The organism is Pseudomonas sp. WS 5021, from assembly GCF_012985535.1.
In the GTDB taxonomy this organism is placed as follows: Bacteria; Pseudomonadota; Gammaproteobacteria; order Pseudomonadales; family Pseudomonadaceae; genus Aquipseudomonas.
Window position 1 is genome coordinate 1025906 of record NZ_JAAQWP010000001.1, and the last position, 56349, is coordinate 1082254.

Annotated in this window: 52 protein-coding genes (2 of these 52 only partly in view); 32 read left to right on the forward strand and 20 right to left on the reverse strand. The window is 60.3% G+C overall.

From position 1 onward, the window contains the following. The 5 genes from pyk to gcl form a co-directional block, all read right to left on the reverse strand. Positions 1 to 1179, reverse strand: the 5' portion of a protein-coding gene (gene pyk / locus HBO19_RS04790) for a pyruvate kinase (protein WP_169956445.1). Its footprint begins 237 nt before the window's first position; the window shows 1179 of its 1416 coding nt (coding positions 1-1179); it begins with the start codon at positions 1177 to 1179; its stop codon lies beyond the left edge, outside the window. Beyond that, positions 1169 to 2449, reverse strand: a complete 1281-nt coding sequence (locus tag HBO19_RS04795; protein ID WP_170056974.1) for a glycerate kinase — start codon at positions 2447 to 2449, stop codon at positions 1169 to 1171. The genes pyk and HBO19_RS04795 overlap by 11 nt, the downstream gene beginning before the upstream one ends. 168 nt (positions 2450 to 2617) lie before the next feature. Further along, complete coding sequence (locus HBO19_RS04800) at positions 2618 to 3508, reverse strand: 2-hydroxy-3-oxopropionate reductase (RefSeq protein WP_169956449.1); 891 nt, start codon at positions 3506 to 3508, stop codon at positions 2618 to 2620. Between the two features lie 149 nt (positions 3509 to 3657). Further along, positions 3658 to 4440: a hydroxypyruvate isomerase gene (hyi, locus tag HBO19_RS04805; protein WP_169956451.1), complete on the reverse strand. Its 783-nt coding sequence runs from the start codon at positions 4438 to 4440 to the stop codon at positions 3658 to 3660. 10 nt (positions 4441 to 4450) lie between these two features. Further along, the gene (gene gcl / locus HBO19_RS04810; RefSeq protein ID WP_170042636.1) at positions 4451 to 6226 is read right to left on the reverse strand and encodes a glyoxylate carboligase; all 1776 of its coding nucleotides are present in this window, start codon (positions 6224 to 6226) and stop codon (positions 4451 to 4453) included. 268 nt (positions 6227 to 6494) lie between these two features. On the opposite strand from gcl, the gene HBO19_RS04815 reads away from it, so the two are divergent. Then, positions 6495 to 6935, forward strand: a complete 441-nt coding sequence (locus tag HBO19_RS04815) for a heme-binding protein (RefSeq protein ID WP_170056975.1) — start codon at positions 6495 to 6497, stop codon at positions 6933 to 6935. Between the two features lie 112 nt (positions 6936 to 7047). Here HBO19_RS04815 and HBO19_RS04820 read toward each other — a convergent pair whose 3' ends face one another. Together HBO19_RS04820 and HBO19_RS04825 are read right to left on the reverse strand one after the other, a co-directional pair. Then, positions 7048 to 7506, reverse strand: a complete 459-nt coding sequence (locus tag HBO19_RS04820; protein WP_170056976.1) for a transposase — start codon at positions 7504 to 7506, stop codon at positions 7048 to 7050. Between the two features lie 210 nt (positions 7507 to 7716). Next, positions 7717 to 8322: a TetR/AcrR family transcriptional regulator gene (locus tag HBO19_RS04825; protein ID WP_029292641.1), complete on the reverse strand. Its 606-nt coding sequence runs from the start codon at positions 8320 to 8322 to the stop codon at positions 7717 to 7719. Positions 8323 to 8456: 134 nt separating this feature from the next. Between HBO19_RS04825 and HBO19_RS04830 the strand changes: the two genes are divergently transcribed. After that, positions 8457 to 9371, forward strand: coding sequence for a DUF808 domain-containing protein (locus tag HBO19_RS04830; RefSeq protein ID WP_170056977.1), 915 nt, complete (start codon positions 8457 to 8459; stop codon positions 9369 to 9371). A 3-nt stretch (positions 9372 to 9374) separates the two neighbouring features. Here HBO19_RS04830 and HBO19_RS04835 read toward each other — a convergent pair whose 3' ends face one another. The 3 genes from HBO19_RS04835 to HBO19_RS04845 form a co-directional block, all read right to left on the reverse strand. Next, complete coding sequence (locus HBO19_RS04835) at positions 9375 to 9845, reverse strand: hypothetical protein (RefSeq protein ID WP_170056978.1); 471 nt, start codon at positions 9843 to 9845, stop codon at positions 9375 to 9377. Positions 9846 to 10036: 191 nt separating this feature from the next. Continuing rightward, entirely contained in the window at positions 10037 to 10825 is a 789-nt protein-coding gene (locus tag HBO19_RS04840) for a VacJ family lipoprotein (protein WP_169956463.1), read from the reverse strand. Continuing rightward, positions 10818 to 12116 carry a serine/threonine protein kinase gene (locus tag HBO19_RS04845; protein WP_170042640.1) on the reverse strand — a complete coding sequence of 433 codons (1299 nt, stop codon included), beginning with the start codon at positions 12114 to 12116 and terminating at the stop codon, positions 10818 to 10820. Before HBO19_RS04845 ends, HBO19_RS04840 begins: the two co-directional genes overlap by 8 nt. 237 nt (positions 12117 to 12353) lie before the next feature. Here HBO19_RS04845 and HBO19_RS04850 point away from each other — a divergent pair, with 237 nt between their 5' ends. Beyond that, entirely contained in the window at positions 12354 to 12722 is a 369-nt protein-coding gene (locus tag HBO19_RS04850; RefSeq protein WP_170042641.1) for a hypothetical protein, read from the forward strand. An 80-nt stretch (positions 12723 to 12802) separates the two neighbouring features. On the opposite strand, the gene HBO19_RS04855 is transcribed toward HBO19_RS04850, so the two are convergent. After that, positions 12803 to 14356: a glycosyl hydrolase family 17 protein gene (locus tag HBO19_RS04855; RefSeq protein WP_170056979.1), complete on the reverse strand. Its 1554-nt coding sequence runs from the start codon at positions 14354 to 14356 to the stop codon at positions 12803 to 12805. 273 nt (positions 14357 to 14629) lie between these two features. Here HBO19_RS04855 and HBO19_RS04860 point away from each other — a divergent pair, with 273 nt between their 5' ends. The 3 genes from HBO19_RS04860 (at position 14630) to HBO19_RS04870 (ending at position 17713) form a co-directional block, all read left to right on the forward strand. After that, positions 14630 to 15481 (forward strand): glycine betaine ABC transporter substrate-binding protein, encoded by an 852-nt coding sequence (locus HBO19_RS04860; protein ID WP_170042643.1) that lies wholly within the window; start codon positions 14630 to 14632, stop codon positions 15479 to 15481. A 265-nt stretch (positions 15482 to 15746) separates the two neighbouring features. After that, entirely contained in the window at positions 15747 to 16058 is a 312-nt protein-coding gene (locus HBO19_RS04865; protein ID WP_029292656.1) for a DUF485 domain-containing protein, read from the forward strand. Further along, positions 16055 to 17713, forward strand: a complete 1659-nt coding sequence (locus HBO19_RS04870) for a cation acetate symporter (protein WP_133714242.1) — start codon at positions 16055 to 16057, stop codon at positions 17711 to 17713. The genes HBO19_RS04865 and HBO19_RS04870 overlap by 4 nt, the downstream gene beginning before the upstream one ends. Before the next feature lie 244 nt (positions 17714 to 17957). On the opposite strand, the gene gltA is transcribed toward HBO19_RS04870, so the two are convergent. Continuing rightward, complete coding sequence (gltA, locus tag HBO19_RS04875; protein WP_003222994.1) at positions 17958 to 19247, reverse strand: citrate synthase; 1290 nt, start codon at positions 19245 to 19247, stop codon at positions 17958 to 17960. A gap of 364 nt (positions 19248 to 19611) precedes the next feature. Between gltA and sdhC the strand changes: the two genes are divergently transcribed. The 12 genes from sdhC to HBO19_RS04935 all read left to right on the forward strand — a co-directional run bounded on the left by sdhC (position 19612) and on the right by HBO19_RS04935 (position 34057). Then, a complete protein-coding gene (sdhC, locus tag HBO19_RS04880) occupies positions 19612 to 19986 on the forward strand; it encodes a succinate dehydrogenase, cytochrome b556 subunit (RefSeq protein ID WP_003172804.1) in 375 nt (124 codons plus the stop codon). Continuing rightward, positions 19980 to 20348: a succinate dehydrogenase, hydrophobic membrane anchor protein gene (gene sdhD, locus HBO19_RS04885; protein ID WP_029292670.1), complete on the forward strand. Its 369-nt coding sequence runs from the start codon at positions 19980 to 19982 to the stop codon at positions 20346 to 20348. The genes sdhC and sdhD overlap by 7 nt, the downstream gene beginning before the upstream one ends. Positions 20349 to 20351: 3 nt before the next feature. Beyond that, positions 20352 to 22124, forward strand: a complete 1773-nt coding sequence (gene sdhA, locus HBO19_RS04890; protein ID WP_076963916.1) for a succinate dehydrogenase flavoprotein subunit — start codon at positions 20352 to 20354, stop codon at positions 22122 to 22124. An 11-nt stretch (positions 22125 to 22135) separates the two neighbouring features. Then, the gene (locus HBO19_RS04895; RefSeq protein ID WP_169956472.1) at positions 22136 to 22840 is read left to right on the forward strand and encodes a succinate dehydrogenase iron-sulfur subunit; all 705 of its coding nucleotides are present in this window, start codon (positions 22136 to 22138) and stop codon (positions 22838 to 22840) included. A 260-nt stretch (positions 22841 to 23100) separates the two neighbouring features. Further along, positions 23101 to 25932 carry a 2-oxoglutarate dehydrogenase E1 component gene (locus tag HBO19_RS04900; RefSeq protein ID WP_169956474.1) on the forward strand — a complete coding sequence of 944 codons (2832 nt, stop codon included), beginning with the start codon at positions 23101 to 23103 and terminating at the stop codon, positions 25930 to 25932. Between the two features lie 44 nt (positions 25933 to 25976). After that, positions 25977 to 27203, forward strand: coding sequence for a 2-oxoglutarate dehydrogenase complex dihydrolipoyllysine-residue succinyltransferase (odhB, locus tag HBO19_RS04905; RefSeq protein ID WP_170056980.1), 1227 nt, complete (start codon positions 25977 to 25979; stop codon positions 27201 to 27203). 99 nt (positions 27204 to 27302) lie between these two features. Beyond that, complete coding sequence (gene lpdA / locus HBO19_RS04910) at positions 27303 to 28739, forward strand: dihydrolipoyl dehydrogenase (protein ID WP_169956478.1); 1437 nt, start codon at positions 27303 to 27305, stop codon at positions 28737 to 28739. Positions 28740 to 28941: 202 nt separating this feature from the next. After that, positions 28942 to 30108 carry an ADP-forming succinate--CoA ligase subunit beta gene (sucC, locus tag HBO19_RS04915; RefSeq protein WP_003233235.1) on the forward strand — a complete coding sequence of 389 codons (1167 nt, stop codon included), beginning with the start codon at positions 28942 to 28944 and terminating at the stop codon, positions 30106 to 30108. Further along, positions 30108 to 30989: a succinate--CoA ligase subunit alpha gene (gene sucD / locus HBO19_RS04920; RefSeq protein WP_057438865.1), complete on the forward strand. Its 882-nt coding sequence runs from the start codon at positions 30108 to 30110 to the stop codon at positions 30987 to 30989. Before sucC ends, sucD begins: the two co-directional genes overlap by 1 nt. 416 nt (positions 30990 to 31405) lie before the next feature. Next, positions 31406 to 32719, forward strand: coding sequence for a branched-chain amino acid transport system II carrier protein (gene brnQ, locus HBO19_RS04925; RefSeq protein WP_170056981.1), 1314 nt, complete (start codon positions 31406 to 31408; stop codon positions 32717 to 32719). A gap of 199 nt (positions 32720 to 32918) precedes the next feature. Then, positions 32919 to 33659 carry a DUF599 family protein gene (locus tag HBO19_RS04930; protein ID WP_169956482.1) on the forward strand — a complete coding sequence of 247 codons (741 nt, stop codon included), beginning with the start codon at positions 32919 to 32921 and terminating at the stop codon, positions 33657 to 33659. After that, a complete protein-coding gene (locus HBO19_RS04935; RefSeq protein WP_169956484.1) occupies positions 33656 to 34057 on the forward strand; it encodes an MAPEG family protein in 402 nt (133 codons plus the stop codon). The genes HBO19_RS04930 and HBO19_RS04935 overlap by 4 nt, the downstream gene beginning before the upstream one ends. 73 nt (positions 34058 to 34130) lie before the next feature. On the opposite strand, the gene HBO19_RS04940 is transcribed toward HBO19_RS04935, so the two are convergent. Beyond that, complete coding sequence (locus HBO19_RS04940) at positions 34131 to 34382, reverse strand: hypothetical protein (protein WP_029292691.1); 252 nt, start codon at positions 34380 to 34382, stop codon at positions 34131 to 34133. A 158-nt stretch (positions 34383 to 34540) separates the two neighbouring features. Here HBO19_RS04940 and HBO19_RS04945 point away from each other — a divergent pair, with 158 nt between their 5' ends. The 4 genes from HBO19_RS04945 to HBO19_RS04960 all read left to right on the forward strand — a co-directional run bounded on the left by HBO19_RS04945 (position 34541) and on the right by HBO19_RS04960 (position 38268). After that, the gene (locus tag HBO19_RS04945) at positions 34541 to 35017 is read left to right on the forward strand and encodes a PaaI family thioesterase (protein WP_169956486.1); all 477 of its coding nucleotides are present in this window, start codon (positions 34541 to 34543) and stop codon (positions 35015 to 35017) included. Next, positions 35014 to 35478, forward strand: coding sequence for a PaaI family thioesterase (locus HBO19_RS04950; protein ID WP_169956488.1), 465 nt, complete (start codon positions 35014 to 35016; stop codon positions 35476 to 35478). The genes HBO19_RS04945 and HBO19_RS04950 overlap by 4 nt, the downstream gene beginning before the upstream one ends. A gap of 89 nt (positions 35479 to 35567) precedes the next feature. Further along, entirely contained in the window at positions 35568 to 37472 is a 1905-nt protein-coding gene (htpG, locus tag HBO19_RS04955) for a molecular chaperone HtpG (protein WP_169956490.1), read from the forward strand. Between the two features lie 67 nt (positions 37473 to 37539). After that, the gene (locus HBO19_RS04960) at positions 37540 to 38268 is read left to right on the forward strand and encodes a dienelactone hydrolase family protein (RefSeq protein ID WP_170056982.1); all 729 of its coding nucleotides are present in this window, start codon (positions 37540 to 37542) and stop codon (positions 38266 to 38268) included. 92 nt (positions 38269 to 38360) lie between these two features. On the opposite strand, the gene HBO19_RS04965 is transcribed toward HBO19_RS04960, so the two are convergent. Together HBO19_RS04965 and HBO19_RS04970 are read right to left on the reverse strand one after the other, a co-directional pair. After that, positions 38361 to 39227, reverse strand: coding sequence for a pirin family protein (locus HBO19_RS04965; protein ID WP_169956494.1), 867 nt, complete (start codon positions 39225 to 39227; stop codon positions 38361 to 38363). A gap of 64 nt (positions 39228 to 39291) precedes the next feature. Beyond that, positions 39292 to 39708 carry an OsmC family protein gene (locus HBO19_RS04970; RefSeq protein ID WP_170056983.1) on the reverse strand — a complete coding sequence of 139 codons (417 nt, stop codon included), beginning with the start codon at positions 39706 to 39708 and terminating at the stop codon, positions 39292 to 39294. Positions 39709 to 39848: 140 nt separating this feature from the next. Between HBO19_RS04970 and HBO19_RS04975 the strand changes: the two genes are divergently transcribed. The 3 genes from HBO19_RS04975 to HBO19_RS04985 all read left to right on the forward strand — a co-directional run bounded on the left by HBO19_RS04975 (position 39849) and on the right by HBO19_RS04985 (position 43150). After that, positions 39849 to 40853 (forward strand): amidohydrolase family protein, encoded by a 1005-nt coding sequence (locus HBO19_RS04975; RefSeq protein WP_170056984.1) that lies wholly within the window; start codon positions 39849 to 39851, stop codon positions 40851 to 40853. 67 nt (positions 40854 to 40920) lie between these two features. Beyond that, positions 40921 to 41385 (forward strand): DUF3859 domain-containing protein, encoded by a 465-nt coding sequence (locus tag HBO19_RS04980; protein WP_169956500.1) that lies wholly within the window; start codon positions 40921 to 40923, stop codon positions 41383 to 41385. Positions 41386 to 41524: 139 nt separating this feature from the next. Continuing rightward, entirely contained in the window at positions 41525 to 43150 is a 1626-nt protein-coding gene (locus HBO19_RS04985) for a methyl-accepting chemotaxis protein (protein WP_169956502.1), read from the forward strand. Positions 43151 to 43334: 184 nt separating this feature from the next. Here HBO19_RS04985 and fabB read toward each other — a convergent pair whose 3' ends face one another. The 5 genes from fabB to HBO19_RS05010 all read right to left on the reverse strand — a co-directional run bounded on the left by fabB (position 43335) and on the right by HBO19_RS05010 (position 50283). Beyond that, a complete protein-coding gene (gene fabB, locus HBO19_RS04990) occupies positions 43335 to 44555 on the reverse strand; it encodes a beta-ketoacyl-ACP synthase I (RefSeq protein ID WP_170042649.1) in 1221 nt (406 codons plus the stop codon). A gap of 11 nt (positions 44556 to 44566) precedes the next feature. Further along, complete coding sequence (gene fabA, locus HBO19_RS04995) at positions 44567 to 45082, reverse strand: 3-hydroxyacyl-[acyl-carrier-protein] dehydratase FabA (protein ID WP_003210552.1); 516 nt, start codon at positions 45080 to 45082, stop codon at positions 44567 to 44569. 248 nt (positions 45083 to 45330) lie between these two features. Further along, the gene (locus HBO19_RS05000; protein ID WP_170056985.1) at positions 45331 to 47232 is read right to left on the reverse strand and encodes an ATP-binding protein; all 1902 of its coding nucleotides are present in this window, start codon (positions 47230 to 47232) and stop codon (positions 45331 to 45333) included. Then, positions 47229 to 48161, reverse strand: a complete 933-nt coding sequence (locus HBO19_RS05005; protein ID WP_262381072.1) for an ABC transporter substrate binding protein — start codon at positions 48159 to 48161, stop codon at positions 47229 to 47231. Before HBO19_RS05005 ends, HBO19_RS05000 begins: the two co-directional genes overlap by 4 nt. Before the next feature lies 1 nt (position 48162). Then, on the reverse strand, positions 48163 to 50283 hold the full coding sequence (locus tag HBO19_RS05010; RefSeq protein ID WP_169956801.1) for a TonB-dependent receptor: 2121 nt from the start codon (positions 50281 to 50283) through the stop codon (positions 48163 to 48165). A gap of 195 nt (positions 50284 to 50478) precedes the next feature. On the opposite strand from HBO19_RS05010, the gene HBO19_RS05015 reads away from it, so the two are divergent. From HBO19_RS05015 to HBO19_RS05045, 7 genes are all read left to right on the forward strand, one after another. Further along, on the forward strand, positions 50479 to 51504 hold the full coding sequence (locus HBO19_RS05015; RefSeq protein ID WP_169956803.1) for an NAD(P)H-dependent glycerol-3-phosphate dehydrogenase: 1026 nt from the start codon (positions 50479 to 50481) through the stop codon (positions 51502 to 51504). 10 nt (positions 51505 to 51514) lie between these two features. Continuing rightward, positions 51515 to 51862 (forward strand): DUF4389 domain-containing protein, encoded by a 348-nt coding sequence (locus HBO19_RS05020; protein WP_038447121.1) that lies wholly within the window; start codon positions 51515 to 51517, stop codon positions 51860 to 51862. Further along, on the forward strand, positions 51859 to 52308 hold the full coding sequence (gene sixA, locus HBO19_RS05025; RefSeq protein ID WP_169956804.1) for a phosphohistidine phosphatase SixA: 450 nt from the start codon (positions 51859 to 51861) through the stop codon (positions 52306 to 52308). Before HBO19_RS05020 ends, sixA begins: the two co-directional genes overlap by 4 nt. A 223-nt stretch (positions 52309 to 52531) precedes the next feature. Beyond that, a complete protein-coding gene (locus HBO19_RS05030) occupies positions 52532 to 54199 on the forward strand; it encodes an AMP-binding protein (RefSeq protein WP_169956806.1) in 1668 nt (555 codons plus the stop codon). Between the two features lie 30 nt (positions 54200 to 54229). After that, positions 54230 to 54673, forward strand: a complete 444-nt coding sequence (locus HBO19_RS05035) for a hotdog fold thioesterase (RefSeq protein ID WP_169956808.1) — start codon at positions 54230 to 54232, stop codon at positions 54671 to 54673. 97 nt (positions 54674 to 54770) lie between these two features. After that, positions 54771 to 55574: an alpha/beta hydrolase gene (locus tag HBO19_RS05040; protein ID WP_169956810.1), complete on the forward strand. Its 804-nt coding sequence runs from the start codon at positions 54771 to 54773 to the stop codon at positions 55572 to 55574. Beyond that, positions 55571 to 56349 carry the 5' portion of an alpha/beta hydrolase gene (locus tag HBO19_RS05045; RefSeq protein WP_169956812.1) on the forward strand. The gene runs 76 nt beyond the window's last position, so only the first 779 of its 855 coding nucleotides appear in the window; its start codon is at positions 55571 to 55573; its stop codon lies beyond the right edge, outside the window. The genes HBO19_RS05040 and HBO19_RS05045 overlap by 4 nt, the downstream gene beginning before the upstream one ends.

Sequence of the window (56349 nt, forward strand, 5' to 3'; positions counted from 1 at the left end):
CACCGCCGGCCGCTCCCGCGCCGCGCGCAGGCTGGAGCTGCCCGACTCGCTGTAGTTCACCAGCACCGCCACCGGCAGGATGCTGCTGATCCGGCGGATCGCGCAGCTGATGGCATCGGACACGGTGGCGTCGGCCTTGGGCCGGCTTACATCCAGTTGGGTCTGGTAGTCCGGGCCGTTCTCCACCTGGCGAATGATCTTGCTCATCATCTGCACGGCTTCCAGCGGGTATTCGCCGGACGCGGTTTCGGCCGAGAGCATCACCGCATCGGTGCCCTCGGCCACGGCATTGGCCACGTCCGTGACTTCGGCGCGGGTCGGGGCCGGCGAGAAACGCATGGATTCGAGCATCTGCGTTGCCACCACCACCGGTTTGCCCAGTTGGCGGCAGGTGCTGATGATGTCTTTCTGGATTTGCGGCACGCTTTCGGCCGGCACTTCCACACCCAGATCGCCTCTGGCGACCATGATCGCATCGCTCAGCTCGGCGATTTCCTGCAGGTGGCGCACCGCCGAGGGCTTCTCGATCTTCGCCATCAAGAACGCCTTGTCGCCGATCAGTTCGCGCGCTTCACGGATGTCTTCGGGGCGTTGTACAAACGACAGCGCCACCCAGTCCACGCCCAGTTCCAGGCCGAAACTCAGGTCGCGGCGGTCCTTGGCGGTCAGTGGGCTGAGCTCCAACAAGGCTTGTGGGACGTTCACCCCTTTACGGTCGGACAGTTCGCCGCCATTCAACACCGTGGTGTCGATCGCATCGGCATGCTTGGTAATCACCCGCAGGCGCAGCTTGCCGTCATCGAGCAACAGGTCCATGCCCGGTTCCAGGGCCTTGATGATTTCCGGGTGGGGCAGGTTGACCCGCCGCTGGTCGCCCGGCGTGGGGTCGAGGTCCAGGCGCAACGCCTGGCCACGCACCAGTTGCACCTTGCCCTCGGCGAAACGCCCGACTCGCAGCTTCGGCCCTTGCAGGTCCATCAGGATCCCCAGCGGGTAATTGAGCTGGCGCTCGACCTGGCGGATCCACTGGTAGCGCTGGGCATGGTCGGCGTGATCGCCATGGCTGAAGTTCAGGCGGAAGATATTCACCCCGGCTTCCACCAGCTCGCGGATGTCATCGATACCGTCGGTGGCTGGCCCCAGGGTGGCGAGGATTTTGACTTTCTTGTCAGGCGTCATGGGCAGCAGTCTCAAGTATCAAAATGGCGCGGAAGTCGTTGACGTTGGTACGGGTCGGCTCGGTGACGATCAGCGCGTCGAGTGCCGCGAAATAGCCGTAGCCATTGTTATTGTCCAACTCATCGCTGGCCGACAGGCCCAGGGCTTCGGCGCGCGCGTAGCTGGTGGGGGACATGATTGCACCGGCGTTGTCTTCGGAACCGTCGATGCCGTCGGTATCACCGGCCAGGGCGTACACGCCAGGCAGGCCCTTGAGGCTGTCGGTCAGGCTCAGCAGGAACTCGGCGTTGCGTCCGCCACGGCCATTGCCGCGCACGGTCACGGTGGTCTCGCCGCCGGAGAGGATCACGCAGGGCGCCGCCAGCGGCTGGCCGTGCTGCACGATCTGCCGGGCGATGCCGGCGTGGACCTTGGCCACATCCCGCGCTTCGCCTTCCAGGTCGCCGAGGATCAGCGGGCTGAAGCCGGCCTGGCGCACTTTGACCGCCACCGCTTCCAAGGACTGTTGCGGTCGCGCGATCAATTGGAAATGGCTGCGCGCCAGGCACGGGTCACCGGGTTTGACGGTCTCTGACTCCGGGTTCTGCAACCAACTGCGCAACGAGGCTGGCACTTCGATCTGGTAACGCTTGAGGATCGCCAGGGCCTGTTGCGAGGTGCTCGGGTCGCCTACGGTCGGGCCGGAGGCAATCACCGTGGCCTGGTCGCCCGGCACATCGGAAATCGCGTAGGTGTAGACCGTGGCCGGCCAGGCGGCCTTGGCCAGTCGCCCGCCCTTGATCGCCGAGAGGTGCTTGCGCACGCAATTCATCTCGCCGATGGTCGCGCCGGATTTGAGCAGGGCTTTGTTGATGGCTTGTTTGTCGGCCAGGGTGATACCCGCCGCCGGCAACGCCAGCAGCGCCGAACCGCCGCCGGACAAGAGGAAGATCACACGGTCGTCTTCGCCAAGGTTGCTGATCAGTTCCAGCACGCGCTTGGCCACGGCCTGGCCAGCGGCATCGGGCACGGGGTGCGCGGCTTCGACCACTTCGATTTTCTGGCAGGGCGCGCCGTGGCCGTAGCGTGTGACCACCAGTCCCGAAACCTCGCCCTGCCAGCTGTTTTCCACGACCAGGGCCATGGCGGCCGCAGCTTTACCCGCGCCGATCACGATCACGCGGCCGCTGCGGTCGGCGGGCAGATAAGGTTCGAGGACTTGCCGGGGGTGGGCAGCGTCGATGGCTGTGGCAAACAGCTCGCGAAGCAGGTGTTGCGGATCGACCGACATAAGCGGGCTCCCGGGTTCTTGTTATTGGGTTTGCAACGTGGAATGAGGGCCAAATGTGGGAGCTGGCTTGCCTGCGATGGCGGTGTGTCAGGCGATTAATCTGTCACTGAACGACCGCTATCGCAGGCAAGCCAGCTCCTACCAGGGATTGCATTGAAAAAGGGGCGGTTACTTATCGCGAATCGAGAAATTCGCCATATGTTCCAGGCCCTTGATCAGCGCCGAATGGTCCCAGTTGCCGCCGCCAATCGCGGTGCAGGTGCTGAACACTTGCTGGGTGCCGGCGGTATTGGGCAGGTTGATCCCCAGCTCCTTGGCGCCGGCCAGGGCCAGGTTCAGGTCCTTCTGGTGCAGGTTGATCCGGAAACCCGGGTCGAAGGTGCCCTTGATCATCCGCTCGCCATGCACTTCGAGAATCTTCGACGAGGCGAAGCCACCCATCAGCGCTTCGCGGACCTTGGCCGGATCGGCGCCGTTTTTCGCGGCGAACAGTAGCGCTTCGGCCACCGCCTGGATGTTCAGGGCAACGATGATCTGGTTCGCCACCTTGGCGGTCTGGCCATCGCCATTGCCACCCACCAGGGTGATGTTCTTGCCCATGCTCTGGAACAGCGCCAGGGCGCGTTCGAAGGTCTGCGGCTCGCCACCGACCATGATGCTCAGGGTCGCGGCCTTGGCGCCGACTTCACCGCCGGACACCGGTGCGTCGAGGTACTGCGCGCCAGTGGCGTTGATCTTGGCGGCAAAGGCCTTGGTGGCGGTGGGCGAGATCGAACTCATGTCGATCACCACTTTGTTCGGCGACAGGCCAGCCGCTACGCCGTCGGCGCGGAACAGCACGTCATCGACCTGGGGGGTATCGGGCACCATGACGATGATGAATTCCGCTTCCTGGGCCACTTGCTGCGGGTTGGCCAGGGCCACGGCACCGGCGGCGACCAGCTCGGCGGGCGCCTTGCCGTGGTGCTCGGAGAGGAACAGTTGGTGACCTGCTTTCTGCAGGTTCGCGGCCATGGGTTGGCCCATGATGCCGGTGCCGATAAAGCCGATTTTAGCCATGATGAAGTCCTCTTTTTATTCGTTATGCAGGTTTTGCACTGCCCCCGTGGGAGCTGGCTTGCCTGCGATGGCGCCACCTGGGTATGCCTGATACACCGAGGTGTCTGCATCGCAGGCAAGCCAGCTCCTACAGGTTTTTATGGTGTTGGTCAGATCGCGTTATGGCTCTTGAGCCAGCCAAGACCAGCCTCGGTAGTGGTCAACGGCTTGTACTCACAGCCGACCCAACCCTGATAGCCAATGCGCTCCAGATGCTCGAACAGGAACCGGTAGTTGATTTCACCGGTGCCCGGCTCGTTGCGCCCCGGGTTGTCCGCCAGCTGGATATGGTTGATCTGATCCAGGTGCGTGGCCATGGTGCGGGCCAGGTCGCCTTCCATGATTTGCATGTGATAGATGTCGTATTGCAGGAACAGGTTGGCGCTGCCCACCTGTTCGCGAATCGCCAGGGCCTGTGCGGTGTTGTTCAGGTAGAAACCGGGAATGTCGCGGGTGTTGATCGCTTCCATCACCAGCTTGATGCCCACCGCTTGCAGCTTGTCGGCTGCGTACTTGAGGTTGGCGACGAAGGTTTTTTCCAGGGTGGCGTCGTCCACGCCGGCAGGGCGAATCCCCGCCAGGCAGTTGATCTGGGTATTGCCCAGTACCTGGGCGTAGGCGATGGCCAGGTTGACCCCAGCGCGAAACTCCTCGACCCGGTCCGGGTGGCAGGCCAGGCCGCGCTCGCCGCTGGCCCAGTCACCGGCCGGCAGGTTGAACAGCACTTGGGTCAAGCCGTGGGCGTCGAGTTGTGCCTTGATTTCGGCGGAGCTGAACTCGTAGGGGAACAGGTATTCCACCCCGCTGAAACCGGCATCGGCGGCGGCTTTGAAGCGGGCGAGAAAGTCCTGTTCGGTGAACAGCATGGACAGGTTGGCGGCAAAACGCGGCATGGGGTTCTCCTTAATCGAGCAATGAAATGGCAGTGGGTGCGTCGTTGCCCACCAGTGCCAGATCTTCGAATTCATTGACGGCGTTGATCTCGGTGCCCATGGAAATATTGGTCACGCGCTCCAGGATGATCTCGACAATCACCGGCACCTTGAACTCTTCGATCATTTCCTGGGCCTTGCGCAGTGCTGGCTGGATCTGGCCCGGCTCGAACACACGCAGGGCCTTGCAACCCAGGCCTTCGGCGACGGCAACGTGGTCGACGCCATAACCGTTGAGTTCCGGGGCGTTGAGGTTGTCGAAAGACAACTGTACGCAGTAGTCCATTTCAAACCCGCGTTGGGCCTGGCGGATCAGCCCCAGGTAGGAGTTGTTCACCACCACGTGGATGTACGGCAGCTTGAACTGCGCGCCCACGGCCAGCTCTTCGATCATGAACTGGAAGTCATAGTCGCCGGACAGCGCCACTACCTTGCGGTTCGGGTCGGCCTTGACCACGCCCAGCGCAGCGGGGATGGTCCAGCCCAGCGGGCCGGCCTGGCCGCAGTTGATCCAGTGGCGTGGCTTGTAGACGTGCAGGAACTGCGCACCGGCAATCTGCGACAGGCCAATGGTGCTGACGTAGCAGGTGTCTTTGCCGAACACCTGGTTCATCTCTTCGTACACCCGTTGCGGCTTGACCGGGACGTTGTCGAAGTGGGTCTTGCGGTGCAGGGTGGCTTTGCGCTGCTGGCAATCGTGCAGCCAGGCGCTGCGGTCCTTGAGCTTGCCGGCGGCTTTCCACTCGCGGGCCACTTCGATAAACATCGTCAGCGCGGCACCGGCGTCGGACACGATGCCCAGGTCCGGGGTGAACACCCGACCGATTTGCGTCGGTTCGATGTCGACGTGAATGAACTTGCGACCCTCGGTGTACACCTCCACCGAGCCGGTGTGACGGTTGGCCCAACGGTTGCCGACACCCAGGACCACGTCGGACTTGAGCATCGTAGCGTTGCCATAACGGTGCGAGGTTTGCAGGCCGACCATGCCCACCATCAGCGGGTGATCGTCGGGAATGGTGCCCCAGCCCATCAGCGTCGGGATCACCGGGATACCGGTCAGCTCGGCGAATTCCACCAACAGTTCGCTGGCGTCGGCATTGATCACGCCGCCACCGCTGACCAGCAGCGGGCGTTCGGCCTGATCGAGCATCGCCAGGGCCTTCTCGATCTGGATCCGCGTGGCCAGTGGCTTGGCCAGGGGCAGTGGCTGGTAGGCGTCGATGTCGAACTCGATCTCGGCCATCTGCACATCGAATGGCAAGTCGATCAGCACCGGGCCGGGGCGGCCGGAGCGCATTTCATAGAAGGCTTTCTGGAACGCATACGGCACCTGGCCAGGTTCCAGCACGGTGGTTGCCCACTTGGTCACTGGCTTGACGATACTGGTGATGTCCACGGCCTGGAAGTCTTCCTTGTGCATGCGGGCACGGGGCGCTTGCCCGGTGATGCACAGGATCGGGATCGAATCGGCCGAGGCGCTGTACAGGCCGGTGACCATGTCGGTGCCCGCCGGGCCCGAAGTGCCGATGCACACGCCGATATTGCCGGCCTTGGTGCGGGTATACCCCTCGGCCATGTGCGAAGCGCCTTCCACGTGGCGAGCGAGGACGTGATCGATGCCGCCGACCTTTTGCAGGGCCGAATACAACGGGTTGATCGCAGCGCCTGGGATGCCGAAGGCGGTATCTACACCCTCACGACGCATCACCAGGACAGCGGCTTCGATTGCTCTCATTTTGCTCATGGTTTTGGTGCCTCTTGCGTTTTGTAATTGTATACAAGTGGTGTTGCTTCAAAGTGTATTCACGGCGAGCTACGCAGGTCAATCCATTTTATTCTCGGGCCTGTGCATTCGTCGGAAGGCTTTTTAGCGGGAGTATTTTGACGTGTGGTGCGTATGTTTTGAAATATTGTATACAAAAAATAAATCTATTGTGTTCTATTTGTTGCATCCGGCTTCTGATCAATCAGAGCCCCAAGGCTTTCTCAATAACAAGATAAGGACGGCACCCATGAGCGCTCTAACCTTGAAAGTCGCAGTCAACCTGGTCAGCCAGGCCATCACCGCAGGCCGCACCATTGCCGCTGCACCGCTGACCATCGCAGTGCTCGACAGCGGCGGGCACCTGATCACCCTGCAACGGGAAGACGGCGCCAGCCTGCTGCGCCCGCAAATTGCTATCGGCAAGGCCTGGGGCGCGATTGCCCTGGGCAAGGGCTCGCGTTTGCTGGCGCTGGATGCCCAGCAACGGCCGGCATTTATCGCTGCACTGAACAGCCTGGGGCAGGGCGGCGTGGTGCCGGCGCCGGGCGGGGTGTTGATTCGGGATCAGGCGGGGGTGGTGCTGGGGGCGATCGGGATCAGTGGGGATACGTCGGATATTGATGAGCAGTGCGCGATCAGCGCGATTGAAGGGGTGGGGTTGTTGGCGGATGCGGGGGTGAGTGCTTGATTTTTCCGGGCTTGTAAGAACCTCATCGCGAGCAAGCCCGCGTTTTGACCTGTGAACACGGTCAAAATGTGGGAGCGGGCTTGCTCGCGATAGGGCCGACTCGGTCTTGAATCTAAACCCAAATTGCATCCCACAACGGATAGTCGCCAATCCTCTCCACCAACCCCGCCCTCAATGGATTGGCCACCACATACCTGGCCATCTTCACCAGATCATCTTCCCTACGCAGCGCGCGATCATGAAAGCTGGTTTGCCAAAGCCTCCCCTTGCGGGCAGTGGTGCCATTGACTGAGCGAGTGCTTTTGGATTTCACCTGGCACATCAAGTCACCCAGCGAACCTTTTTGCAGTTGGATCAACCAGTGGAAATGGTCGGGCATCACCACCCAGGCCAGAGAGTGCGCCAGCCCTTGATATTGGGCGAGCCTGAACTGCCAGACCACCAGGCGGCCGAGATGGAAATCGCTGAAGATTGGTGTGCGTTCGTGGGTGTTGGTGGTGATCAGGTAGATGTGGTTGGTTTCGCTGAACCGCCCGATGCGTAGGCGGTGTGAGGTGGCTCGATCAGGCATTCCGTTGCCTCTCTTCAGATGGGGTCTTGAGAGGCTAGATCGGGGAGCTTGAGGCTGATGGGCAGGCTTTTGGCAGGATGTGTCTGGGAGGGCACTTTCGCGAGCAAGCCCGCTCCCACATGGGATCTTTGTTGTTCATACATTTTGTGTCTGGCACAGATCTAGTGTGGGAGCGGGCTTGCTCGCGAATCTTGGCCACACCACAGTCCATCAGTCCGGCTCACACCCCTTCAACACCAACCGAATAATCGTCTGCGCCGCCGCTTCATAATCGGCCTCATCCAGCTTGGCCTTGCCGGTCACCGCCGAGATCTGCCAGTCAAAGTCCGCATAGGTCTGGGTCGCTGCCCAGATGCTGAACATCAGGTGATGAGGATCAATGGCGGCGATCAGGCCGCGATCGACCCAGCTCTGGATGCAATCGATATTGTGCTTGGCCTGGGCGTTGAGTTGCTGCACCTGCTCGGGGCTCAGGTGCGGGGCGCCGTGCATGATTTCGCTGGCGAACACTTTCGAGGCAAAGGGCAGGTCGCGGGAGATGCTGATTTTCGAGCGAATATAGCCGCTCAGCACCTGCTTGGGGTCGCCGTCCGGGTTGAAGGGAGTGGAGGCGGCCAGGATTGGCTCGATGATGCTTTCGAGCACCTCGCGGTAGAGGTTGTCCTTGGACTTGAAGTAGTAATAAACGTTGGGCTTGGGCAGCCCGGCCTTGGCGGCGATGTCGCTGGTTTTGGTCGCGGCGAAGCCCTTGTCGGCAAACTCCTCGCTGGCAGCCCGCAGGATCAGTTCTTTGTTGCGCTCGCGAATGGTGCTCATAGACCAGATGATTCCTTGCCAGGACAGGCGGTTGCGCATGGTAGCACCGGCGATCCGCGCGCCTCAAGAATCTGCCCGCGACGCTTTGTACCACGCTATGCTGCGAAATATCCCACATTTAGGACGTCCGATTCATGGCAGGAAGCAGCTTGTTGGTATTGATCGATGACATCGCCGCCGTCCTCGATGACGTGGCCTTGATGACCAAAATGGCCGCCAAGAAAACCGCCGGGGTGCTGGGGGATGACTTGGCGCTCAATGCGCAGCAGGTTTCTGGTGTACGCGCCGAGCGGGAAATCCCGGTGGTGTGGGCCGTTGCCAAGGGCTCGTTTATCAACAAGCTGATCCTGGTTCCCGCCGCGCTGTTGATCAGCACCTTCGCGCCATGGGGGGTCACGCCACTGTTGATGCTCGGCGGCGCTTATCTGTGTTTCGAAGGCTTTGAAAAACTCGCCCATAAATTCCTGCACAGCAAGGCCGATGATCAGGCCGCACATGCCCAGTTGGTCGAAGCCGTGGCCGACCCCGCAACCGACCTGGTGGCGTTCGAGAAAGACAAGATCAAGGGCGCGATCCGCACCGACTTTATCCTCTCCGCCGAAATCATCGCCATCACCCTGGGCACCGTGGCTGATGCACCGTTGATGCAGCAAGTTATCGTGCTGTCGGGCATCGCTCTGGTCATGACCATCGGCGTGTACGGCCTGGTCGCCGGTATCGTCAAGCTCGACGACCTGGGCCTGTGGATGGCGCAAAAGCCCGGCCAACTGGTGCGCGATATCGGCAACGGGTTTGTACGAACCACACCGTACATGATGAAAAGCCTGTCGGTGATCGGCACGGCGGCGATGTTCATGGTCGGTGGCGGCATCCTGACCCACGGCGTGCCGGTGGTGCATCACTGGATTGAGAGTGTGAGCCAGAGCATCGGTGGCATCAGCTGGCTGATGCCGACCTTGCTCAATGCCATCGCGGGGATCATCGCCGGGGCGGTGGTGCTGGCGCTGGTATCGGTGGCGAGCAAGGCGTGGCGTGCCTTGAGGGGTTAGGTGCTATTGCAACGCGCTGTAGCCTTTTTCGCTGAATGCCTTGAGCAGTTGCGCTTCCGAGCCTGCTGAAACACTGCCGAACTGGCCGAAACCCTGAACGTGCTGATCGCTCTGCTGGCTCGGGCCCTGACGCTCCAAGCCTTCGCGGCCATCAATGTAGGTTGCCACTTGCGCCAGGTTATAGGCGGCGTTGGCGCGTGAGTCGGGGTTTCGATTGGCTGCGCCCCAATCGCCGGTTTGCTGCTTGAGCTGATTGATGAAGTTGCTCGCGAAAGGACCGTCTTGCTTGAGGATGTCCTTGAGGATCGGCGTGTCCTTGAAGATTTGTCCTGCGCTGCGATCATCGCCGGCCGGTCGACCATAGGCGCCTCTGGGGGCGTCCAGAGAAGGTTTTGTTGAGGCTTGGGACTCTGCGGCGGGAGTAGCGGGGGTGCTGGGTGCCGTGATGGGGGGTTGGGAAACCGATATCGTCATGTTGAAGTTCCACTGGAAAGTTCGAGGTGGGCAGAGTGTGGTCAGCCTGTTTTGTGTCGGGCTTATCTGCATGGGGGCCTGGACTTTAAGTGGCAAGGGTGTACGAACTGGTTCCGAGGGGGGGGGGCTGCTGACGGTTGAAAAAAAGGCCATCGAACGTTTCGATGGCCTTTTTTGCACGCTTGATAAAGTTACTCGGCAATCTGCAACTTGCGCGACTCGGTATACACATACCGCACTTTTTCATACTCGAACGGCGAGTTCATCTGGCCGTAGCGAAAGCTCGTCTGGTAACGCTTGTCCACCGCACGCAGGGCCCAGATTTCCGGGTGGTTGGAGCTGACTTCGGCGACGTTGAGGTAGTTGATCTGGGTTTCTGCGGTGTAGTCCACCAACAGGCCGCCGGTGTCGCGCAGGTTGGACGGGCCGAGGATCGGCAGAATCAGGTAGGCGCCGCCGGGAACGCCGTAGAAGCCCAGGGTCTGGCCGAAATCTTCGCTCTGGCGCGGCAGGCCCATGGCGGTGGCCGGGTCCCACAGGCCGGCGATGCCGAGGGTGGTGTTGACCAGCAGGCGGCCGGTGGTTTCCAGGGAGCGGTGGCCCTTGAGTTGCAGCAGGCTGTTCATCAGGTTGGGCACATCGCCCAGGTTGTTGAAGAAGTTGCTGACACCGGTGCGCAGGAAGCTTGGGGTGACGTAGCGATAACCGTCGACCACCGGCAGGAATACCCATTGGTCGAAGCGATAGTTGAAGTGGTACACCCTACGGTTCCACGACTCCAGCGGGTCGTAGACGTTGAGGGCGTTGAGGGTCGAGCGCTCGAACTCGCGCTGGTCCAAGCCAGGGTTGAACTTGAGTTTGCTCAAGGGCTCCTTGAAGCCATCCTGGTCGACCACGGTCGGTGCGTGAGCCTTGCTGTTGTCCGCGTGGGCAACGCCTGCGCAGAGTAAGGCCGCAAGAAGCAGGAGATGTTTAGCCACGGAAGAACTCCAGCATGGCGTCGGCGTTGACGCGGTAATTGAGGTTGCCGCAGTGGCCGCCCAGTGGGTAGACGGTCAAGCGATCGCCGAAGGTCTTGCGCAGGAAGCCCAGGTCGCCGGGGCCGAGGATCACGTCGTCGGCGTTGTGCATCACGGCGATTTTCGGGCTGTCGCGCAGGTAATCCTCAAGGGCGTACAGGCTGACCTGGTCGATCAGTTGCAGCAGGCTGCCGCCGTCGGAGCGGGCGCGCCACATCGGGATCACTTGTTCGGTGAGGTAGCAGTCGAAATCACATTGCAGCGCACGCTTGAGGAACGGCGTGAGGCTGGTGCTTTCGGTAATCGGGTACTTGGGTGGGATGATCAGGCCGCGGCGGTTGATCAGGTCCGAGGTGAAGGCGATATCCGCCGCCGAGAAGCGGAACGAGGTGCCGATCAGCATCGCCATCTGCTCGTTGGTCAGGTGCTCCTTGGAGCTCTGGAAGTCGTAGAGCAGGGCGTCGTTGAGGTCGATGTAGCCTTTTTGCTGGAAGTAGCGGGTCAGCTTGTTCAACACCAGTTCATAGAAGGTGGTGCTGTTGTTGATGCCCTTGACCTCGGTCTGCACCAGTTTGTCGAGGTTGGTGATGGAGGTGTAGAGGTTGACCGGCGGGTTGAGCAGCAACACTTTCTTGAAGTTGAAGCTGCGGCGGGTTTCGTCCAGCTTGCTGACGAACGCCGCGTCCAGCGCGCCCAGGCTGTAGCCGGTGAGGTAGAAGTCGGTGACGGGCAACGAGGCGTTTTGCGCGCGTACGGCCTGCATCACGCGGTACATGTCCTCGGCGTCTTCCTGGGTGATGCCGGGCGTGGCAAAGCGCGAGGCGGCGCTGATGAAGTCGAAGCTGGTGGGCGATGACAATTGGACGACATGGTAGCCGGCCTTGTAGTACAGCTTTTTCAGGTATTCGTTGAGGCTGCTGTCAAAGCGTGCACCGGTGCCGGCGATCAGGAAGATCAGCGGCGCGGCGCGGTCTTGCTTGGCAATGCGGTAGGTGAGCTTCTTCACCGGCCAGAAGTTGTCGGGCAGGCTGAATTCACGCTCCGGGCGCATGGTCAGGGTGTAGTCGGACTGGTTGATGTCATCGATGGATGGCAGATCCGGCCGCAGGTCCGGTGGTGTCGTGGCGATGGTCGCCTCGAACGGGTTGGTCAAAGGGTAGCCATAGCTGGCCGGATCGACATCGACCGCCAGTGCTGACGCACTCAAAAAAAGGCCACCCAACAGGGCAGCGCAGCGCAAGGAACGGAGCATGACTAAATCCCTAAGAGGAAAACGTGCTGAATGAAGTTCGCAGGCTATGACCACCGCGCTATCGCCGAAGTGCCAGCCATCGGCACTAAATATCGGAAATAAGCGTAGGAATCGAGCTAATAGTAGCCAGACGATACACTTTGGCACGCTTTGATGAATAGTTATCTGTGTGCAGCCCTTGCCAATGGCCCCGGGGAGATTAAGCTGGGCGCCGTTTTCGCCTATCGGAGTGCCCTTATGTCCCCTCGTTTGCCGCTGATTCTGCTGCTGTTGGCCTTGCCGTTATGGCTGGCTGCCAGTTATGGCGCCCGTTATGGGTTTATGGAGGATGGGCAGTGGGTGGGCATCTGCGCCGAGGACGCCAGCCGCTGGGAGTGCCAGTTGCGGGCCAACCTGGGGCTGATGATCCACTTCAAGGTCATGGGCTGGGCGGCGCTGGTCACGTCGGTGCTCGCGTTTTTGCTGCCCGGCCGCGCGGGATGGGGCTTGGCGGTGCTGGGGCTGGCGTTCGGGATTCCGGCGCTGGCGTTGTACAACACCAATTTTGCGGTGTTTGCGCTGGTGATTGCCGGGTTGCGGTTGGTCAGGGCGGCTCGGGCTGTCTGATAGGGCCAACCGCAGGCCAGCCAGCTCCCACATTTGAATGTATTCACAGATCAAAATGTGGGAGCGGTGCGATAGCGATCTTAGGCGTTGCGCACCCGCAGGCAACGCCACAAGGCTGCAACCATCAACCCACTGACCAGCGCCCAACCCAGGGCCTGCTGGTTCATCAAGCCTTCGCGATACAGCTGCGGTGCAATGCCGGCGCCGATGATGAAGGTCAGCAGGGCAATTTCCCGGCGTGGCCCGTTGACCGGGCGCAACAGGTAAACCAGGGCTGGCAGTAGCAGGGCGGCGCTGGGGAAGCTGCGGTAACGGGGGTCGAATACCAGCGCCAGCATCATCACCGCCGTGGCGAACCCGGCAAATGCGATCAGCCAGCCGGCGCGTTGCTCCAGCCAGGCGAAAGCCCGGTCGCGCCAACCCTGGCGAGCGCTCAAGGCCAGGGCCCCATGGGCCAGCACCAACAGGTTAAGGGCCAGCAACAGCCCGGCCCAGATCCATTCATCAGTGAAACGCGCGGTCACCCGGGTCAGTTCGGCCCAACTGCCAATCGAACCCGCCGCGACCGCACCCAACAGCGGCAGCAACAGCGCCGCGCGGGTGTTGTGAACCCGTCCGCCGAGCGCCAGGGTACCCAGCAGGATCAGCCCGCCAACGCCCAGCCATAGCGGCCAGTACGGCACGTTGGTGACTGGGCCTGCGAGGATGCCCTTGTCCTGGCGATCGGCGTCAAACAGGCCCCAGTAACCGCCAACCGCACCTTCGCTGGCGCGTTTCCACGGTTGGTCAAAGGCTTCGATCAGGTTGTAGTGCCAGCCATTGGCTTCGGCCATGGCGACAAAACCGCGAATGAACTTGGCTTCGTTGACTCTGCTCGGCACGGCGGTTTCCCGCTGGCGGCCTTCGCTGGGCCAGCCGGTTTCGCCAATCATCACGTCCTTGGGGGCGAAGCGGTTGCCGAAGGTCTGGCGGATATCACCGACATGGCGCAGGGCCTGGTCGATGCCGGCAGGGTCATCTTCCCAATACGGCAATAGGTGGATGGTCAGGAAATCCACCGCCGGGGCGATTTCCGGGTGTTGCAGCCAGAACTCCCAGACGTCGGCGTAGGTGACCGGCTGCTGGATCTGGCTTTTGACCTTTTCGATCAGCTTCACCAGTTGCGTGGCGGTGATTTCCTTGCGCAGCAGCGCTTCGTTGCCGACGATCACCGACGTGACCACGTCAGGGTTGGCGTTGGCCGAGGCGATCAGCAGGTCGACTTCCTTGGCATTGTCCACCGGGTTGCTGTTGATCCAGGCACCGATCATCAACTTCAGGCCGTGTTTGCGCGCCAGGTCCGGCAGGGCTTCGAGGCCGGTCATGGAGTAGGTGCGGATGCACTCAAAGCGCGTGGCCAGCAGTGCCAGGTCGGCGTCCATGCGCTCGGGGCGCAGTTTGAACGGCTGGTCGAACGGCGATTGGTCCTTGTCGAAGGGCGTGTAGGACGCGCATTGCAGCTTGTGGCTGGCGCTGGCCACATCCGGCAGTACCACTGGCTGGCCGAGGCCATACCAGTAGCCACCGAGTGCGAACAGGCCGAGCAGCAAGGCAAATATATAAGGCAGGAAGGGGAAACGGGCAGTCGCGGTCATGGTCAGGCCGTGTAGGAGCAAAGGCGCGCATCTTACCTGCATTTGCCGGTTTTCAGTGGGGCCGCATAATTTTGACATGCAAAGTTCGAGCGGGATTTTGACGCGAGTTCCTACAAATTGTCCTGCTGGCTTTGTGATGTCGTTTCTTGCTCCGCTGAGGTCGTAGTCAGAGCAGGTCCGCAGGGGCGGCAGGTTGATGATCCAAAGGCACCACCTGACAACAGGTTGACGTCGCTCGGCATCCGCCGGGCGCAGCACTTTCGGGGAAGCACTATGAAGATGCGACGACTCTTGGGCGCAGCTGCCACGTTGGTAGTTGCGATGGGTTCCACACTAGCCAGCGCCGACAGCAAGACCCTGAGCATCGGCTATGTGGACGGCTGGTCGGACAGTGTCGCCACCACCCACGTGGCGGCTGAAGTGATCAGGCAAAAGCTCGGCTATGACGTGAAACTGCAGGCGGTTGCCACCGGGATCATGTGGCAGGGCGTGGCCACCGGCAAGCTCGACGCCATGCTTTCGGCCTGGCTGCCGGTGACCCATGGTGAGTACTGGACCAAGAACAAGGACAAGGTGGTCGACTATGGCCCCAACTTCAAGGATGCGAAGATCGGCTTGATCGTGCCGGAGTACGTCAAGGCCAAGTCCATCGAGGACTTGAAGACCGACACCACCTTCAAAAACAAGATCGTGGGCATCGATGCCGGTTCAGGCGTGATGCTCAAGACCGACGAAGCCATCAAGCAATACGGCCTGGACTACAAGCTGCAAGCCAGTTCCGGGGCGGCAATGATCGCCGAATTGACCCGTGCCGAAGACAAGCAAGACTCCATCGCAGTGACCGGCTGGGTGCCGCACTGGATGTTCGCCAAGTGGAAACTGCGCTTTCTTGATGATCCCAAAGGCATCTATGGCGCCGCCGAGACGGTTAATAGCATCGGCAGCAAGGGCCTGGAAAAGAAAGCCCCGGAAGTCGCGGCGTTCCTGAAGAAATTCCAGTGGGCCTCCAAGGATGAAATCGGCGAAGTCATGCTGGCCATCCAGGAAGGTGCCAAGCCTGATGTGGCGGCCAAGGATTGGGTGGCCAAACACCCTGAGCGTGTGGCCGAGTGGACCGCTCCGTAACACCCCCAAAAACGGTGGGAACGCACTTTGTGTAGGAGCGGGCTTGCCCGCGATTACGGTGGGTCAGTTGATGGATACCTGACTGATTCACCGCCATCGCGGGCAAGCCCGCTGCCACATAAGCTCGCTCGCGCAATTGTTTCTGGCCCCTGCCAAACCCTCGCTACACTGGTTCTAAGACTAAGGTCGTCTGGAACCTGTCCTGCAGCCGCATACAGTGGATACGTTCCAATAATAAAAAAGCTGTGCTGCGAGGATAAAAACAATGAACGACAGCATTTACCTCTCGATTCAAAACAGCCCGCGCTTCAAGGAGCTGGTGAGAAAAAGGGAAAAGTTCGCCTGGATTCTCTCGGCGATCATGCTTGGGCTGTACTCCGGATTCATCCTGTTGATCGCCTATGGACCGCAAGTCCTGGGCGCCAAGATCAGTCCTGAATCGTCCATAACCTGGGGAATCCCTATCGGGGTCGGGCTGATTGTCTCGGCCTTCGTTCTCACAGGCATCTACGTGCGACGCGCCAATGGCGAATTCGACGACCTGAACAATGCGATTCTCAAGGAGGCTGCGCAATGATCCGTCGTCTATTGGCTGTATTCGGCGCTTCGCTTTTTGCTCCTGCCGTTTGGGCGGCGGACGCATTGACCGGTGAAGTGCACAAGCAACCGCTGAACATTGCGGCGATCCTGATGTTTGTCGCCTTTGTCGGCGCAACATTGTGCATTACCTACTGGGCGTCCAAACGTAACAACTCGGCGGCCGACTACTATGCCGCTGGTGGCAAGATCACCGGTTTCCAGAACGGCCTGGCGATCGCTGGCGACTACATGTCGGCGGCGTCCTTCCTGGGGATTTCCGCGCTGGTGTTCACCTCTGGCTACGATGGCCTGATCTACTCGATCGGCTTCCTGGTGGGCTGGCCGATCATTCTGTTCCTGATCGCCGAGCGCCTGCGTAACCTGGGCAAGTACACGTTTGCCGACGTGGCGTCCTACCGCCTCGGGCAAACCCAGATCCGCAGCCTGTCGGCTTGCGGTTCGCTGGTGGTGGTGGCGTTCTACCTGATCGCGCAGATGGTCGGCGCGGGCAAGCTGATCCAACTGCTGTTCGGCCTTGATTACCATGTGGCGGTGATCCTGGTGGGTATCTTGATGTGCCTTTATGTGTTGTTCGGCGGCATGCTGGCCACCACCTGGGTGCAGATCATCAAGGCAGTGCTGCTGCTGTCCGGTGCCTCGTTCATGGCGCTGATGGTGATGAAGCACGTCAACTTCGACTTCAACATGCTGTTCTCCGAGGCGATCAAGGTTCACCCTAAAGGTGAGGCGATCATGAGTCCTGGCGGCCTGGTGAAAGATCCGATCTCGGCGTTCTCCCTGGGCCTGGCCCTGATGTTCGGTACCGCTGGCCTGCCACATATCCTGATGCGCTTCTTCACCGTGAGTGACGCTAAAGAAGCCCGCAAGAGCGTGCTGTATGCCACAGGCTTCATCGGCTACTTCTATATCCTGACCTTTATCATCGGCTTCGGCGCGATTCTGCTGGTCAGCACCAACCCGGCGTTCAAGGATGCAGCAGGCGCTCTGTTGGGCGGTAACAACATGGCGGCGGTGCACCTAGCCAACGCGGTGGGCGGCAGTATCTTCCTGGGCTTCATCTCGGCCGTGGCGTTTGCCACCATCCTCGCGGTGGTTGCCGGTTTGACCCTGGCCGGTGCTTCGGCGGTGTCCCATGACCTGTATGCCAGCGTGATCAAGAAGGGCAAGGCCAACGAGAAGGATGAGATTCGCGTGTCGAAGATCACCACCATCGCCCTGGCAGTCCTGGCGATTGGCTTGGGTATCCTGTTCGAAAGCCAGAACATTGCGTTCATGGTCGGCCTGGCGTTCTCCATTGCTGCCAGCTGTAACTTCCCGGTGTTGCTGCTTTCCATGTACTGGAAGAACCTCACCACCCGTGGCGCGATGATTGGCGGCTGGCTGGGCCTGGTCAGCGCTGTTGGCTTGATGATCCTGGGGCCAACCATCTGGGTCTCGATCCTGCACCATGAAAAAGCGATCTTCCCGTACGAATACCCGGCGCTGTTCTCGATGATCATCGCGTTCGTGGGTATCTGGTTCTTCTCCATCACCGACAAGTCGGCGGCGGCGGTGAAAGAGCGTGCGCTGTACTTCCCGCAGTTTGTGCGTTCGCAGACTGGTCTGGGGGCGAGCGGGGCGGTTAACCACTAAGCTTGTAGCTCAATAAGAAATGCCCCGGTCGAAAGGCCGGGGTATTTTTTTGCCTGGGGTTCTGTGTTGCCTGGGCTATTGCTTTCGCGAGCAAGCCCGCTCCCACAGTTGACCGCGTTCATCCTTTGAAATGTGGTCAACTGTGGGAGCGGGCTTACTCGCGAAAGCGGCCTGTCAGGCAGCACAAACAAAAACGGCCTCCACTAAGGGAGGCCGTTCTCAATGCAGCTAAGCAGTTGAATGCTTACTTGCGGTCTTCCAGCTTGGTAATGTCACGCGACTCGTAGCCGGTGTACAGCTGGCGCGGGCGGCCAATCTTGTACGGGCTGGAGAGCATTTCTTTCCAGTGGGAGATCCAGCCCACGGTCCGCGCCAGGGCGAAGATCACGGTGAACATGCTGGTTGGAATGCCGATCGCCTTGAGGATGATCCCCGAGTAGAAGTCGACGTTCGGGTACAGCGAGCGCTCGATGAAGTACGGGTCGGTCAGTGCGATCTCTTCCAGGCGCATGGCCAGTTCGAGTTGCGGATCGTTGTTGATGCCCAGTTCCTTCAGCACTTCGTCGCAGGTCTGCTTCATGACGGTGGCGCGCGGGTCGCGGTTCTTGTAGACCCGGTGGCCGAAGCCCATCAGCTTGAACGGATCGTTCTTGTCCTTGGCCTTGGCGATGAACTTGTCGATGTTGGACACATCGCCGATTTCATCGAGCATGGTCAATACGGCTTCGTTCGCACCGCCGTGGGCAGGGCCCCACAGTGCGGCGATGCCGGCGGCGATACAGGCGAACGGATTGGCACCCGAGGAGCCTGCCAGGCGCACGGTGGACGTCGAGGCGTTCTGTTCGTGGTCGGCATGGAGGATGAAGATCCGGTCCATGGCCTTGGCCAGCACCGGGCTGATCGGTTTGATCTCGCACGGGGTGTTGAACATCATGTGCAGGAAGTTTTCCGCGTACGTCAGGTCGTTGCGCGGGTACATCATGGGCTGGCCCATGGAGTACTTGTAAACCATTGCGGCCAGGGTGGGCATCTTCGCAACCAGGCGGATCGCGGAGATTTCGCGATGCTGCGGGTTATTGATGTCCAGGGAGTCGTGATAGAAGGCCGACAGGGCGCCGACTACACCGCACATGACGGCCATCGGGTGGGCGTCGCGACGGAAGCCGTTGAAGAAGGTCTTCAACTGCTCGTGAACCATGGTGTGGTTCTTCACGGTGCTGACAAACTGGGCCTTTTGCTCGGCTGTTGGCAATTCGCCATTTAGCAGCAGGTAGCAGGTTTCCAGGTAGTCCGATTTCTCGGCCAGTTGTTCGATCGGGTAGCCGCGATGTAGCAAAATGCCATTATCGCCATCGATATAGGTAATCTTCGACTCGCAAGAAGCGGTCGACATGAAGCCTGGGTCGAAAGTGAAACGGCCCGTGGCCGTCAGGCCCCGTACGTCGATAACATCGGGACCAACGGTGCCGGTTAAAATGGGCAGCTCGACGGGGGCTGCGCCCTCGATGATCAACTGCGCTTTTTTGTCAGCCATGTGGCCTCCTATTTATGCTTCAAATCATCAGACAGACCCCCCACGCAGGGCCCGCACCACTATATTGATATAAATCCAGATGTCAATTTGCCTAAAGTCTTGCCCCAGAAGGCTTTAACCGTACTTTTTCCTCGAAATTGCCTGCCGTTTACGCCTTTTATCCCGTCAGCGCAATCAGCTATTAGGGTGAGGAGCGCGCGTTGTCATTAGTAGCCTAACTGTCTATACTCGGCCACCGACCGCCAAGGGCTTTTGGGCTTGCTTTCATTGGGGGTCGCACTCCCTGGGTGGTGCTTACCTGACCAGTGCACTCCCCAACAACTTTGCCCTGATTGTTAGGGGCTCTTCAGTGTGAAAAAAAGCCGTGAATAGCCAACGACCTGTAAACCTAGACCTAAGGACCATCAAACTCCCCATCACCGGCGTTACGTCGTTCCTGCACCGTGTTTCCGGCATCATCCTGTTCCTGGGCTTGGGCATCATGCTTTATGCATTGAGCAAATCCCTGGGTTCCGAGGAAGGATACGCCGAGGTGAAGGCATGCTTGACCAGCCCGCTGGCCAAGTTCGTAGCATGGGGCCTCCTGTCCGCTCTGCTGTATCACCTGGTAGCCGGTGTGCGCCACTTGATCATGGACATGGGCATCGGTGAGACGCTGGAAGGCGGCCGCCTGGGCTCGAAAATCATCATCGCCATTTCCGTGGTGCTGATCGTTCTGGCAGGAGTTTGGATATGGTAACCAGCGTTACGAACCTTTCGCGTTCGGGCCTCTATGACTGGATGGCACAACGAGTGTCTGCGGTCGTTCTCGCGGCTTATTTCATTTTCCTGATCGGGTACCTCGTTGCAAACCCTGGCATTGGCTACGCCCAATGGCACGGTCTGTTCTCCCACAACGGGATGCGTATCTTCAGTCTGCTCGCCCTTGTGGCCCTGGGCGCTCACGCCTGGGTCGGCATGTGGACCATCGCGACCGACTACCTGACGCCGATGGCGCTGGGCAAGTCCGCGACTGCAGTACGTTTCCTTTTCCAGGCAGTATGCGGCGTCGCGATGTTCGCTTACTTCGTCTGGGGTGTGCAGATTCTCTGGGGTATCTGATTCATGGCTAACATTCCAACGATTTCTTTTGACGCCATCATTATTGGTGGTGGCGGCGCCGGCATGCGCGCTGCACTGCAGCTGGCCCAGGGCGGTCACAAGACAGCCGTGATCACCAAGGTGTTCCCGACCCGTTCCCACACCGTATCGGCCCAGGGTGGCATCACCTGCGCCATCGCTTCTGCGGATCCGAACGATGACTGGCGCTGGCACATGTACGATACCGTCAAGGGGTCCGACTATATCGGTGACCAGGACGCTATCGAGTACATGTGTCAGGAAGGCCCGGCTGCGGTATTCGAGCTGGACCACATGGGTCTGCCGTTCTCCCGCACCGAACAGGGGCGTATCTACCAGCGTCCGTTCGGCGGCCAGTCCAAGGATTACGGTAAAGGCGGCCAGGCTGCCCGTACCTGCGCGGCATCCGACCGTACCGGTCACGCACTGCTGCACACCCTTTATCAGGGCAACCTGAAAGCCGGCACCACGTTCCTGAACGAGTACTACGCAGTTGACCTGGTGAAGAACCAGGACGGCGCATTCGTCGGCGTGATCGCTATCTGCATCGAAACCGGTGAAACCACCTACATCCGCGCCAAGGCTACCGTTCTGGCGACTGGCGGTGCAGGTCGTATCTACGCTTCGACCACCAACGCCCTGATCAACACCGGCGACGGCGTTGGCATGGCCCTGCGTGCAGGCGTTCCGGTACAAGACATCGAAATGTGGCAGTTCCACCCAACCGGCATCGCCGGCGCCGGTGTACTGGTTACAGAAGGCTGCCGTGGTGAAGGCGGTTACCTGATCAACAAGCACGGCGAGCGTTTCATGGAGCGTTATGCTCCGAACGCCAAGGACCTTGCCGGTCGTGATGTGGTTGCCCGTTCGATGGTTAAAGAAATCATCGCCGGCAACGGTTGCGGCCCGAACGGCGACCACGTGATGCTCAAGCTCGATCACCTGGGCGAAGAAGTGCTGCACAGCCGCCTGCCAGGTATCTGCGAACTGTCCAAGACTTTCGCACACGTTGACCCGGTAGTTGCTCCAGTACCAGTAGTTCCAACTTGCCACTATATGATGGGCGGCGTGCCGACCAACATTCATGGCCAGGCGATCACCCAGAACGCCGAAGGCGTGGACGAGATCATCCATGGTCTGTTCGCTGTAGGCGAAGTGGCTTGCGTATCGGTTCACGGTGCCAACCGTCTGGGCGGCAACTCGCTGCTCGACCTGGTGGTATTCGGCCGCGCTGCCGGCCTGCACCTGGAAAAAGCCCTGACCGACGGCATCGAATACGATGACGCGACCGACGCCAATATCGAAGCTGCCCTGGCACGCCTGAACGCGCTGAACGAGCGCACTGATGGCGAAGACGTAGCAACCCTGCGTCGCGAGCTGCAAAGCTGCATGCAGAACTACTTCGGTGTATTCCGTACTGGCGAATACATGCAGAAGGGTATTGCCCAGCTGGCTGACCTGCGCAAGCGGATTGCCAACGTCAAGATCAACGATAAGAGCCAGGCGTTCAACACCGCTCGTATCGAAGCCCTTGAGCTGCAAAACCTGCTGGAAGTGGCTGAAGCGACTGCGATTGCCGCCGAGGTTCGTAAAGAATCCCGTGGTGCCCACGCTCGTGAAGACTTTGAAGATCGCGATGACGAAAACTGGTTGTGCCACACCCTGTACTTCCCGGGTGACAAGCGCGTAACCAAGCGTGCCGTGAACTTCTCGCCGAAGACGGTTCCGACGTTTGAACCGAAGATTCGGACTTACTAAGGGTGGCTGCCATGTTGAAAGTCAGTGTTTATCGCTACAACCCTGATCAGGACGCTGCGCCGTTCATGCAGGAATTTGAGGTCGATACCGGTGGTAAAGACCTGATGGTGCTGGATGTGCTGGCCCTGATCAAAGAGCAGGACGAAGGTTTCTCCTATCGTCGCTCTTGCCGTGAAGGTGTCTGCGGCTCCGACGGCATGAACATCAACGGCAAAAACGGCCTGGCTTGTGTCACGCCGCTGTCGGCCGTGGTCAAGAAGAACAAGCTTGTTGTACGTCCACTGCCAGGTTTGCCGGTTATCCGTGACCTGGTCGTCGATATGAGCATCTTCTACAAGCAATACGAGAAGGTGAAGCCATTCCTGCAGAACGACACGCCGGCTCCGGCCATCGAGCGTCTGCAGTCCCCGGAAGAGCGCGAGAAGCTCGACGGTCTGTACGAGTGCATCCTGTGCGCTTGCTGCTCGACTTCTTGCCCGTCCTTCTGGTGGAACCCGGACAAGTTCCTGGGTCCAGCTGCACTGCTGCAAGCCTATCGCTTCCTGGCAGACAGCCGTGACACCAAGACGTCCGAGCGTCTGGCTTCACTGGATGACCCGTTCAGCGTATTCCGCTGCCGCGGGATCATGAACTGCGTCAACGTATGTCCCAAAGGCCTGAACCCGACTAAGGCCATTGGTCACATCCGTAACATGCTGCTGCAAAGCGGCGTGTAAGACGTTGTAGTAAAAGCAGGACCGTTGTGCCCGTAAATGCTACGGCGCAGGCTTCAACCGGCGCCGTAGTTTTAACTTGAGCAGCGACTTACAAAGCCGCAGCTCTTATTTTGAAGAAATGAGACAAGCAGGGGCATTCGGGTTGGTACCCGAACTATCAGCGTGATCCTAAGTGGCTTGTTTTGGTCGCTGCACTTGGCCTTTTGCAAGCAAACTCGGTGTTTTCGCCGGTGGTGTCCCCAAATCGAGGGTGACCAAGCATGCAAGAAAGCGTGATGCAGCGCATGTGGAACAGCGGCTATCTTTCAGGTGGTAACGCTGCCTATGTGGAAGAGCTTTATGAGCTCTACCTGCACGACCCTAACGCTGTGCCAGAAGAATGGCGCACCAAATTTCAGACGTTGTCTTCAGACGGCAACGCTGCCACCGATGTATCGCATGCAACAATTCGCGATCAATTTGTGCTGCTGGCAAAGAACCAGCGCCGCGCCCAACCGGTTTCCGCCGGGAGCGTGAGCAGTGAGCACGAGAAGAAGCAAGTTGAAGTATTGCGACTGATCCAGGCCTACCGTATGCGTGGCCACCAGGCAGCCCAGCTTGATCCGCTGGGGCTGTGGCAGCGTCCTGCACCTGCAGACCTGTCGATCAATCACTACGGCTTGACCAATGCCGATCTTGATACGATTTTCCGTGCCGGCGACCTGTTCATCGGCAAAGAGGAAGCGAGCCTACGCGAAATTCACGAAGCGTTGCAGCAGACATATTGCCGCACCATCGGCGCTGAATTTACGCACATCACCGATTCCGAGCAGCGCCACTGGTTCCAGCATCGCCTGGAAGGCGTGCGTGGCCGTCCGGTGCTGTCTGCCGATGTACGTGGCCACCTGCTTGAGCGCGTCACCGCTGCCGAAGGCCTTGAAAAATACCTGGGCACCAAATACCCGGGCACCAAGCGTTTCGGTCTGGAAGGCGGCGAGAGCCTGATTCCGATGCTTGACGAGCTGATCCAGCGTTCCGGTTCCTACGGCACCAAGGAAATCGTGATCGGCATGGCTCACCGTGGTCGCCTGAACGTGTTGGTCAACACCTTCGGCAAGAACCCGCGCGAGCTGTTCGACGAGTTCGAAGGCAAGAAGAAGGTCGAGCTGGGTTCCGGTGACGTTAAATACCACCAGGGCTTCTCGTCCAACGTGATGACCACCGGTGGTGAAGTCCACCTGGCCATGGCGTTCAACCCATCCCACCTGGAAATCGTTTCTCCAGTGGTCGAGGGTTCGGTACGTGCTCGCCAGGATCGTCGCAACGACTCCACCGGTGAGAAGGTTCTGCCGATTTCCATCCACGGTGACGCGGCATTCGCCGGTCAAGGCGTGGTCCTGGAAACGTTCCAGATGTCGCAGACTCGCGGCTTCAAGACCGGCGGTACCATTCACATCGTCATCAACAACCAGGTGGGTTTCACCATCAGCAACCCGCTGGACGCACGCTCTACCGAGTACGCGACCGACGTTGCCAAGATGATCCAGGCGCCGATCCTCCATGTGAATGGGGATGATCCGGAAGCCGTATTGTTCGTGACCCAACTGGCCATTGACTACCGCATGCAGTTCAAGCGTGACGTGGTCATCGACCTGGTTTGCTACCGCCGTCGCGGTCACAACGAAGCGGATGAGCCTAGCGGCACCCAGCCGTTGATGTACCAGCAGATCTCCAAGCAGCGCACCACCCGTGAGCTGTACGCCGAAAGCCTGACCAAGGCCGGCGTGCTGGATGAGGCGCGTGTTCAGGCGAAAATCGATGAATACCGCAACGCGCTGGACAACGGTCTGCATGTAGTAAAAAGCCTGGTCAAAGAGCCGAACAAAGAGCTGTTCGTGGACTGGCGTCCATACCTGGGCCACGCCTGGACTGCGCGCCACGACACTTCGTTCGATCTGAAAACCCTGCAGGAACTGTCCGCCAAGCTGCTGGAAATCCCGGAAGGCTTCGTGGTACAGCGCCAGGTTGCGAAGATCTACGAAGACCGTCAGAAGATGCAAGCCGGCGGCCTGCCGATCAACTGGGGTTACGCTGAAACCATGGCGTACGCGACCCTGGCGTTCGAAGGTCACCCGATCCGCATGACCGGCCAGGACATCGGCCGTGGTACGTTCTCGCACCGTCACGCGGTATTGCACAACCAGAAAGACGCGGGCACCTACATCCCGTTGCAGCACTTGTATGAAGGCCAGCCACGTTTCGACCTGTACGATTCGTTCCTGTCCGAAGAAGCCGTACTGGCGTTCGAATACGGTTACTCGACCACCACGCCTAACGCGCTGGTGATCTGGGAAGCCCAGTTCGGCGACTTCGCCAACGGTGCCCAGGTGGTTATCGACCAGTTCATCACCAGCGGCGAGCACAAGTGGGGCCGTCTGTGCGGTCTGACCATGTTGCTGCCACACGGTTATGAAGGTCAGGGTCCGGAGCACTCCTCGGCCCGTCTGGAGCGTTACCTGCAGTTGTGCGCTGAGCACAATATCCAGGTGTGCGTACCGACTACCCCGGCCCAGATCTACCACTTGCTGCGTCGCCAGGTGATCCGCCCGCTGCGCAAGCCGCTGGTAGTGCTGACTCCGAAATCGCTGTTGCGTCACAAATTGGCCATCTCGACCCTGGAAGATCTGGCCGATGGTTCGTTCCAGACCGTTATTCCGGAAATCGACACCCTGGATGCAGCCAAGGTCACTCGCCTGATCCTGTGCAGCGGCAAGGTTTACTACGACTTGCTGGAAAAACGTCGTGCCGAAGGCCGCGAAGACATCGCCATCGTGCGTATCGAGCAGCTTTACCCGTTCCCGGAAGATGACCTGATGGAGGCCATTGCGCCTTACACCAACCTCACCCATGTGGTGTGGTGTCAGGAAGAACCGATGAACCAGGGCGCGTGGTACAGCAGCCAGCATCACCTGCGTCGCAGCATCGGCAACCACAACAAGGCCCTGGGCCTGGAGTATGCCGGTCGTGATGCTTCTGCTGCACCTGCGTGTGGTTATGCGTCGATGCACGCCGAGCAGCAGGAAAAACTGCTGCAAGATGCTTTCACTGTTTAACGCCTTCGCGCTGACTGAAACCGAATTTTAAGGACCCACAGATAATGGCTATCGAAATCAAAGCCCCGTCATTCCCGGAATCGGTTGCCGATGGCACCGTTGCCACCTGGCACAAGAAACCAGGCGAGGCCGTCAAGCGTGACGACCTGATCGTCGACATCGAGACTGACAAAGTCGTCCTGGAAGTGTTGGCCGAAGCCGACGGCGTCCTGGGCGCCATCGTTGCCGAAGAAGGTGCAACCGTCCTGTCCAACCAGGTACTGGGCTCGATCGAAGCGGGCAGCGCTGCCGCCGCCGCTCCAGCCGCCGCTGCTGCTGCTCCGGCTGCTGCACCTGCTGCTGCCGCTCCGGCTGCTGGTGGTGAAGATCCAATCGCTGCACCGGCTGCGCGTCAGCTGGCTGAAGAAAACGGCATCAACCTGGCTTCCATCAAAGGCACTGGCAAAGACGGCCGTGTGACCAAGGAAGACGTGGTTGCTGCTGTTGAAGCCAAGAAAAACGCTCCGGCTGCCGCACCTGCCAAGGCTGCTGCCCCGGCTGCCGCTGCGCCTGTGTTCGCCGCTGGCGACCGCACCGAGAAGCGCGTGCCAATGACCCGTGTGCGTGCCACCGTGGCCAAGCGCCTGGTTGAAGCACAGTCGAACATGGCGATGCTGACCACTTTCAACGAAGTCGACATGACTGAAGTCATGGCCCTGCGTTCGAAGTACAAGGATCTGTTCGAGAAGTCCCACAACGGCGTGCGCCTGGGCTTCATGTCGTTCTTCGTGAAAGCGGCCACCGAAGCGCTGAAGCGTTTCCCGGCAGTCAACGCTTCCATCGACGGCAGCGACATCGTTTACCACGGTTATGCAGACGTCGGCGTTGCCGTCTCCAGCGACCGTGGCCTGGTGGTTCCGGTCCTGCGTAACGCCGAACTGATGAGCCTGGCTGAAATCGAAGGCGGCATCGCTGGCTTCGGCAAGAAAGCCCGTGACGGCAAGCTGACCATCGACGAGATGACCGGCGGTACCTTCACGATCACTAACGGTGGTACTTTCGGTTCGATGATGTCGACCCCGATCGTCAACCCGCCGCAAGCTGCGATCCTGGGCATGCACAACATCATCCAGCGTCCGATGGCCATCAACGGCCAGGTCGTGATCCGTCCGATGATGTACCTGGCGCTGTCCTACGATCACCGCCTGATCGATGGTAAGGAAGCCGTTACGTTCCTGGTGACCATCAAGAATCTGCTGGAAGACCCGGCTCGCCTGCTCCTGGATATCTGATAGAAGCAGCTTCAAGTTGCGGGCTACAAGCTGTAGGAAAAATCAGCTTGGCTTGCAGCTTGGAGCTAAAAGCTTGTCGCAAATAGAGGATCTATTTTCATGACACAGAAATTTGACGTTGTAGTGATCGGTGCGGGCCCTGGCGGCTACGTGGCCGCCATCAAGGCCGCACAACTGGGCTTCTCGACTGCGTGCATCGAAAAATACACTGACAAGGAAGGCAAACTGGCCCTGGGCGGTACCTGCCTGAACGTCGGTTGCATTCCTTCCAAGGCGCTGCTGGACAGCTCCTGGAAATTCCACGAAGCCCAGGACGGTTTTGCCATCCACGGCATCAACCACGCTGGCGTGACCATGGACGTGCCAGCAATGGTCGGCCGCAAGGCCAACATCGTCAAAGGCCTGACCTCTGGCGTTGCTACCCTGTTCAAGGCCAATGGCGTCACTTCCCTGCAAGGTCACGGCAAACTGCTGGCCGGCAAGAAAGTTGAAATCACCAAGCCAGACGGTTCGACCGAAATCATCGAAGCCGAGAACGTGATCCTGGCTCCAGGTTCGCGTCCAATCGACATTCCACCGGCTCCTGTTGATCAGAACGTGATCGTTGATTCGACCGGCGCCCTGGAATTCCAATCGGTACCGAAACGCCTGGGCGTGATTGGCGCTGGCGTAATCGGCCTGGAGCTGGGTTCGGTCTGGTCCCGCCTGGGTTCGCAAGTGACCGTGCTGGAAGCCCTGGACACGTTCCTGCTGGCTGCCGACACCGCGGTGTCCAAAGAAGCGCTGAAAACCCTGACCAAACAAGGTCTGGACATCAAGCTGGGCGCACGCGTGACCGGTTCGAAAGTCAACGGCGAAGAAGTTGTCGTGACCTACACCGACAAGGATGGCGAACAGACCATCACTTTCGACAAGCTGATCGTTGCCGTTGGTCGCCGTCCAGTGACCGCTGATCTGCTGGCCTCTGACAGCGGCGTGACCATCGACGAGCGTGGTTTTGTCCACGTCGACGATCACTGCGCTACCACCGTGCCTGGCGTCTATGCCATCGGTGACGTGGTTCGCGGCATGATGCTGGCACACAAGGCATCCGAAGAAGGCATCATGGTGGTTGAGCGCATCAAGGGTCACAAGACCCAGATGAACTACGACCTGATCCCTTCGGTTATCTACACCCACCCGGAAATTGCATGGGTCGGCAAGAACGAACAGCAGTTGAAAGCTGAAGGCGTTGAAGTTAACGTCGGCACCTTCCCGTTTGCCGCTTCTGGCCGTGCCATGGCAGCGAACGACACTGGCGGTTTTGTCAAAGTCATCGCTGATGCCAAGACTGACCGCGTACTGGGTGTCCACGTAATTGGCCCAGGCGCAGCAGAACTGGTTCAGCAGGGCGCTATCGGTATGGAATTCGGCACCAGCGCCGAAGACATCGGCATGATGGTTTTCTCCCATCCGACCCTGTCTGAAGCGCTGCACGAAGCCGCGTTGGCAGTGAATGGCCATGCCATCCACATTGCCAACAAGAAGAAGCGCTAAGCGAGATAATAAGAAACCACGGCGGTTGCCCGTCGTGAGCCTTGCGCGCAAGACTCACCGCGGAATATCCGCTGGACGCAGTCTTGCGCAGCTTTGCCGGCCCTAGGGCGGCGAAGTTGGGCAAGCAGCAGTCACAGGTGGCGCGGCACTCATAATGAGCGCAGCGCCGAATGCGCAGTACCTAACGAAGACGGTAAAAAGCATGAATCTTCACGAGTATCAGGGTAAGCAGCTGTTCGCTGAGTACGGCCTGCCAGTTTCCAAGGGCTACGCAGTAGACACCCCGGAAGCAGCAGCAGAAGCTTGCGACAAAATCGGCGGCACTGAATGGGTTGTCAAAGCCCAGGTCCACGCTGGTGGTCGCGGTAAAGCGGGCGGCGTTAAGCTGGTTCGCAGCAAAGAAGACGCCAAGGCCTTCGCACAGCAGTGGCTGGGCAAGCGTCTGGTGACTTACCAGACTGACGCCAATGGCCAGCCAGTCACCAAGATCCTGGTTGAGTCGTGCACTGATATCGCTAAAGAGCTGTACCTGGGCGCTGTCGTTGACCGTTCGAGCCGTCGCATCGTGTTCATGGCTTCCACCGAAGGTGGCGTGGACATCGAGAAGATCGCTCACGAAACCCCAGAAAAAATTCTGAAAGCCACTATCGACCCACTGGTTGGCGCTCAGCCATTCCAGGGTCGCGAGCTGGCTTTCCAGCTGGGCCTGGAAGGCAAGCAAGTTGCCCAGTTCGCCAAGATCTTCGTAGGTCTGGCCAAACTGTTCCAGGATCACGATCTGGCCCTGCTGGAAGTGAACCCGCTGGTGATCAAGGCTGACGGCGATCTGCATTGCCTCGATGCCAAGATCAACATCGACGCCAACGCCATGTACCGTCAGCCTAAGCTGAAGACTTTCCACGATCCGTCGCAAGACGATCCGCGCGAAGCGCACGCTGCCAAGTTCGAACTGAACTACGTAGCCCTGGAAGGTAACATCGGTTGCATGGTCAACGGTGCTGGCCTGGCCATGGGTACCATGGACATCGTCAACCTGCATGGCGGCAAGCCAGCCAACTTCCTCGACGTAGGCGGCGGTGCTACCAAAGAACGCGTTACCGAAGCGTTCAAGATCATCCTGTCCGACTCCAACGTCGCTGCAGTACTGGTCAACATCTTCGGCGGCATCGTTCGTTGCGACATGATTGCCGAAGGCATCATCGGTGCAGTGAAAGAAGTCGGCGTGAAAATCCCGGTTGTTGTACGCCTTGAAGGTAACAACGCTGAACTGGGCGCTAAAGTACTGGCAGAAAGCGGTTTGAACATCATCGCTGCTACCAGCCTGACCGACGCTGCTCAACAAGTTGTCAAAGCTGCGGAGGGCAAATAATGAGCGTCCTGATCAATAAAGACACCAAAGTTATCTGCCAGGGTATTACCGGTTCGCAAGGTAGCTTCCACACCCAGCAAGCCCTCGAATACGGCACCAAGATGGTCGGTGGCGTCACTCCGGGCAAAGGCGGCACCGAGCACCTGGGCCTGCCAGTGTTCAACACCGTGAAAGAAGCTGTTGCTCAAACTGGCGCCACCGCCAGCGTGATCTACGTTCCAGCTCCTTTCTGCAAGGATTCCATCCTGGAAGCAGCATTCGGCGGCATCAAGCTGATCGTTTGCATCACCGAAGGCATTCCTACCCTGGACATGCTGGACGCTAAAGTTAAGTGCGACGAGCTGGGTGTTACCCTGATCGGCCCTAACTGCCCAGGCGTGATCACTCCAGGCGAATGCAAGATCGGCATCATGCCAGGTCACATTCACTTGCCAGGCAAAGTCGGTATCGTTTCCCGTTCCGGCACCCTGACCTACGAAGCTGTGAAGCAGACCACTGACGCCGGTTTCGGTCAGTCGACTTGCGTCGGCATCGGCGGTGACCCGATCCCAGGCTCGAACTTCATCGACATCCTGAAACTGTTCCAGGAAGACCCGAAGACCGAAGCGATCGTAATGATCGGTGAGATCGGCGGTTCGGCTGAAGAAGAAGCGGCTGCCTACATCAAGGCACACGTGACCAAGCCGGTTGTTTCCTACATCGCTGGTGTGACTGCCCCTGCGGGCAAGCGCATGGGCCATGCTGGTGCAATCATCTCTGGCGGCAAAGGCACTGCGGACGAGAAGTTTGCTGCCCTGGAAGACGCAGGCGTAAAAACCGTGCGTTCGCTGGCAGACATCGGCAAGGCTTTGTCCGAGCTGACTGGCTGGGCGATCAAGTAAGCCTCGCGCTTAACTGACGCTTCACCACACAAAGGCCACCTTCGGGTGGCCTTTGTGCATTCTGCAGGTTGCTGAAGATCAAAATGTGGGAGCGGGCTTGCTCGCGAATGCGGTGTATCAGTTGATACATTCGGTGCTGACCCACCGCATTCGCGAGCAAGCCCGCTCCCACATTTGTTTGTATTACCAAGTTAAGTATGAAAACGCGACATCAACATGTCGCTTATCGGACAGTCCGCCCTGCAACAGTGCGTTTGTCAGACAAATTCGGTACTCTTGCCGCCTCTTTATGCGCCCGCATCCCAAAAGGAAGCCGCGTGCTAGACCGGTCGGTCCCCATAAGGGCCGGCAGTATTTCCCTCATCCATAGGGAATCCCCCTCTAAATTCCGATTCAGTAGTGTGGTATTTCCTCAAATGAAAGTGTTGAAAGGCCAGGATATCCTGGCGTTGGGCTTTATGACTTTTGCGCTGTTCGTGGGCGCCGGTAACATCATCTTCCCGCCTATCGTTGGTTTGCAGTCCGGGCCCCATGTCTGGATGGCAGCGCTGGGCTTCCTGATCACTGCAGTCGGCCTGCCGGTGGTCACGGTCATCGCCCTGGCCAAGGTCGGCGGTGGCATGGACGCATTGAGCAGCCCTATCGGCAAGGTCGCCGGTGGCATCCTGGCTGCAGCGTGCTACCTGGCAGTCGGCCCGCTGTTCGCCACGCCACGTACCGCAACAGTCTCCTTTGAAGTCGGCCTGGCGCCACTGACCGGCGAAAGCCCGCTGGCACTGTTCCTCTACAGCTCGGTGTACTTCCTGCTGGTGTTCTTCATCTCCCTGTACCCAGGGCGCCTGTTGGATACCGTCGGCCGCTTCCTCGCGCCGCTGAAGATCATCGCGCTGGCGGTCTTGGGCATCGCAGCCTTTACCCTGCCTGCGGGTGATATTGGCGTTGCTACGCCAGAGTACGTCGCCGCACCGTTCTCCCAGGGCTTTATCAATGGTTACCTGACCATGGATACCCTGGGCGCACTGGTGTTTGGCATCGTGATTGTCAACGCTATCCGCTCCCGTGGCGTCGAATCGCCACAGCTGATCACCCGTTACGCGATCATTGCCGGACTGATTGCCGGCCTCGGCCTGGCGCTGGTGTACATCAGCCTGTTCCGCCTCGGTTCGGGCAGCCATGAAGTGGCCGCCGGTGCAGCCAACGGCGCAGCGGTACTGCACGCCTACGTACAACATACCTTCGGCTCCCTGGGCAGCGGCTTCCTCGCGGTGCTGATCTCCCTGGCGTGCCTGGTAACAGCCGTGGGCCTGACTTGTGCCTGCGCCGAGTACTTCAGCCGTGTGTTGCCACTGTCCTACAAGACCCTGGTGGTGATCCTCGCTGCATTCTCGCTGCTGGTGTCCAACCTGGGCCTGACCAAGCTGATCGCGTTCTCGATCCCGGTCCTGACCGCGATCTACCCGCCGTGCATCGTTCTGGTCGCCCTGAGTTTCTGCAAGGATTTCTGGCATGAGCATGGCCGTATCCTTGGCCCTGTGATGCTGGTTTCGTTCATCTTCGGCACCATTGACGCACTCAAGGGCGCAGGCCTGGCTGGCTGGATGCCCACTCAAATGGCGAACCTGCCATTGAGCGAACAAGGCCTGGCCTGGCTGGTGCCTTGTGTGATCACCCTGGTGGCTGCATTCGGGGTCGACCGCATGCTCGGCAAGCGCAGCGAAGCCATCGCTTAAAGCGTTCGTTACACGCTGACATCGAAATGCCCCGTATCTATCGATCCGGGGCATTTTTTATGGGCGCTCGGCGGTGTCTTTTTTTGCGGGCTAACGTCGAAGGGGTTATGAGTTTTCCAGATCAGGAACACGGTCAGTGTGGGAGCAGGCAAGCCCTACATTGTCCGAGTGAGCCAGCCCTATTGTTTAGAGGACCCGCATGTCATTTGTCGAAGCCAACCTGATCCACCTGCTTGCTGCGCTGTGGTTTGTCATCTGCTGGGGCGGATACACCCGCTACGCCAGTTGGAAAGCCCGTGACACTGCCTGCCTCGCCAGTGTGTTGCACCTGTATCGCGAAGACTGGATGCGCCGCATGCTCCTGCGCGACAACCGCATCGCCGATGCCAGCGTGATCGGCAACCTGGAGCGCAACGCCTCGTTCTTTGCCTCCAGCACCCTGATCATCCTCGCCGGTATCCTCACCGTGCTGGGAGCCTCGGAGCGCGCGGTGTCGCTGCTGGCGGACATTCCCATGGTGCAGCAGGCGTCCCAGGGCATGTCGGAGATCAAGCTGCTGTGCCTGGCCCTGGTGTTTGTCTATGCCTTCTTTACCTTCAGTTGGTGCATGCGCCAGTACAACTTCGCCGCCATCCTGATTGGCTCGGCGCCGATGGTCGGTGAGCGCCACGTCTCCGAGCAGGAGCGCAAGGCGTTTGCCTCGCGGGCGGCGCGGGTGATTTCCATGGCCGCCAACCAGTTCAACTTCGGCCTGCGTTCCTATTACTTCGGCATGACCATGCTCGCCTGGTTTGTCAGCCCCTGGCTGTTCATGCTGATGAGCAGCGGGGTGGTGCTGGTGTTGTATCGGCGTGAATTTCATTCCGACGTTCTGGAAGTCATGGTCTATACCCCTACAGAGGCACCGATGCCTGAAGCGAACAAGGAGGCAACATCGTGAGTATTCCGTTCTGGTGTGTGTTTATCAGCGCGTTGCTGATTTTTGTGGCGCGCATGCCGGTGGGCAAGGCCATGAAAGAGCAGGGCGGGTATGACAACCATCTGCCTCGCCACCAACAGGCACAACTGACCGGCTTTGGCGCGCGGGCGGTGGCTGCTCATCAAAACAGTTTTGAAGCGTTTATTTTGTTTGCGGTGGGGGTATTGATGGCCCATACCACCCAGACCCAGGGCTACCTGATTGACTGGCTGGCGATCATCTTTGTGATTGCGCGGGTAGTCTATCTTGCGTGTTATTGGGCGGACTTGGCGTGGCAACGCAGCCTGGTGTGGCTGGTGGGGTTGCTGTGTTCGCTGTTGTTGATGCTTAGTCCGACATTTCGCACTTTGCTGATCTGATAAAAGTCTCGCGCAAAGTAAAGCCCGCTATTAAGCGGGCTTTCTTTTGCAACATGGTATTTAAACCGCGGTATCAGGAACCGGTTGCAGGTGTAGCGGGTGCAGCTTCTTTAGCGGCGGCAGCGTCAGATTCAGCTTGGGCTTTGGCGGCTTCGGCGTTTTCTTTTGCAGCGTCGTTCACTTTATCCTGAGCTTCGCTCATTTTTTCCTGAGCTTGTTCAGCATGCTGGTTGGCATCCTGAGCTTTGTCCTCGGATTTTTTATCGCAGGCAGCGAGGCCAAGGGCGGCAGCCAACATCAAGGAAACAGCGAAAGTCTTGCGCATGGGGTGTTTCTCCTTATTGAAGATATCTACTGGCCTTTCGAGCATGGGGTGCACGCATTAGTTCCTTTAATCCCACAGATATATAAGCCGTTTTGCCAAGGAACTTTCTTCCGGGGTATTTGTTTCGCCGGATCACTACTAATAAGAGTCTTTATCCAATGACCGATAGCCCCCTTTTAGAGCGTGCCGCACGTTTTGTCTCAGCCCTGCGCCACTGTCAGGTGCTGGGGATCCAGGTACATGATGCAAACACCGAGGGCATGACCTTGTACCTGCCCTACAGCCCGCAGATCGTCGGCGATCCGCAAACCGGGATCATCCATGGCGGCGCCTTGACCTCGCTGATGGACACCGCCTGTGGCATGGCCACCCTGTGCGTGCTGCCGGAGTTCGAGGTCTGCCCGACCCTGGATCTGCGCATTGACTACATGCACCCGGCCGAGCCGCACAAGACGGTGTTTGGCTTTGCCCAATGTTATCGGGTGACCACCGATGTGATTTTCACCCGGGGCTTTGCTTACCAGGACGATCCCCAGCAGCCGATTGCCCATGTAGTGGGCACGTTCATGCGCATGGGCAAGCGATTGAAGGGCACCAAGGGGCTGGGCAGTAGCATCAAGGGAGAACAGGCATGACCCATCAATTCAAGACCCGGATGCAGCAGGCCCACCAACGCGGCGACTATAAGGCGTTGCTCGAGTTGATTCCCTATGCCCGCCTGATCGGCGTCGAGTGCACGCGACTGGGGGATGAGTTGTTGTTCCGCATGCCGGCGAACAAGGACAATATTGGTAACCCGATATTGCCGGCCATCCATGGCGGGGTGATCGCAGGGTTTATGGAGTTGTCGGCGGCCTTTCATCTATGGGTGGCTACAGGCACCCCACGGGTTGAAACAGGCCTGCCGAAGATCGTCGATTTTTCCCTGGATTACTTGCGGGCCGGGCAGTTTCGCGACACCTACGCAACCTGCCAGGTGTGGCGCCAGGGACGGCGGGTGGCCAATGTGGCGATCACTGCCTGGCAGAGCACCCCTGCCGAGCCCATCGCTACCGCTCGCGCGCATTTCAAGATTCAGGAGCAGGGCCACCCTTGAAATCCTGGTCTTAGCCCCCAACTTTGATGACAACCCGCCGCCAACCCTCTAGGGCGCGGCCACTGCCATCCAATTGGAGTTTGATGACCATGAGTGTGGAAACTCAAAAGGAAACCCTGGGCTTCCAGACCGAGGTGAAGCAACTGCTGCACCTCATGATCCATTCGCTGTATTCCAACAAGGAAATCTTCCTTCGCGAATTGATCTCGAACGCCTCTGACGCTGTCGACAAATTACGTTTCGAAGCCCTGTCCAAGCCTGAGTTGCTGGAAGGTGGCGCAGAACTGAAAATCCGTGTGAGCTTCGACAAGGACGCCAAGACCGTCACGCTCGAAGACAACGGCATCGGCATGAGCCGTGAAGACGCGATTACCCATTTGGGCACCATCGCCAAATCCGGCACCGCCGACTTCATGAAGAACCTCTCGGGCGATCAGAAGAAAGATTCGCACCTGATCGGCCAGTTCGGCGTGGGCTTCTACTCGGCCTTTATCGTCGCCGACAAAGTTGAAGTGTTCAGCCGCCGCGCCGGTCTCGACGCCAGCGAAGGCGTGCACTGGTCTTCCAAAGGCGAGGGCGAATTTGAAATCGCCACCGTCGATAAGGCTGATCGCGGTACCCGCATCGTGCTGCACCTGAAGTCCGGTGAAGACGAATTCGCCGATGGCTGGCGCCTGCGCAACATCATCAAGAAGTACTCCGACCACATCGCGCTGCCCATCGAACTGCCGAAAGAACAAGCGGCGGCCGAAGGCGAAGAGGCTCCTGCCCAGGAATGGGAAGTGGTCAACCGCGCCAGCGCCCTGTGGACCCGTCCGCGTACCGAGGTCAAGGACGAGGAGTACCAGGAGTTCTACAAGCACATCGCCCATGACTACGAAAATCCGCTGAGCTGGAGCCACAACAAGGTCGAAGGCAAGCTGGAATACAGCTCGCTGCTGTACGTCCCGGCCCGCGCTCCGTTCGACCTGTACCAGCGCGAAGCGCCGAAAGGCCTGAAACTGTATGTGCAGCGCGTATTCGTGATGGATCAGGCGGAATCCTTCCTGCCGCTGTACCTGCGCTTTATCAAGGGCGTGGTTGACTCCAACGACCTGTCGCTGAACGTGTCGCGGGAAATCCTGCAGAAAGACCCGATCATCGATTCCATGAAGTCGGCGCTGACCAAGCGTGTGCTGGACATGCTGGAAAAACTGGCGAAGAACGAGCCTGAGCAATACAAGGGCTTCTGGAAAAACTTCGGCCAGGTCATGAAGGAAGGCCCGGCAGAAGATTTCGCCAACAAGGAAAAAATCGCCGGCCTGCTGCGTTTTGCCTCGACTCAAGGCGAGGACGGCGAGCAGGTGGTGTCCCTGGCCGAGTACCTGGCGCGCGCCAAGGAAGGCCAGGACAAGATCTACTACCTGACCGGCGAAACCTACGCCCAGGTCAAGAACAGCCCGCATCTGGAAGTCTTCCGCAAGAAAGGCATCGAAGTGCTGCTGCTCACCGACCGTATCGACGAGTGGCTGATGAGCTACCTTAGCGAGTTCGACGGTAAGTCCTTCGTCGACGTGGCCCGTGGTGACCTGGACCTGGGTAACCTGGACTCCGAAGAAGAGAAGAAAGAAGCCGAAGAAGTGGCCAAGGCCAAAGAAGGCCTGGTTGAGCGCATCAAGACCGCCCTGGGCGATGCCGTCAGCGAAGTGCGGGTTTCCCACCGTCTGACCGACTCCCCGGCGATCCTGGCCATCGGCGAGCAGGACCTGGGCATGCAAATGCGCCAGATCCTTGAGGCCAGCGGGCAGAAGGTGCCGGATTCCAAGCCGATCTTCGAATTCAACCCGGCTCACCCGCTGATCGAGAAACTCGACGGCGAGCAGAGTGAAGAGCGTTTTGGCGACCTGTCGCACATCCTCTTCGACCAGGCGGCCCTGGCCGCAGGGGACAGCTTGAAAGACCCGGCCGCCTACGTGCGCCGACTGAACAAGCTGTTGGTTGAACTGTCGGTTTAGCAACGCTGCAAGAAAACCCCGCTTCGGCGGGGTTTTTCGTTCTCGTGCATATCAACTGGAGAAAATGATGAGCCAAGTCACCGTGCGTTCCGTGGTCTATCAGATTGATGGCCAGTCTTATGAAAGCCGCCTGGCCTTCGATGCCAGCCACACGGACCCGCTGCCGGGCCTGTTGATGGCGCCGAACTGGATGGGCGTCAGCGCAGGCGCCGAAGAGATCGCCAAGGCCGTGGCCGGCAAGGGCTATGTGGTGTTGATCGCCGATCTGTACGGGCAACAGGTGCGCCCGTCCAATGGCGATGAAGCTGGCGCCGCGATGATGCCGTTGAAAAATGACCGTGGCTTGCTGAACAAGCGCATGCAGGCGGCTTTTGCGCAACTGCAAGGTCAGGCCGAAGCCGCGGTCGATACCTCGAAGCTGGCGACCTTTGGCTTCTGTTTTGGCGGTTGCTGTTCACTGGAGCTGGCACGTACCGGGGCGTCGCTGAAGGCAGCGGTGTCGTTCCATGGCACCCTCGACACGCCAAACCCGGCGGATGCCAAGCGCATCAAGGGTTCGGTGCTGGTGCTGCATGGTGCGTCTGACCCGTTGGTGCCCAAGGAGCAGTTGCCTGCCTTTGAAGATGAGATGAACGCGGCCGGGGTGGATTGGCAATTGCTGAGCTACGGTGGCGCGGTGCATTCGTTCACTGACCCGCAGGCGAATGTGCCGGGCAAGATGATGTACGACGCCAAGACTGCCGGGCGGGCGTTCCAGGCGATGCATAATTTGTTGGATGAAGTGTTCAAGGGCTGAATATTTAGCGCCTGAGTTGGCCCCATCGCGGGCAGCCCGCTCCCACATTTTGGAATGCATTCCAAGTGTGGGAGCGGGCTTGCCCGCGATAGCTATCTCAGAGGCAACTCAATTCTCCCTGTCTCCCCTGGCACCGTCGGCCAATCCCCAGCCGCCCAGCGCTGGCGAGCCTGTTCGATCAACGCCGGATCACTGGCGACAAAGTTCCAGTTGATCCGCCGAGGCCCATCCAGCGGCGCGCCGCCGAAGATCACCAGATGGCAGTCGGTTTCGGCAAACAGCGTCATGCTCTGGCCCGCCGGCAACACCACCAGGCTATGGACTGCCAAAGGTTCGCCATCCAACTGCGCATCACCGTCGAGCACATACACCGCCCGTTCCTCATGCTCATCAGGAATCAGCAGGGTGGTGGCGGTTTGCATATGAGCCTCGGCATACAGCGTCGGCGACAGCACCGGCACCGGTGATTCCAGGCAAAAGCCATTGCCGGCGATCATGCGGATCGCCACGCCGAGGTTGTCACTGACCGGCAAGCTGTTGGCAGGGTGATGGCTGTAATGCCCCGGCCCTTGCTCGTGTGCCTTGGGCGAGGCCAGCCACACCTGCAGGCCATGCAGCTCGAACCCCTTGGCCTTGAGCGCGTCGGGTGTGCGTTCGACGTGGGCAATGGCGCTGCCGGCGGTCATCCAGCTGACATCACCGGCCTGCACCACTTGATCGGAGCCGAGGCTGTCTTTGTGCAGCAGTTCGCCTTCAAACAGGTAGGTGAGAGTGGACAAGCCGATATGCGGATGCTGGCGGATATTCATGCCACTGCCGGGGGCGTAGCGGGTTCGGAGCATATGGTCGAAAAACACGAAAGGCCCGACGCTGCGGCATTCCCGCGAGGGCAGCGGGCGCAGGATCGGTTGGCCTTCGACATCTTCGGCGCGCGGGCGAATCACGGTCACGGTGGTCATGGAGCGTCCCTGTCTGAGCGGGTTTGTAGGGCTTGAGCATAACCCGCCAGACAGGGAATCGGTGTTATTGGCTGAACGCGCCTTCGGCAAGCCGGGTCTCGATGCTGATCTCGGCGGTGGTCATCAGTTTATGCACCGGGCACTTGTCGGCCACGCGATGCAGCTCGGCGCGCTGCTCATCGGTGAGCACGCCCTTGAGGGTCAGCTTGACGTTGAGCTTGTACTTGCCCTTTTGTTCCTCGGTGCTTTCGTGGGTGACTTCCACGGTCACACCGGTCAGGGGGATGTCCTTTTTCTGCGCATACAGCTTGACGGTCAGCGCCTTGCACGAGGCCAGCGCCGCGTCGAAGTAATCGTGGGGCGAGGGCGCCGAGTCGTCGCCACCCAGGGTCTTGGGCAGGTCGGTAAACAGCTCATGGTTATTGATGTTGACGCTATGGCGAAAGTTCTCGGTGTTCAGCGTATTGACGATAACAGGCATGGCAAGCCTCACTAGGTGGCAGGATGAAGGTCATGCAGTTATAGAGCATGCTGGCACCTGAGTGTTCCGCGTTTTTTATCGGATGAACCCCGGCACGCCGTCGCAGGTCTACCGCACTTATCCCCTGTTGAGGTTTTACCGTGCCCTGGACCCGCCTGCCCCTCGTCCTGTTGCTTGCCGCCAGCAGCCTTGCCGTACAGGCCCGCGACTATGCCTACAGCGACGCGCACCTGCATTACGTCGACTTCTTCCAGGAGACAGCTGGCATGGACAAGCTGCTCAAGGCCATGGCCGACAATCGCATTGAGCATGTGATGATTTCCGGCGTCCCGGTGGCGAAAAAATGGCATGAAGACGAACCCAAGCGCCCGCGCTATTACGCCGGGGATGACGCGGATGCCTACTGGTACAGCGCCACCGATGTGATCGTCGCCGCAGCGGTCAGCAAGCTGGCCCCCGAGCAGCGCCAGCATTTGCACCCGTTCCTCAGCGGCTTCAACCCCAATGACAAGAACTCCGAGGCCCATATCCAGCGCATGCTCGACCTCTATCCGGGCCTGTGGCAGGGCATCGGCGAAGTGTTCACCCGCCACGATGACCTGACCGCGCTGACCTCCGGTGACACGCCGCGGGCCAATAACGAGGCCATGACGCGCATCTATCACCTGGCCGCCGAGAATGACCTGCCAGTACTGGTGCATTCCAACATCACCTCCAAGCGCGAACGCAACCCCCTGTATCTGGCAGAAATCGAAGAACCACTGCGCAATCATCCGCACACCCGGTTTATCTGGGCCCATGCCGGCACCAGCATGGAAATCCACCGGCACCAGACGCAGTTGGATTTCCTGTTGCCGACCTTGAGCCGCATGCTTGAGGCGTATCCCAACCTGTACATCGACCTGTCCTGGAGCGTGCTCACGCCGTACTTGCTCGACGATGCGGGAAAGCCCCGGCCGGAGTGGTTGAAACTGGTGGAGCGCTTCCCGGAGCGCTTTATGCTGGGGTCTGATGTTGTAGGGCGGTTCAATAAGTTGGGTAAGGAAATGCGCAGCTTCAATCCCTTCCTCGATGCCTTGCCTGAAGACGTCGCGCGAAAAGTCGCACGGGACAATTTCCTGGCGATCTTGCCCAAGGCGCGCTGATCGGGTTTGTCATCGTCCCGTCATACCGGTGTCATAAGCTCCCGCCATCTCACTCAAGGAGCCCACTATGCACCTCACCCGTTTAAGCGCCCTGGCGGCATTGATGATGATCAGCGGCCTGGCTGGCGCCGAAGTCCGTATCGAAGGCCCGGTAGAGTTCGGCGTGTTCGAAGGCCCGAAAGCCGAGTTGCAGTCGGGCGAGCGTGTGTTGCGCCGCAGCAACGAACAGATCCAGGCCACTACCGTGGTGCCGGCCAAGCTGGGCACCAAGTTCGGCCTGCGTTATCAGTTGTTGGGCAAGGTCGCCGAAGACACGCCGCTGACCTTGCTCTATTTCACCCCAGGCATCCGCACGGCTGATGGTCAGCGGCATGACAAATTCGAAGTGACCCAGAAACTGGTGCCCGGTGCGCCTCAGGACGTGATGGCCTACGAGTTCACCGAAAGCCACGAGGTGGTGCCGGGCGAGTGGCGATTCATGGTGTTCCAGGGCGATCGCCTGCTGACCCAGAAGAGCTTTACCGTGCGCTGAATCGCTACAGTCATGGGCTAGGCAGATAAAGGCGTTTTGATATCGCGTTTTCGTCTTACGCAAAAAGTCGAAGACGCCGATACCTTTCAAGAGCAACCCGCTGCAGGTGGATGCAGCGCTCTTGGAAGGAGTCCGAGCAATGAGTATCCGAAGTCTCAATATCGCTCCACGTGCAGGCCTGGGTTTTGGATTGTTGGCGTTGATGGTGTTTGTGCTCGGCGGGTTCGCCTTGGTGCAAATGGCCAATATGCGTGCGCAGTCGGACCAGGTGGAAACCAACTGGCTGCCCAGCGTGATGGCCGTCGGCGAAATGAATCAGGACCTGCTGCGGGTACGGGCCTTGACCTTGCGCCTGTTGGTCAACCGCGACCCACAGGCAGTGGCGCAGAATGAACAGAAAATCCTCGATATCAAAAAGCAGTTGCACAACGCGCAGTCGCTGTACGATGCCCTGATCGTCCTGCCCCAGGAGCGGGTGCTGTTCGACCGCTTCAAGCTCGAGGAGCAGCAATACCTGCAACGCCAGGAGCAGGTCATGGCGTTTTCCCGGCAGAACCAGGTGGAAGACGCGATCAAGGTGGTCAACGGCGAGATGAACCACCTGGCCGACGCGTTGGCCGGCACCCTCGGCGAACTGGTTACCCTCAACAAGGTCAGCGCCAACCAGGCGGCCACCCTGGCCCAGCAAGTGTTCAGTCAATCGCGAGTCTGGGTGATCGGCATGATTGCCCTGACCGCGCTGATTACCGTGGGACTGGCGGTGTTGTTGACCCGCAGCATCGTATTGCCACTGGCGCAGTCGGTGAGGGTCGCCCAGGGGGTGGCCAGCGGCGACTTGACCGGCGAGATCACCGTCAGCGGCAAGGACGAGCCAGCGCGCCTGCAACAGGCGCTCAAGAGCATGCAGGAAAACCTGCGCGAGACGATCCTGCGTATTTCCCAATCCTCCAGCCAATTGGCCTCTGCTTCCGAGGAGCTCAGTTCGGTCACCGAAGACGCCACCCGTGGCCTGCACCAGCAAAGCCAGGAAATCGAACAGGCCGCCACGGCGGTCAATCAGATGACCGCCGCGGTGGAGGAGGTGGCCAGTAACGCGGTGGCTACCTCCCAGGCCTCGCGCGAATCCGATCGCATTGCCCAGCAGGGGCGCGAGCAGGTGCATCAGACGGTGCTGTCGATTGAGTCCCTGGCCGACGACGTGACCGCCAACGCCACCCAGGTCGAGGACCTGGCGCAGAAGGTGTACGGCATCAGCAAGGTGCTGGATGTAATCCGCGCGATTGCCGAACAGACCAATCTACTGGCGCTGAATGCGGCGATCGAGGCGGCGCGAGCCGGCGAGGCCGGGCGTGGTTTTGCGGTGGTGGCCGATGAAGTGCGGGCCCTGGCCCATCGCACCCAGCAATCGACCCGGGAAATCGAGCAGATGATCGGTGGGATTCAGCAGGGCACCGATCAGGCGGTCAGCGCCATGCAACAGAGCAACGGTCGGGCGCGAGCGACCCTGGACATTGCCAAGTCAGCGGGCACTGCGCTGGAGGAGATTGCCTCGGCGTTTACCCTGATCAATGAGCGCAACCTGGTGATTGCCAGCGCCTCGGAGCAGCAGGCAGCGGTGGCGCGGGAGGTGGATCGCAACCTGATGAATATTCGCGACCTGGCGATGCAGACCTCGGCGGGGGCGAACCAGACCAGTGCGGCGAGTCATGAGCTGTCGCGCTTGGCGGTGGATTTGAACACCATGGTGGCGCGGTTTTCGGTGTAGGGCTTTAAACCGGGTTGGCCCCATCGCAGGCAAGCCAGCTCCCACAGTTGACTGAGTTGGAATGCGATCAATGTGGGAGCTGGCTTGCCTGCGATGAAGACGACTCGGTCTTGAATAACCCCCCGCCCAATAAAAAACGCCCCGAACCAGTCGGGGCGTTTTCATAAGCACAACCTGCGGGGTATTACTTACCCTGCCAGCGCTTGAGCACCAGGGTGGCATTGGTGCCGCCAAAGCCGAAGCTGTTGCTCATGACCGTGTTGATGGTGGCATCTTCACGGGTCTTGGTCAGGATCGGCATATCAGCCACGGCTGGGTCCAGCTCTTCGATGTTGGCCGAACCGGCCATGAAGTTGCCTTCCATCATCAGCAGGCAGTAGATCGCTTCGTGAACGCCGGCGGCGCCCAGGGAGTGACCCGACAGGCTCTTGGTGGAGCTGATGGCCGGAGCCTTGTCGCCGAATACCGCACGCACGCCTTCCATTTCCTTGGCATCGCCCACCGGAGTGGAGGTGCCATGGGTGTTCAGGTAGTCGATTGGCGTATCCACGGTGGACATGGCCATCTGCATGCAACGGATGGCACCTTCGCCGCTTGGCGCAACCATGTCATAGCCGTCGGAAGTCGCGCCGTAGCCGACGATTTCCGCGTAGATCTTCGCGCCACGGGCCAGGGCGTGTTCCAGCTCCTCGACCACCACCATGCCACCACCACCGGCGATGACGAAACCGTCACGCTTGGCGTCGTAGGCACGGGAGGCTTTTTCCGGGGTTTCGTTGTACTGGGTGGACAGCGCGCCCATGGCGTCGAACAGGAACGATTGGCTCCAGTGTTCTTCTTCACCGCCACCGGCGAATACGATGTCTTGCTTGCCCAGCTGGATCTGCTCGACCGCAGTACCAATGCAGTGAGCACTGGTGGCGCAGGCGGAGGAGATCGAGTAGTTCACGCCCTTGATCTGGAATGGCGTGGCCAGGCATGCGGAAACGGTGCTGCCCATGGTCCGCGTGACGCGGTACGGGCCAACGCGCTTGACGCCTTTCTCGCGCAGGATGTCCAGCGCTTCCATCTGGTTCAAGGTCGACGCGCCACCGGAGCCTGCGATCAGGCCGGTGCGTACGTTGGACACCTGGTCGTCGCTCAGGCCGGAGTCGGCGATTGCGTCTTTCATGGCCAGGTAGGCATAAGCTGCGGCGTGGCCAACGAAGCGATAGATCTTGCGATCGATCAGTTCTTCGAGGGGGAGGTCGATGGAGCCGGAAACCTGGCTACGCAGACCCATTTCGGCATATTCCGGGTTGAAGCGGATGCCAGGGCGACTTGCACGCAGGTTAGCGGAGACGGTCTCTTTGTCATTGCCCAGGCACGAAACGATGCCCAGACCAGTGATAACGACGCGGCGCATGCGGATAACCCTTAAAAGTTGTCAGTGGAAGTGAACACGCCGACGCGAAGGCCTTCGGCGGTGTAGATCTCGCGACCGTCGACAGTCACCGAACCGTCGGCAATGGCCAGGTTCAGCTTGCCCTTGAGGACGCGCTTGATTTGAATGTTGTAGGTGACTTTCTTGGCGGTCGGCAGGACCTGGCCAAAGAACTTCACTTCGCCCGAACCCAAGGCGCGACCGCGGCCCGGCAGGCCTTGCCAGCCGAGGTAGAAACCGACCAGTTGCCACATGGCATCCAGGCCCAGGCAGCCTGGCATCACTGGGTCACCTTCGAAATGGCAGGCGAAGAACCACAGGTCCGGGGTGATATCCAGCTCGGCGACCAATTCACCTTTGCCGTACTTGCCACCCTCTTCGCTGATATGGGTGATGCGATCCACCATCAGCATGTTAGGGGCGGGCAGTTGCGCGTTACCTGGGCCGAACAGCTCACCGCGACTGCAGCGCAGCAGGTCTTCCCGGGTAAAGGCGTTTTGTTTGGTCATGCGAGCTCCTCAATAATCCCATGCGGCAGGGCCGGGTAAATCTTCCCGACCGACTGAAGCGTGCTTGCCTCACGTCGGCAGCCTACAGGTAGACTATTGCGTTGTAGTGAAAGTCACAGCATCAAGGACATGAATGTACACTTGTGCACTGAAATTTTAAACCGGACTCATTTATAGGCCCGCTCGGGTGCCTAAGACTGCCGCACTTTCGTGTTTCACGCCAGTCGCAGTTGGCTGATGGTGCTGATCTAATGCACCCAGCGCTGTAGGATTTGCTGCAAATCCGTGCGTTTGAACGGCTTGGCCAGGTAATCGTTCATTCCAGCGGCCAGGCACGCCTCGCGATCGCCCTGTAACGCATTGGCTGTCAGGGCAATGATCGGCAGGTCGGCGCAGCCGGGCAATTGGCGAATCTGGCGGGTGGCTTCATAGCCGTCGATCACCGGTAGCCGGCAATCCATCAGGATCGCCGTGAAAATCAGGCTTTCGGCACTGCGAATCGCTTCGGCGCCATCGGTGGCGATGCTCACCTCGAACCCCAGGCTGCGCAGCATGGCTTGGACCACCGTGCGGTTGACCGGGTTGTCCTCCACCAGCAACACATTGCGACCTTCACCGGCACTGGCTTTGTGCTGGGTGGCTGCGGCGATCTGCGGCAGGCTCTGTTGGTAGATCGCCAGGGGGATTTCCAGGGTGAACACCGACCCCAGGCCTTCTTCGCTCTTGGCGCGCAAGGTGCCGCCCATGCGCTCGGCCAGGGTGCGGGCAATCGGCAGGCCCAGGCCGGTGCCGCCGTAACGCCTGGAGATAGAGCTGTCCGCCTGTTGAAAAGCATCGAACATCAGTTCCAGGCGCTCGGCCGAGATGCCAATCCCGGTGTCGCGCACGGTGCAGGTGAACCACAGCAGTTCATGGTCCAGGGTCTGCCAGTTGGGCTCGACGCTGACCGTGCCCTGCTCGGTGAATTTCAGCGCATTGCCGATCAGGTTCACCAGGATCTGCCGGATCCGCGTCGGGTCGCCCTGCACGCGCAACGCCTCCATGCCCGGCGGGATCGGCAGTTCCAGGACCAGCCCGCGCTGTATGGCACTGTGCTGGAAGGCCTGGGCGCAACTGTTGATCAGGTCCACCAGGTTGAACGGGATATGTTCAAGCTCCAGGGCCGAACGTTCGATACGCGAGAAGTCGAGGATATCGTTGATGACTTTGAGCAGGTGCTCGGTGGACTCCGAGGCCAGCGCGGCGTACTCGGTCTGCTCGTCTGTCATGGATGTGGTTTCGAGCAGTTGCAGCATGCCCAGCACACCATTCATCGGCGTGCGCAGTTCGTGGCTCATCATCGCCAGGAAGTCGGATTTTGCGCTGTTGGCACGCTCGGCTTCCTCGCGCGTCTGGATCAACTGGGCCATGGCCTGCTGCTGTTCGCGGCTGGCGTGGTGCAGGCCTTCGGCAAGGTTGTTGATATGCCGGGACAGATCGCCCAACTCCGAGTCGTCGACAATCGGCAGCGGGGCCCTGTAGTCACCCTGCTGGATCGCCTTGACCGCATGGCCCATGGCGCTGATCGGCTGCGACAGGCTGGCGGCCAGGCGCCGCGCCAGCAGGAAGGTAAAGAGCAGGGCAAACAGGGCGAGGATCGCGGCCTTGAAGAGGATTTCCTGCTGGCGCTGGCTGAAGGCGTCATTGGACATGCCGACGATCACCCGCCCCAGGTAGTCGGCCCGTGGCGCTTTGGATTGCGCGGTGCTGTCCTGGAAAAAATCGTTGCCCAGCTGGATATGCTGCAGACGGATCGGCGCCTGGAAGATTTTCACCGACAGCGAGCGGTCGTGCTTTTCCGATGGCTGCTCCACATACACCAGGATGTTTTCCGCGCTGTCCTGGATTTCCAGGAAGCGCACGTGCGGCGTGGCCAGGGTCGCCCGCAGCAGGCTGTCGAGCACGTCGTTGTTGCCCGAGATCACCCCGTACTCGGTGGCCGGGGCCAGTTGGTTGGCGATCAGTTGGCCGGTGTGGTCCAGTTCCTGGCGCAGATCCTGGATCCGCACGAAGGTAAAGAAGCTGATCAGCAGCAACGTCAGCAACAGGGCCGGGCCCAGGGTGATGATCTGGGTGCGGGTGTTGATATCCCAGCGGCGACGCAAGGTCATGGGTGTTTCTCCCCTTCGGCCAATCGGGTCGCGACGGCGGTCTCATCCACCTGTTCGATCCCCAGCGAGCGCGCCACTTGCGGGTTGCCCACGACTTTGAAGTGTTCCGGGTACAGCGAGCGCGGCCAACTGGCCGGCGGGCGATCGAGCAGGCGGTCAAGTACATCCAGCCAGTCGGCCTGGTCGCTGTAGGTACTGGCCAGGCTGCCGGCCCGTACGAAGCCGGCGTTGGGCCCGATCAGTGGCAACTGCCTGGCGTAGCTGCTCAGCAGCAGGTTTTTCACGGTCTTTGGGTTGTACAGCTGCGGATCATCCAGCCCCAGCAACACATCGCTGTTTTTGAACAGGTTCAGCAGCGGCCGACTGTCATTAATGTTGTCCCAGTGCTGGGCGACGATTTCCAGGCCCTGGGCCGACGCATGCTGGCGCAACTCTGGCAGCAGGAATTCGCTTTCGCTGCCGTACAGCACGCCGATACGCCGGGCCTGGGGCAGGATATTGGCGATCAGACGCAACTGCCGGTCCAGGGGCGGGTCGCTCCACAGCAGGCTGATCTTGCCAGGCACATGGTTGCCCAGGCGCTCGCGGGCTTGCAGGCGACTGATACGCAGCACCAGGGTGGCCGGGCCCTGGGGATCCTGCAGGCGCCAGTCGAGGCTGGGCGGGTCCAGCAGGACCAGGCGGGTGCTGCTCGGCAGTTGGCCAGGGGCGGGCATGTCTTGCAGGGCCTTGAAGGTGACGCTATCGGCAGGGCGTTGCTCGCGCAGGGCCTGGGTGAATGCCTGCACGCCGGGGCCATCCTCGGCGGCGGTCAGCAGGATTTCGGCGCTCCACACGGGCTTGGCCAATGCCAGGCTGGCGAGCAGCAGGCAGCGGCGCCAGAACCTGGCGCCGAAGAGGGCGGTCATCCGTGACTGGGCAGGGTTCATGTCAGAACTCTAACTCCGCACTGAAGTAGAGGACGTGGCGCTGGTCGTAGTTATTGTCGACCTGGGTGGTGGGCTGGTGGTCGAGGCGTTGTTGCAGCATGCCGGCCAGCTCCAGGTTGGCCTTGCCCAGAGCGATGCGTTTGGCGACTCGCATGTCGACCCGTTCAAAGCGATATTGATTGAGTGCATCGTTGCCATAATAGAACAGCGCGCTGGACCAGCCTTGCCCCCACTCGCGCATCCAGCCGGCCGAGCCGCTGTTGCGTGCGGTCTGTTGGCGGTCCAGCGCGTTGCTGGCGTCGGCATCCACGTAAGCATAGGTCAGGCGCAGTCGGTCGGCGGTACTCAAGTGCCAGTCCAGCTGGGTCTCGGTCCCGGTAAAACGCGAGCTGTTACTGTTGCTGGCGATGTACTGGTTGTTGCGCAAGGGCTCGCTGATCATGCCGGTGATTTCGTCATAGAACAGCTTGACGTCGAGGTTCAGCCCAATGTCGGCAAAAAAACCGTTGTAGCCCAGCTCCCGGGAGCGCATCAGCTCCTTGTCGAGGTCGCCCGGGCCCCGGGTCTTGACGAAATACTGCCCGGAGTTCTGCCCGTACACGGGGGAACTGAGGTTGGTGACCCGGTAGCTCCAGTTCACATTGTTCTCGAACATGTCCGGCGAGCGGATGGCCTCGGAGTACACCGCGCGCAGCCCATGGCGCGGATTGATCAGGTAGTTGACCGCGACCCTGGGCGTGAGCGAATTGCCGCTCAATTGGGTGCTTTCGTACATCGCCCCGCCCTGCAACAGCCAGTGTTCGCTGGCGCGCCATTCCAGATGACCGAACAGGCGCCAGGTGGTGTCGTCCAGCCGGCCATTGAAGTAGGTGTCGGAGTCGGCGCGGTCGTAGCGGTAATTCATGCCGCTGACCAGGCGCAGGCTGTCGGACAGGCTCAGGGTGTCCTGTACTTCCAGGTCGTAGCGACTTTCCTTGGTGCTTTGGTCGATGTTGCCGCAGACGCTTTCCTTGCCGCCTTGATTCCACTGTTCGATGACCTCTTGGGCCAGCGCCTGCTCGGCAGCGGAACCCTGCGGTGGAGTGCCGCCCTGGTAATCCTGCATGTGCCGCGCCAACTTTTCAGCGTAGTTGGGGTTCATTTGCCACAACTGTGTCAACTGCGGGCTGAACGAGACCTTGGCGTCACAGGCTTTCCACACCTGGCGGCGATCCCACTGCTGCGCCGAACCCTGGATATACAAGCTGTGGTCGGGATTGAAGTCGAAGTTCCAGCGCAGGGAGGCGGCGTAGTCCTTGGCGCTGACGTCGGAATCAGTCCCACCATCGGTAATCCCGGCAAACACCGGCTTGTAGGTGTACGGCCGCTGGTTGGTCCCTTCCTTGGCGTTGATCTGCCAGTCGATGCTTTGCTGCTGGTCGAGGGTCTGGCTGACTTTCAGGCTGAAGCGGTTGAGGCGCCGGCTATCGCGGTAGTCGGCACCCACCCGGTCGCTGTCAAAACCGTCGTCTTGTTGCCCGGACAGCGACAGCCGCAGGTTGCCGGTGTCCCAGCCCAGGCCCTGGCTGGCATACCAATCATTGATGCCGCGCTCGCCCCGGGTCATTTTCATCCGGGTGCCCAGGCTGTTGGCCGGCGAGCGGGTGAGGATATTGACCACTGCCATCAGCGCATTGGCGCCGTAGCTGACGGTATTGGGCCCACGGAACACCTCGATCCGCTCGATATCCTCCATGGCCACCGGAATATCGCTCCAGTCCACCGTGGCGAGGCCGGCGCGGTACACCGAGCGGCCATCGATCAGCACCTGCATGCGCCGTGCTTCGCTGGCATTGGTGCCGTGATAGTTGACGGCAGCCTGGTTGCCCGAGGTGTAGCCCACCATCATCCCCGGCACCAGGCGCAGCAACTCGGCGATATCCCGCGCGCCGCTGGCCTTGATCAGTTCGCTGTCGATCACCGTCATGCTGCCAGGCACGGCGGCGGCCGACTGCTTGAGCCGGGTCGCCGTGAGGACCTGGGGCAGCGGTTGGTTGTCGAGGAACAGATCGTCGGCCAGCAATGGCGTACTGACCAGCAGCGCCAGAAACACAGATGAACGAGGAGGAGGGCCCAAATACACGGCACGGCCTTGATAATTGCGGATAGCCGCCCATGTTAACTGAGGCGGGCGCTTTTGCCAGTCGGCGCTATCGCAATTACTGTGGTCTATCCGGCCATTTTCCGACAATCGCGGGAAATTACGGAAGGGCTGGCCGCCATCGGGCCGGCCCGTATAATGCCGCCATCGCCACTGCTATGGATTAACGGATTGCATATGACTGAACAGCGCCCAATTGCGGTCCTGGGAGGCGGAAGTTTTGGTACCGCCGTGGCTAATCTGCTGGCCGAGAACGGCCATCAGGTGCGTCAGTGGATGCGCGATCCCGAACAGGCCGAGGCCATCCGGGTCAACCGGGAAAACCCCCGTTACCTCAAGGGCATCAAGATTCATGCGGCGGTCACGCCGGTCACGGACCTGCAGGCCACCCTGGATGACTGCGACCTGTGCTTCGTCGCGCTGCCTTCCAGCGCCCTGCGCTCGGTGCTGGCGCCCCATGCCGAGCGGCTGGCGGGCAAGATGCTGGTCAGCCTGACCAAAGGCATCGAGGCCCAGACCTTCAAGCTGATGAGCGAAATCCTCGAGGACATCGCGCCCCAGGCCCGTATTGGCGTGCTCTCCGGGCCGAACCTGGCGCGGGAAGTGGCCGAACACGCCTTGACCGCCACCGTGGTCGCCAGTGAAGACGAGGCCCTGTGCGAACAGGTGCAGGCGGTGCTGCATGGCCGCACCTTCCGTGTCTATGCCAGTGCCGATCGCTTTGGCGTGGAGCTGGGCGGTGCGTTGAAAAACGTCTACGCCATCATCGCCGGCATGGCGGTGGCCCTGGGCATGGGGGAAAACACCAAGAGCATGCTGATCACCCGCGCGCTTGCGGAAATGACCCGCTTTGCGGTCAACCAGGGCGCCAACCCCATGACGTTCCTCGGCCTGGCCGGGGTGGGCGACCTGATCGTCACTTGCTCGTCGCCGAAAAGCCGCAACTACCAAGTGGGTTTTGCCCTGGGCCAGGGCTTGAGCCTGGAAGATGCCGTCACCCGCCTGGGTGAAGTGGCCGAAGGGGTCAACACCTTGAAGGTGCTCAAGGCCAAGGCCCAGGAGACCGGGGTCTATATGCCGTTGGTCGCCGGCCTGCACGCGATCCTGTTCGAAGGGCGCACCTTGAACCAGGTCATCGAGTTGCTGATGCGTGCCGAACCCAAGACCGATGTCGACTTTATTTCCACCAGTGGTTTCAACTGAGGAACGCGCGATGAACGATCCGAAAACAGCACCCAAGTATGAATCCATTGTCCTGCGCATCCTGTGGATGCTGGTGTTTGCCCTGGTCTGGCAAGTGGCGCAGTTCATCCTCGGGGCGTTGGTGGTGGTGCAGTTGATCTACCGCCTGATCTACGGCGCACCGAACCTGGGCCTGATGAACTTTGGCGACAGCCTCAGCCAGTTCCTCGCGCAGATTGGCCGTTTTGGCAGCTTCCACAGCGAGCAGAAACCCTGGCCCTTCGCTGATTGGCCAACCCCGCGCGCTCCGGAAGGCGAGGCCGCCCACAGCGTGCCGCCAGCCCCGCACCCGGTGCGCGATGAAGAGCCCAAGCTATGAAACTGTGGATATTGCGCCACGGAGAGGCCGAGTCCCATGCGTCCAGCGACGCCCAGCGCAACCTGACCGAGCGGGGCCGCGAAGAAGTGCTGCACAGCGCCGCGCACCTGATCGGCCAACCCATCAGCGCAATCATTGCCAGCCCTTATGCGCGGGCGCAGCAGACTGCACAGTTGGTGCGTGAGGCGCTGGGGTTTGTGCCAGAAATCCGCACCGTGCCGTGGCTGACGCCGGACGGCAACCCCCTGCAAGTGCTGGAAAAACTCGACACCGATGACAGTGTGCTGCTGGTCAGCCATCAGCCATTGGTGGGCAACCTGATCAGCTTTTTGCAGCACGGCCACCAGCGCCAGCCGCAACCGATGCACACCGCCAGCCTGGCGGAGCTGGAAGGGGACTTTCCGTTGGCGGGGCTGATGAGCCTCAATAGCGTCAAAAAACCCTGATTTTTCAGGCACGACACAATCACCTGTGGGAGCGAGCTTGCCCGCGAATACGGTGTATCAGTCAATGAATATATTGGCTGACACTGCGCATTCGCGAGCAAGCTCGCTCCCACACTTATTTGTGTTGTGTCAGTAAGGAACTTGCAGTGCTCCTTTGTGCATGGAATAGTCCACCAAGCAAGTGCTTGGTTGGCTACCATCGGAACACACAGGAGCGCGTCCCATGTCTGTCGCTTTTCGTTTGCCGCTGCAGGTCTTCTTTGAACGTGAGGCGCGCCATCCGCGCCAGCGCTTTCTGGTCCAGCCCCTGGGCGGCGGCGAGGTGCAGACGCTCACCTGGGGCGAAGCCGGTCACCAGGCCCGTTGTGCCGCCCATTGGCTGCGCGCGCGGGAGCTGCCCCAGGGCTCGCACATTGCCCTGATCTCGAAAAACTGCGCGCACTGGATCATCGCCGACCTGGCGATCTGGATGGCCGGGCATGTCTCGGTCCCGCTGTATCCCAACCTCACCGCCGATTCCGTGGCCCATGTGCTGGAGCACTCCGAGGCCGCGTTGGCGTTTATCGGCAAGCTTGACGACTGGCCAGCCATGGCCCCAGGCATCAAGGCCGGGCTTGCGACCATCAGCCTGCCGCTGTGCCCCGAAGGTGAGTTCGACTTCACCTGGGCCGACCTGCAAGCCTGCTCGCCGATCCAGGATGACCCCGCGCCTGCGGCCACGGACCTGGCCACCATCATTTACACCTCCGGCACCACTGGCCTGCCCAAGGGCGTAATGCATACCTTCGGCGGCCTGGCGTTCGCGGCGACCCGGGGTACCGAGCTGTTCGGCCTGGGGGAGGGCGATCGCCTGCTGTCTTACCTGCCGCTGTGCCATGTGGCCGAGCGCATGTTTGTCGAGATGGCGGCGATCTACACCGGGCAAACGGTGTTTTTTGCCGAAAGCCTCGACACCTTCCTCACCGACCTGCAACGCGCCCGGCCCACGGCCCTGTTCGGCGTGCCGCGGATCTGGACCAAATTCCAGATGGGGGTGTACGGCAAAATCCCGGAAAAACGCCTGGACCTGCTGCTGCGCCTGCCATTTATCGGAAAACGTGTCGGCCACAAGGTCCTTGCCGGCCTCGGGCTGGACGCGGTCCGGGTGGCCCTGTCCGGTGCCGCGCCGGTGCCCGAGGCGCTGCTGCGCTGGTACCAGCGCCTGGGCCTGGACGTGCTGGAGGTGTATGGCATGACCGAAAGTTGTGGTTACTCCCACGTCTGTCGCCCCGGCCAGCAGAAGATCGGCTGGATCGGCCTGCCATGCCCGGACGTGGAGGTGCGCATCGATCCGGCTGGCGAAGTCCAGGTACGCAGCGGCGCGACCATGCTCGGCTACTTCAAGGACCCGCAGAAGACCGCCGAGACCCTCACCGAGGACGGCTTCCTGCGTACCGGCGACAAGGGCGAGCAGGATGCCGAAGGCCGCTTGCGCCTGACCGGGCGCCTCAAGGAAATCTTCAAGACCAGCAAGGGCAAGTACGTGGCCCCGGCGCCCATCGAAAACCGCCTGGCGGAGCACGGGCGCATCGAGCAGGTGTGCGTGGTCGGCGATGGCCTGAGCGCGCCGATGGGCTTGTGCGTGCTGTCTGCGGTGGGTCTGCAAGAGGCGGCCAGCGAGGCCCGGCAATCCTTGCACGGCAGCCTGGAGCGCCTGCTGGAGGAGGTCAACCAGGTGCTGGATAAACATGAGCGCTTGCGTCAACTGGTGGTGGTGAAAGACAGTTGGGCCGTGGAAAACGGCTTTCTGACGCCGACCCTGAAGATCAAGCGCAACGTGATCGAGTCAACCTACGGTCCACAGTTCCAGGCCTGGAGCGCGCGCTCCGAGGCGGTGCTGTGGCAGGATTGAGCATTCAATAAAATCAATAAGGACACTGCAATGAGCCTGTGGCGCACCCTTCCCAACATCGAGCAACTCAATGCCATCCAGAAAAACACCATTGGTGAAGTGCTGGACATCCGTTTCGAGCGCTTCGACGACGAGTCCCTGACCGCCAGCATGGTGATCGACCACCGCACCCATCAACCCTATGGCCTGCTGCACGGTGGGGCCTCGGTGGTGTTGGCCGAAACAGTCGGCTCCATGGCCAGCTATTTGTGCATCGACGCCAGCAAGTTCTACTGCGTGGGCCTGGAGATCAACGCCAATCACCTGCGCGGCCTGCGGTCCGGGCGGGTGACGGCGGTGGCCCGGGCGATCCATATCGGGCGCACCACCCATGTCTGGGACATTCGCCTGACCAGTGACGAGGGCAAGGCCAGTTGCGTGTCGCGCCTGACCATGGCCGTGGTGCCGCTGGGCGAGAACCCGCCAGCGCGATAGGCGTGGCGTGAGTGTCATCATTCCTGGCAGTTACAGTCATTGCTGTAGCGACCGGGGGTGGGGACAATCGATTTCTGTTTTTGAAGATGGGCAGGCTATGTCGCAACATGTGTTTTTCACCCATGCCAATGGCTTCCCTTCGGCGACCTACGGCAAATTGTTCGCGGCCCTGGCGCCGGAGTACGCAGTGGCGCACCTGTCACAGCACGGCCACGATCCGCGGTTTCCGGTGGATGACAACTGGCAGAACCTGGTGGACGAATTGATCCACCACCTGGAACAGCAACCGGAGCCGGTGTGGGGCGTCGGCCATTCACTGGGTGGGGTATTGCATTTGCACGCGGCCTTGCGCTGCCCGCAGTTGTATCGCGGGGTGGTGATGCTCGACTCGCCGGTGCTGACCCTGGCCGACCGCTGGGTGATCCGTGCGGCCAAGCGTTTTGGCCTGATCGACCGCCTGACCCCGGCTGGCCGCACCCTGGGCCGGCGCGAAGAGTTCGCCGATCTTGAGGCAGCGCGCCAGTATTTTTCCGGCAAGACGTTGTTCCGCGGGTTTGACCCGGATTGCCTGGAGGCCTATCTGCAACACGGTTTGCACCAGGTCGGCGATCGCCTGCGCCTGCGGTTCGACCCGGCCACGGAAATCAGCATCTACCGCGGCGTGCCACACACCAGCCCTGGCCAGACTCGCCAATTGAAAGTGCCACTGGCCGTGGTACGCGGCCGGCAGAGCCGGGTGGTGATGCGCCATCACGCCAGCGGCGTCGCGCGCCTGCCCATGGGCGAGATGCTGACCATGCCCGGCGGCCACATGTTTCCCCTGGAGCGCCCGCAGGATACGGCGACCTTGATCAAGAACCTGTTCACCCGTTGGCAAGCCCGCGAGCGCAGCTGCGCATGACCGTGCCTGTCGAAGAAGTGCGCCTGAGCCTGCCGCATATCGAGCTGGCGGCCCATCTGTTCGGCCCGCAAGACGGCCTGCCGGTGATCGCCCTGCATGGCTGGCTGGACAACGCCAACAGCTTCGCGCGCCTGGCACCCAAGCTGCACGGCTTGCGTATTGTCGCCCTGGACATGGCCGGCCACGGCCACTCGTCCCATCGCCCGGCCGGTGCAGGTTATGCGTTGTGGGATTACGTGTTCGATGTACTGCAAGTGGCCGAACAACTGGGCTGGAAACGTTTTGCATTACTTGGCCACTCCCTCGGTGCGGTTGTTTCCACTGTACTGGCCGGGGCCATGCCGGAGCGCGTGACGCATTTGGCATTGATCGACGGCGTGATCCCGCCGACCGCCACCGGCGAGAACGCCGCCGAGCGCCTGGGCATGGCTTTGCAGGCGCAAATCAACCTGCAAGACAAGCGCAAGCCGGTGTATGGCAGCCTCGACCGGGCGGTGGAAGCGCGGATGAAAGGTGTGGTCGCCGTCAGCCGTGAAGCCGCGGAACTCCTGGCCCAGCGCGGCTTGATGCCGGTACCGGGCGGCTACACCTGGCGCAGCGACAGCCGCCTGACCCTGGCCTCGCCGATGCGCCTGACGGAAGAACAGGCCATGGCCTTCGTGCGCCGGGTAGCTTGCCCTACGCAGTTGGTGGTCGCACAAGAGGGCATGCTGGCCAAGCATCCCGAGCTGCTTTCGCAGCTGCCGTTCACCGTGACGACCCTTGCAGGTGGCCA

Bases quoted from the DNA above. Each gene is read 5' to 3' on its own strand.
- HBO19_RS04795 (WP_170056974.1), bottom strand. From the start codon at position 2,449: ATGTCGGTCGATCCGCAACACCTGCTTCGCGAGCTGTTTGCCACAGCC.
- HBO19_RS04800 (WP_169956449.1), bottom strand. From the start codon at position 3,508: ATGGCTAAAATCGGCTTTATCGGCACCGGCATCATGGGCCAACCCATG.
- hyi (WP_169956451.1), bottom strand. From the start codon at position 4,440: ATGCCGCGTTTTGCCGCCAACCTGTCCATGCTGTTCACCGAACAGGAC.
- gcl (WP_170042636.1), bottom strand. From the start codon at position 6,226: ATGAGCAAAATGAGAGCAATCGAAGCCGCTGTCCTGGTGATGCGTCGT.
- HBO19_RS04815 (WP_170056975.1), top strand. From the start codon at position 6,495: ATGAGCGCTCTAACCTTGAAAGTCGCAGTCAACCTGGTCAGCCAGGCC.
- HBO19_RS04820 (WP_170056976.1), bottom strand. From the start codon at position 7,506: ATGCCTGATCGAGCCACCTCACACCGCCTACGCATCGGGCGGTTCAGC.
- HBO19_RS04825 (WP_029292641.1), bottom strand. From the start codon at position 8,322: ATGAGCACCATTCGCGAGCGCAACAAAGAACTGATCCTGCGGGCTGCC.
- HBO19_RS04830 (WP_170056977.1), top strand. From the start codon at position 8,457: ATGGCAGGAAGCAGCTTGTTGGTATTGATCGATGACATCGCCGCCGTC.
- HBO19_RS04835 (WP_170056978.1), bottom strand. From the start codon at position 9,845: ATGACGATATCGGTTTCCCAACCCCCCATCACGGCACCCAGCACCCCC.
- HBO19_RS04845 (WP_170042640.1), bottom strand. From the start codon at position 12,116: ATGCTCCGTTCCTTGCGCTGCGCTGCCCTGTTGGGTGGCCTTTTTTTG.
- HBO19_RS04850 (WP_170042641.1), top strand. From the start codon at position 12,354: ATGTCCCCTCGTTTGCCGCTGATTCTGCTGCTGTTGGCCTTGCCGTTA.
- HBO19_RS04855 (WP_170056979.1), bottom strand. From the start codon at position 14,356: ATGACCGCGACTGCCCGTTTCCCCTTCCTGCCTTATATATTTGCCTTG.
- HBO19_RS04860 (WP_170042643.1), top strand. From the start codon at position 14,630: ATGAAGATGCGACGACTCTTGGGCGCAGCTGCCACGTTGGTAGTTGCG.
- HBO19_RS04865 (WP_029292656.1), top strand. From the start codon at position 15,747: ATGAACGACAGCATTTACCTCTCGATTCAAAACAGCCCGCGCTTCAAG.
- HBO19_RS04870 (WP_133714242.1), top strand. From the start codon at position 16,055: ATGATCCGTCGTCTATTGGCTGTATTCGGCGCTTCGCTTTTTGCTCCT.
- gltA (WP_003222994.1), bottom strand. From the start codon at position 19,247: ATGGCTGACAAAAAAGCGCAGTTGATCATCGAGGGCGCAGCCCCCGTC.
- sdhD (WP_029292670.1), top strand. From the start codon at position 19,980: ATGGTAACCAGCGTTACGAACCTTTCGCGTTCGGGCCTCTATGACTGG.
- sdhA (WP_076963916.1), top strand. From the start codon at position 20,352: ATGGCTAACATTCCAACGATTTCTTTTGACGCCATCATTATTGGTGGT.
- HBO19_RS04895 (WP_169956472.1), top strand. From the start codon at position 22,136: ATGTTGAAAGTCAGTGTTTATCGCTACAACCCTGATCAGGACGCTGCG.
- HBO19_RS04900 (WP_169956474.1), top strand. From the start codon at position 23,101: ATGCAAGAAAGCGTGATGCAGCGCATGTGGAACAGCGGCTATCTTTCA.
- odhB (WP_170056980.1), top strand. From the start codon at position 25,977: ATGGCTATCGAAATCAAAGCCCCGTCATTCCCGGAATCGGTTGCCGAT.
- lpdA (WP_169956478.1), top strand. From the start codon at position 27,303: ATGACACAGAAATTTGACGTTGTAGTGATCGGTGCGGGCCCTGGCGGC.
- sucC (WP_003233235.1), top strand. From the start codon at position 28,942: ATGAATCTTCACGAGTATCAGGGTAAGCAGCTGTTCGCTGAGTACGGC.
- sucD (WP_057438865.1), top strand. From the start codon at position 30,108: ATGAGCGTCCTGATCAATAAAGACACCAAAGTTATCTGCCAGGGTATT.
- brnQ (WP_170056981.1), top strand. From the start codon at position 31,406: ATGAAAGTGTTGAAAGGCCAGGATATCCTGGCGTTGGGCTTTATGACT.
- HBO19_RS04930 (WP_169956482.1), top strand. From the start codon at position 32,919: ATGTCATTTGTCGAAGCCAACCTGATCCACCTGCTTGCTGCGCTGTGG.
- HBO19_RS04940 (WP_029292691.1), bottom strand. From the start codon at position 34,382: ATGCGCAAGACTTTCGCTGTTTCCTTGATGTTGGCTGCCGCCCTTGGC.
- HBO19_RS04945 (WP_169956486.1), top strand. From the start codon at position 34,541: ATGACCGATAGCCCCCTTTTAGAGCGTGCCGCACGTTTTGTCTCAGCC.
- HBO19_RS04950 (WP_169956488.1), top strand. From the start codon at position 35,014: ATGACCCATCAATTCAAGACCCGGATGCAGCAGGCCCACCAACGCGGC.
- htpG (WP_169956490.1), top strand. From the start codon at position 35,568: ATGAGTGTGGAAACTCAAAAGGAAACCCTGGGCTTCCAGACCGAGGTG.
- HBO19_RS04960 (WP_170056982.1), top strand. From the start codon at position 37,540: ATGAGCCAAGTCACCGTGCGTTCCGTGGTCTATCAGATTGATGGCCAG.
- HBO19_RS04965 (WP_169956494.1), bottom strand. From the start codon at position 39,227: ATGACCACCGTGACCGTGATTCGCCCGCGCGCCGAAGATGTCGAAGGC.
- HBO19_RS04970 (WP_170056983.1), bottom strand. From the start codon at position 39,708: ATGCCTGTTATCGTCAATACGCTGAACACCGAGAACTTTCGCCATAGC.
- HBO19_RS04980 (WP_169956500.1), top strand. From the start codon at position 40,921: ATGCACCTCACCCGTTTAAGCGCCCTGGCGGCATTGATGATGATCAGC.
- HBO19_RS04985 (WP_169956502.1), top strand. From the start codon at position 41,525: ATGAGTATCCGAAGTCTCAATATCGCTCCACGTGCAGGCCTGGGTTTT.
- fabB (WP_170042649.1), bottom strand. From the start codon at position 44,555: ATGCGCCGCGTCGTTATCACTGGTCTGGGCATCGTTTCGTGCCTGGGC.
- fabA (WP_003210552.1), bottom strand. From the start codon at position 45,082: ATGACCAAACAAAACGCCTTTACCCGGGAAGACCTGCTGCGCTGCAGT.
- HBO19_RS05000 (WP_170056985.1), bottom strand. From the start codon at position 47,232: ATGACCTTGCGTCGCCGCTGGGATATCAACACCCGCACCCAGATCATC.
- HBO19_RS05005 (WP_262381072.1), bottom strand. From the start codon at position 48,161: ATGAACCCTGCCCAGTCACGGATGACCGCCCTCTTCGGCGCCAGGTTC.
- HBO19_RS05015 (WP_169956803.1), top strand. From the start codon at position 50,479: ATGACTGAACAGCGCCCAATTGCGGTCCTGGGAGGCGGAAGTTTTGGT.
- HBO19_RS05020 (WP_038447121.1), top strand. From the start codon at position 51,515: ATGAACGATCCGAAAACAGCACCCAAGTATGAATCCATTGTCCTGCGC.
- sixA (WP_169956804.1), top strand. From the start codon at position 51,859: ATGAAACTGTGGATATTGCGCCACGGAGAGGCCGAGTCCCATGCGTCC.
- HBO19_RS05030 (WP_169956806.1), top strand. From the start codon at position 52,532: ATGTCTGTCGCTTTTCGTTTGCCGCTGCAGGTCTTCTTTGAACGTGAG.
- HBO19_RS05035 (WP_169956808.1), top strand. From the start codon at position 54,230: ATGAGCCTGTGGCGCACCCTTCCCAACATCGAGCAACTCAATGCCATC.
- HBO19_RS05040 (WP_169956810.1), top strand. From the start codon at position 54,771: ATGTCGCAACATGTGTTTTTCACCCATGCCAATGGCTTCCCTTCGGCG.